The organism is Crenobacter luteus (genome assembly GCF_004345725.1).
Lineage (GTDB): Bacteria > Pseudomonadota > Gammaproteobacteria > Burkholderiales > Chromobacteriaceae > Crenobacter > Crenobacter luteus.
Genome location: NZ_SLXG01000016.1, coordinates 1 through 54,011 on the forward strand (window position 1 = coordinate 1; position 54,011 = coordinate 54,011).

General features: G+C 69.4%; 56 protein-coding genes (1 of these 56 running past the window's edge). 19 read left to right on the plus strand and 37 right to left on the minus strand.

What is annotated here, in order from left to right; genetic code table 11:
- Positions 1-199: 199 nt before the first annotated feature.
- On the minus strand, positions 200-1,828 hold the full coding sequence (locus EV683_RS10045) for an ABC-F family ATPase (protein WP_131862691.1): 1,629 nt from the start codon (positions 1,826-1,828) through the stop codon (positions 200-202).
- 198 nt (positions 1,829-2,026) lie between these two features.
- On the opposite strand from EV683_RS10045, the gene dapA reads away from it, so the two are divergent.
- Together dapA and bamC are read left to right on the plus strand one after the other, a co-directional pair.
- Positions 2,027-2,902 carry a 4-hydroxy-tetrahydrodipicolinate synthase gene (gene dapA, locus EV683_RS10050; protein ID WP_066614243.1) on the plus strand — a complete coding sequence of 292 codons (876 nt, stop codon included), beginning with the start codon at positions 2,027-2,029 and terminating at the stop codon, positions 2,900-2,902.
- A gap of 19 nt (positions 2,903-2,921) precedes the next feature.
- Entirely contained in the window at positions 2,922-4,055 is a 1,134-nt protein-coding gene (gene bamC / locus EV683_RS10055; protein ID WP_131862692.1) for an outer membrane protein assembly factor BamC, read from the plus strand.
- 146 nt (positions 4,056-4,201) lie between these two features.
- On the opposite strand, the gene EV683_RS10060 is transcribed toward bamC, so the two are convergent.
- A complete protein-coding gene (locus EV683_RS10060; RefSeq protein WP_131862693.1) occupies positions 4,202-4,408 on the minus strand; it encodes a hypothetical protein in 207 nt (68 codons plus the stop codon).
- Between the two features lie 280 nt (positions 4,409-4,688).
- On the minus strand, positions 4,689-5,807 hold the full coding sequence (locus EV683_RS10065) for a cupin domain-containing protein (protein ID WP_131862694.1): 1,119 nt from the start codon (positions 5,805-5,807) through the stop codon (positions 4,689-4,691).
- A gap of 145 nt (positions 5,808-5,952) precedes the next feature.
- Here EV683_RS10065 and EV683_RS10070 point away from each other — a divergent pair, with 145 nt between their 5' ends.
- Positions 5,953-6,432 carry an FKBP-type peptidyl-prolyl cis-trans isomerase gene (locus tag EV683_RS10070; RefSeq protein WP_066614237.1) on the plus strand — a complete coding sequence of 160 codons (480 nt, stop codon included), beginning with the start codon at positions 5,953-5,955 and terminating at the stop codon, positions 6,430-6,432.
- Positions 6,433-6,482: 50 nt separating this feature from the next.
- Here EV683_RS10070 and EV683_RS10075 read toward each other — a convergent pair whose 3' ends face one another.
- From EV683_RS10075 to EV683_RS10100, 6 genes are all read right to left on the minus strand, one after another.
- Entirely contained in the window at positions 6,483-7,247 is a 765-nt protein-coding gene (locus EV683_RS10075) for a phosphatase PAP2 family protein (protein WP_131862695.1), read from the minus strand.
- Positions 7,241-8,059: a peptide chain release factor N(5)-glutamine methyltransferase gene (gene prmC, locus EV683_RS10080; RefSeq protein WP_131862696.1), complete on the minus strand. Its 819-nt coding sequence runs from the start codon at positions 8,057-8,059 to the stop codon at positions 7,241-7,243. Before prmC ends, EV683_RS10075 begins: the two co-directional genes overlap by 7 nt.
- Positions 8,060-8,064: 5 nt before the next feature.
- Positions 8,065-9,504 (minus strand): magnesium transporter, encoded by a 1,440-nt coding sequence (gene mgtE / locus EV683_RS10085; RefSeq protein WP_066614231.1) that lies wholly within the window; start codon positions 9,502-9,504, stop codon positions 8,065-8,067.
- Between the two features lie 251 nt (positions 9,505-9,755).
- Positions 9,756-10,439: a monofunctional biosynthetic peptidoglycan transglycosylase gene (mtgA, locus tag EV683_RS10090; protein ID WP_131862697.1), complete on the minus strand. Its 684-nt coding sequence runs from the start codon at positions 10,437-10,439 to the stop codon at positions 9,756-9,758.
- 3 nt (positions 10,440-10,442) lie between these two features.
- Entirely contained in the window at positions 10,443-11,264 is an 822-nt protein-coding gene (gene aroE, locus EV683_RS10095; RefSeq protein WP_066614229.1) for a shikimate dehydrogenase, read from the minus strand.
- 164 nt (positions 11,265-11,428) lie between these two features.
- Positions 11,429-11,881, minus strand: coding sequence for a rhodanese-like domain-containing protein (locus EV683_RS10100; RefSeq protein ID WP_131862698.1), 453 nt, complete (start codon positions 11,879-11,881; stop codon positions 11,429-11,431).
- Positions 11,882-12,168: 287 nt separating this feature from the next.
- Between EV683_RS10100 and glnA the strand changes: the two genes are divergently transcribed.
- The 4 genes from glnA (at position 12,169) to ntrC (ending at position 16,969) form a co-directional block, all read left to right on the plus strand.
- Positions 12,169-13,587: a type I glutamate--ammonia ligase gene (gene glnA, locus EV683_RS10105; RefSeq protein WP_066614227.1), complete on the plus strand. Its 1,419-nt coding sequence runs from the start codon at positions 12,169-12,171 to the stop codon at positions 13,585-13,587.
- Between the two features lie 161 nt (positions 13,588-13,748).
- Positions 13,749-14,252: a DUF4124 domain-containing protein gene (locus EV683_RS10110; protein ID WP_131862699.1), complete on the plus strand. Its 504-nt coding sequence runs from the start codon at positions 13,749-13,751 to the stop codon at positions 14,250-14,252.
- A 198-nt stretch (positions 14,253-14,450) separates the two neighbouring features.
- A complete protein-coding gene (gene glnL, locus EV683_RS10115) occupies positions 14,451-15,506 on the plus strand; it encodes a nitrogen regulation protein NR(II) (protein ID WP_066614224.1) in 1,056 nt (351 codons plus the stop codon).
- A gap of 26 nt (positions 15,507-15,532) precedes the next feature.
- Entirely contained in the window at positions 15,533-16,969 is a 1,437-nt protein-coding gene (gene ntrC / locus EV683_RS10120) for a nitrogen regulation protein NR(I) (RefSeq protein WP_131862700.1), read from the plus strand.
- Positions 16,970-17,063: 94 nt separating this feature from the next.
- Here the strand turns inward: ntrC and EV683_RS10125 are convergent, their stop codons facing one another.
- Both EV683_RS10125 and metE read right to left on the minus strand, forming a co-directional pair.
- Positions 17,064-18,608 (minus strand): mechanosensitive ion channel family protein, encoded by a 1,545-nt coding sequence (locus EV683_RS10125; RefSeq protein ID WP_066614220.1) that lies wholly within the window; start codon positions 18,606-18,608, stop codon positions 17,064-17,066.
- 98 nt (positions 18,609-18,706) lie between these two features.
- Positions 18,707-20,989, minus strand: coding sequence for a 5-methyltetrahydropteroyltriglutamate--homocysteine S-methyltransferase (gene metE, locus EV683_RS10130; protein ID WP_131862701.1), 2,283 nt, complete (start codon positions 20,987-20,989; stop codon positions 18,707-18,709).
- Between the two features lie 94 nt (positions 20,990-21,083).
- Here metE and EV683_RS10135 point away from each other — a divergent pair, with 94 nt between their 5' ends.
- Both EV683_RS10135 and EV683_RS10140 read left to right on the plus strand, forming a co-directional pair.
- Complete coding sequence (locus EV683_RS10135; RefSeq protein ID WP_131862702.1) at positions 21,084-22,007, plus strand: LysR family transcriptional regulator; 924 nt, start codon at positions 21,084-21,086, stop codon at positions 22,005-22,007.
- Positions 22,008-22,073: 66 nt separating this feature from the next.
- Positions 22,074-24,197 carry an ABC transporter substrate binding protein gene (locus EV683_RS10140; RefSeq protein WP_165916817.1) on the plus strand — a complete coding sequence of 708 codons (2,124 nt, stop codon included), beginning with the start codon at positions 22,074-22,076 and terminating at the stop codon, positions 24,195-24,197.
- Positions 24,198-24,262: 65 nt separating this feature from the next.
- Here EV683_RS10140 and EV683_RS10145 read toward each other — a convergent pair whose 3' ends face one another.
- From EV683_RS10145 to EV683_RS10155, 3 genes are all read right to left on the minus strand, one after another.
- Positions 24,263-24,727, minus strand: a complete 465-nt coding sequence (locus tag EV683_RS10145) for a SixA phosphatase family protein (protein WP_066613350.1) — start codon at positions 24,725-24,727, stop codon at positions 24,263-24,265.
- Positions 24,728-24,796: 69 nt separating this feature from the next.
- Positions 24,797-25,513: an LrgB family protein gene (locus EV683_RS10150; protein ID WP_131862704.1), complete on the minus strand. Its 717-nt coding sequence runs from the start codon at positions 25,511-25,513 to the stop codon at positions 24,797-24,799.
- Positions 25,510-25,887, minus strand: a complete 378-nt coding sequence (locus EV683_RS10155; protein WP_066613353.1) for a CidA/LrgA family protein — start codon at positions 25,885-25,887, stop codon at positions 25,510-25,512. Before EV683_RS10155 ends, EV683_RS10150 begins: the two co-directional genes overlap by 4 nt.
- A 74-nt stretch (positions 25,888-25,961) precedes the next feature.
- Here EV683_RS10155 and EV683_RS10160 point away from each other — a divergent pair, with 74 nt between their 5' ends.
- Positions 25,962-26,495, plus strand: a complete 534-nt coding sequence (locus EV683_RS10160; protein ID WP_279432280.1) for a chorismate--pyruvate lyase family protein — start codon at positions 25,962-25,964, stop codon at positions 26,493-26,495.
- On the plus strand, positions 26,492-27,376 hold the full coding sequence (gene ubiA / locus EV683_RS10165) for a 4-hydroxybenzoate octaprenyltransferase (RefSeq protein WP_131862706.1): 885 nt from the start codon (positions 26,492-26,494) through the stop codon (positions 27,374-27,376). The genes EV683_RS10160 and ubiA overlap by 4 nt, the downstream gene beginning before the upstream one ends.
- A gap of 79 nt (positions 27,377-27,455) precedes the next feature.
- Here ubiA and EV683_RS10170 read toward each other — a convergent pair whose 3' ends face one another.
- The 5 genes from EV683_RS10170 to hda all read right to left on the minus strand — a co-directional run bounded on the left by EV683_RS10170 (position 27,456) and on the right by hda (position 31,129).
- Entirely contained in the window at positions 27,456-27,881 is a 426-nt protein-coding gene (locus EV683_RS10170) for a hypothetical protein (protein ID WP_131862707.1), read from the minus strand.
- Positions 27,878-28,807, minus strand: coding sequence for a Nudix family hydrolase (locus EV683_RS10175; RefSeq protein ID WP_131862708.1), 930 nt, complete (start codon positions 28,805-28,807; stop codon positions 27,878-27,880). The genes EV683_RS10170 and EV683_RS10175 overlap by 4 nt, the downstream gene beginning before the upstream one ends.
- Complete coding sequence (locus EV683_RS10180) at positions 28,804-29,691, minus strand: ATP-binding protein (RefSeq protein WP_131862709.1); 888 nt, start codon at positions 29,689-29,691, stop codon at positions 28,804-28,806. The genes EV683_RS10175 and EV683_RS10180 overlap by 4 nt, the downstream gene beginning before the upstream one ends.
- Before the next feature lie 98 nt (positions 29,692-29,789).
- Positions 29,790-30,458: a histidinol-phosphatase gene (locus tag EV683_RS10185; protein ID WP_131862710.1), complete on the minus strand. Its 669-nt coding sequence runs from the start codon at positions 30,456-30,458 to the stop codon at positions 29,790-29,792.
- Positions 30,455-31,129 carry a DnaA regulatory inactivator Hda gene (gene hda, locus EV683_RS10190; RefSeq protein WP_066613369.1) on the minus strand — a complete coding sequence of 225 codons (675 nt, stop codon included), beginning with the start codon at positions 31,127-31,129 and terminating at the stop codon, positions 30,455-30,457. The genes EV683_RS10185 and hda overlap by 4 nt, the downstream gene beginning before the upstream one ends.
- Before the next feature lie 208 nt (positions 31,130-31,337).
- On the opposite strand from hda, the gene purM reads away from it, so the two are divergent.
- From purM to EV683_RS10220, 6 genes are all read left to right on the plus strand, one after another.
- Entirely contained in the window at positions 31,338-32,375 is a 1,038-nt protein-coding gene (purM, locus tag EV683_RS10195; RefSeq protein ID WP_131862711.1) for a phosphoribosylformylglycinamidine cyclo-ligase, read from the plus strand.
- Between the two features lie 117 nt (positions 32,376-32,492).
- Positions 32,493-33,125, plus strand: a complete 633-nt coding sequence (gene purN / locus EV683_RS10200) for a phosphoribosylglycinamide formyltransferase (RefSeq protein WP_066613373.1) — start codon at positions 32,493-32,495, stop codon at positions 33,123-33,125.
- 10 nt (positions 33,126-33,135) lie between these two features.
- Positions 33,136-34,185 carry a DUF3108 domain-containing protein gene (locus EV683_RS10205; protein ID WP_131862712.1) on the plus strand — a complete coding sequence of 350 codons (1,050 nt, stop codon included), beginning with the start codon at positions 33,136-33,138 and terminating at the stop codon, positions 34,183-34,185.
- Between the two features lie 6 nt (positions 34,186-34,191).
- Complete coding sequence (locus tag EV683_RS10210; RefSeq protein WP_131862713.1) at positions 34,192-35,445, plus strand: RsmB/NOP family class I SAM-dependent RNA methyltransferase; 1,254 nt, start codon at positions 34,192-34,194, stop codon at positions 35,443-35,445.
- Between the two features lie 104 nt (positions 35,446-35,549).
- Complete coding sequence (gene grxD / locus EV683_RS10215; RefSeq protein ID WP_131862714.1) at positions 35,550-35,870, plus strand: Grx4 family monothiol glutaredoxin; 321 nt, start codon at positions 35,550-35,552, stop codon at positions 35,868-35,870.
- A gap of 127 nt (positions 35,871-35,997) precedes the next feature.
- Complete coding sequence (locus EV683_RS10220; protein WP_131862715.1) at positions 35,998-36,552, plus strand: hydrolase; 555 nt, start codon at positions 35,998-36,000, stop codon at positions 36,550-36,552.
- Between the two features lie 79 nt (positions 36,553-36,631).
- Here the strand turns inward: EV683_RS10220 and EV683_RS10225 are convergent, their stop codons facing one another.
- The 3 genes from EV683_RS10225 to EV683_RS10235 are packed head-to-tail and all read right to left on the minus strand — an operon-like array spanning position 36,632 to position 39,601.
- Complete coding sequence (locus tag EV683_RS10225) at positions 36,632-37,330, minus strand: ABC transporter ATP-binding protein (RefSeq protein ID WP_066613389.1); 699 nt, start codon at positions 37,328-37,330, stop codon at positions 36,632-36,634.
- Positions 37,323-38,543 (minus strand): ABC transporter permease, encoded by a 1,221-nt coding sequence (locus tag EV683_RS10230; protein ID WP_066613391.1) that lies wholly within the window; start codon positions 38,541-38,543, stop codon positions 37,323-37,325. The genes EV683_RS10225 and EV683_RS10230 overlap by 8 nt, the downstream gene beginning before the upstream one ends.
- Positions 38,540-39,601 (minus strand): efflux RND transporter periplasmic adaptor subunit, encoded by a 1,062-nt coding sequence (locus EV683_RS10235; protein ID WP_165916818.1) that lies wholly within the window; start codon positions 39,599-39,601, stop codon positions 38,540-38,542. Before EV683_RS10235 ends, EV683_RS10230 begins: the two co-directional genes overlap by 4 nt.
- 56 nt (positions 39,602-39,657) lie before the next feature.
- On the opposite strand from EV683_RS10235, the gene EV683_RS10240 reads away from it, so the two are divergent.
- Positions 39,658-39,978, plus strand: a complete 321-nt coding sequence (locus EV683_RS10240) for a DUF2322 family protein (protein WP_066613401.1) — start codon at positions 39,658-39,660, stop codon at positions 39,976-39,978.
- A gap of 83 nt (positions 39,979-40,061) precedes the next feature.
- Here EV683_RS10240 and EV683_RS10245 read toward each other — a convergent pair whose 3' ends face one another.
- The 9 genes from EV683_RS10245 to EV683_RS10285 form a co-directional block, all read right to left on the minus strand.
- On the minus strand, positions 40,062-41,447 hold the full coding sequence (locus EV683_RS10245) for a DEAD/DEAH box helicase (RefSeq protein WP_131862717.1): 1,386 nt from the start codon (positions 41,445-41,447) through the stop codon (positions 40,062-40,064).
- 85 nt (positions 41,448-41,532) lie between these two features.
- Positions 41,533-42,453 (minus strand): CobD/CbiB family protein, encoded by a 921-nt coding sequence (locus tag EV683_RS10250; RefSeq protein WP_066613407.1) that lies wholly within the window; start codon positions 42,451-42,453, stop codon positions 41,533-41,535.
- A gap of 131 nt (positions 42,454-42,584) precedes the next feature.
- Positions 42,585-43,052 (minus strand): flagella synthesis protein FlgN, encoded by a 468-nt coding sequence (locus EV683_RS10255; RefSeq protein WP_131862718.1) that lies wholly within the window; start codon positions 43,050-43,052, stop codon positions 42,585-42,587.
- A gap of 64 nt (positions 43,053-43,116) precedes the next feature.
- Positions 43,117-43,401 carry a flagellar biosynthesis anti-sigma factor FlgM gene (gene flgM / locus EV683_RS10260; protein WP_066613412.1) on the minus strand — a complete coding sequence of 95 codons (285 nt, stop codon included), beginning with the start codon at positions 43,399-43,401 and terminating at the stop codon, positions 43,117-43,119.
- A gap of 68 nt (positions 43,402-43,469) precedes the next feature.
- Entirely contained in the window at positions 43,470-44,147 is a 678-nt protein-coding gene (gene flgA, locus EV683_RS10265; protein WP_165916819.1) for a flagellar basal body P-ring formation chaperone FlgA, read from the minus strand.
- 94 nt (positions 44,148-44,241) lie between these two features.
- Entirely contained in the window at positions 44,242-45,654 is a 1,413-nt protein-coding gene (gene thrC / locus EV683_RS10270) for a threonine synthase (RefSeq protein WP_131862720.1), read from the minus strand.
- 6 nt (positions 45,655-45,660) lie between these two features.
- A complete protein-coding gene (locus EV683_RS10275) occupies positions 45,661-45,993 on the minus strand; it encodes a hypothetical protein (RefSeq protein WP_066613418.1) in 333 nt (110 codons plus the stop codon).
- The gene (locus tag EV683_RS10280) at positions 45,986-47,296 is read right to left on the minus strand and encodes a homoserine dehydrogenase (RefSeq protein ID WP_066613421.1); all 1,311 of its coding nucleotides are present in this window, start codon (positions 47,294-47,296) and stop codon (positions 45,986-45,988) included. The genes EV683_RS10275 and EV683_RS10280 overlap by 8 nt, the downstream gene beginning before the upstream one ends.
- A gap of 108 nt (positions 47,297-47,404) precedes the next feature.
- The gene (locus EV683_RS10285; RefSeq protein ID WP_131862721.1) at positions 47,405-48,634 is read right to left on the minus strand and encodes a pyridoxal phosphate-dependent aminotransferase; all 1,230 of its coding nucleotides are present in this window, start codon (positions 48,632-48,634) and stop codon (positions 47,405-47,407) included.
- A 194-nt stretch (positions 48,635-48,828) separates the two neighbouring features.
- Here EV683_RS10285 and EV683_RS10290 point away from each other — a divergent pair, with 194 nt between their 5' ends.
- On the plus strand, positions 48,829-49,191 hold the full coding sequence (locus EV683_RS10290) for an Mth938-like domain-containing protein (protein WP_131862722.1): 363 nt from the start codon (positions 48,829-48,831) through the stop codon (positions 49,189-49,191).
- A gap of 146 nt (positions 49,192-49,337) precedes the next feature.
- On the opposite strand, the gene ubiB is transcribed toward EV683_RS10290, so the two are convergent.
- The 6 genes in view from ubiB to queA are tightly spaced (at most 31 nt apart) and all read right to left on the minus strand, a layout consistent with a single transcriptional unit that may run on beyond the window.
- The gene (ubiB, locus tag EV683_RS10295) at positions 49,338-50,858 is read right to left on the minus strand and encodes a ubiquinone biosynthesis regulatory protein kinase UbiB (RefSeq protein WP_131862723.1); all 1,521 of its coding nucleotides are present in this window, start codon (positions 50,856-50,858) and stop codon (positions 49,338-49,340) included.
- Between the two features lie 7 nt (positions 50,859-50,865).
- Entirely contained in the window at positions 50,866-51,465 is a 600-nt protein-coding gene (locus EV683_RS10300) for a ubiquinone biosynthesis accessory factor UbiJ (RefSeq protein ID WP_066613433.1), read from the minus strand.
- 13 nt (positions 51,466-51,478) lie between these two features.
- On the minus strand, positions 51,479-52,108 hold the full coding sequence (locus EV683_RS10305) for a LysE family translocator (protein ID WP_131862724.1): 630 nt from the start codon (positions 52,106-52,108) through the stop codon (positions 51,479-51,481).
- A gap of 31 nt (positions 52,109-52,139) precedes the next feature.
- Complete coding sequence (ubiE, locus tag EV683_RS10310; RefSeq protein WP_131862725.1) at positions 52,140-52,877, minus strand: bifunctional demethylmenaquinone methyltransferase/2-methoxy-6-polyprenyl-1,4-benzoquinol methylase UbiE; 738 nt, start codon at positions 52,875-52,877, stop codon at positions 52,140-52,142.
- Between the two features lie 3 nt (positions 52,878-52,880).
- The gene (locus tag EV683_RS10315) at positions 52,881-53,252 is read right to left on the minus strand and encodes a gamma-butyrobetaine hydroxylase family protein (protein WP_131862726.1); all 372 of its coding nucleotides are present in this window, start codon (positions 53,250-53,252) and stop codon (positions 52,881-52,883) included.
- Positions 53,249-54,011 carry the 3' portion of a tRNA preQ1(34) S-adenosylmethionine ribosyltransferase-isomerase QueA gene (gene queA, locus EV683_RS10320; RefSeq protein ID WP_131862727.1) on the minus strand. Its footprint extends 272 nt past the window's final position, so only the last 763 of its 1,035 coding nucleotides appear in the window; the start codon falls outside the window, past its right edge; the stop codon is at positions 53,249-53,251. The genes EV683_RS10315 and queA overlap by 4 nt, the downstream gene beginning before the upstream one ends.

Genomic DNA, 54,011 nt, shown 5'->3' on the forward strand with positions numbered 1-54,011 from the left:
TGATGAAGCGCATGGCCTATGGCTACCGGGACAGCGAGTACTTCTTCCTGAAGATCAGGGCCGCTTTCCCCGGGAATCCGTGAAGAACCAAAAAAAGGCGAAGGCATAAGCCTTCGCCTTTTGATAGCGGCTTCGACAAGCCCGGCGCGACGCGACTCCGCGCGGTTGCTGCTACGCAACAAACGCGCGCCGCCAGGGCTTATTCGATGCCCTTGCTGGCGAGGTAGTCCTCGTAACCGCCCATGTAGTAGTCGTAACCGCCCTTGCCGTCCAGTTCGAGGATCTGGGTGGCGAGCGAGGACACGAACTGGCGGTCGTGCGACACGAAGATCAGCGTGCCCTTGTACTTTTCGAGCGCCATGTTGAGCGATTCGATCGACTCCATGTCCATGTGGTTGGTCGGCTCGTCCATCAGCATCACGTTCGGGCGGGTCATGATCAGCTTGCCGTACAGCATGCGCCCCTTCTCGCCGCCGGACAGCACGCGTACCGCCTTGTCGACGTCGTTGCCGCCGAACAGCAGGCGGCCGAGGGTGGCGCGCACCACCTGCTCGTCGTCGCCCTCCTGGGTCCACTCGCGCATCCACTCGGTCAGCGTCAGGTCGCTGTCGAACTCGGCCTCGTGGTCCTGCGCGTAGTAACCGACCTGCGCCTTTTCGGCCCACTTGATGGTACCGGCGTCCGGGGTAACGCCCTCGGCCAGGACCGGATCGTAGGCGCCGGCCAGCAGCTTCATCAGCGTCGACTTGCCGGCGCCGTTCGGGCCGATGATCGCCAGGCGCTGGCCTGCTTCGAGGATCAGGTTCAGGTCCTTGAACAGCGGCTTGTCGAAGGATTTGGACAGGCCCTCGATCTCGACCGCCTGACGGTGCAGCTTGTTCTTGTCGTCGAGCTCGAAGCGGATGAACGGGTTCTGGCGGCTGGACGGCTTCACCTCGACCATCTCGGCTTTGAGCTTGTCGGCCTGCTTGAGGCGGCTGGTCGCCTGGCGCGCCTTGGACTTGTTGGCCGAGAAGCGCGCTGCGAACTCGTGCAGCTCCTGGATGCGCTCCTTGGCCTTGGCGTTGGAAGCCAACTGGCGCTCGCGCGCCTGCATCGACGCGATCATGTAATCGTCGTAGTTGCCCGGGTAGATCTGGATCGTGTTGTAGTCCAGGTCGGCCATGTGGGTGCACACCTCGTTCAGGAAGTGACGATCGTGCGAGATGATGATCATGGTCGAGTTGCGCTCGTTCAGCACATGCTCGAGCCAGCGGATGGTGTTGATGTCCAGGTTGTTGGTCGGCTCGTCGAGCAAGAGCACGTCCGGATCGGAGAACAACGCCTGCGCCAAGAGCACGCGCAGCTTGAAGCCCGGCGCGACCTCGCTCATCGGGCCGTTGTGCAGCTCGGTCGGGATGCCGACGCCCAGGAGCAGCTCGCCGGCGCGCGCCTCGGCGGTGTAGCCGCCGTACTCGGCGAACTTCGCCTCCAGTTCGGCCGCGTGCATGTAGTCGTCCTCGGTCGCCTCGAGGTTGGCGTAGATCGCGTCGCGCTCGGTCATCGCCGCCCACATCTCGGTGTGGCCCTGCAGCACCACGTCGAGCACGCGCCGGTCCTCGTAGGCGAACTGGTCCTGGCGCAGCTTGCCGAGGCGCACGCCGTTCTCGATCGCCACCTCGCCGGAGGTCTGCTCCAGATCGCCGCCGAGGATCTTCATGAAGGTCGACTTGCCCGAACCGTTCGCGCCGATCAGGCCGTAACGGTTGCCCTCGCCGAACTTGACCGAAACCTTTTCGAACAGCGGTTTCGCGCCAAACTGCATCGTAATGTTCTGTGTGCTGATCACGTCGGATTTCCCTGTCGGCAAACAGCCGTAAGTACTCGAAAAAACAGACATTCTAGCACAAAGCCCCCATCGCTTCGCCCCGCCGCCCCGCCCGCCGCGACGGGGCCCGCGCCGCGGCGCCGAGCGTCGCTATCGCCGCCAAGACAAATTCCGCTACAATCGAAAGCCTTTGCATCCCACTTCAAATAGGCTGAAATTATGCTCACCGGAAGCCAGGTGGCTCTGGTCACGCCGATGTTCGACGATGGCCGGGTCGATTTCGAGTCCCTCAAGCGTTTGGTTGAATTCCACATTCAGAACGGCACCGCAGCCCTGGGGGCGGTCGGCACCACCGGCGAATCGGCCACCCTGACGGTTGACGAGCACATCGCGGTCGTGAAGGCCACGGTCGAATACGCCGCCGGCCGCGTGCCGGTGGTCGCCGGCACCGGCGGCAACTCGACCGCCGAGGCGATCGAGCTGGCGCGCCTGGCGAAGGAAGCCGGCGCCGATTACTCGCTGTCGGTCGTCCCCTATTACAACAAGCCGACCCAGGAAGGCATCTACCGCCACTACCGCGCGATCGCCGAAGCGGTCGACTTGCCGGTGATCCTTTACAACGTGCCGGGCCGTACCGTCGCCGACATGAGCAACGACACCGTGCTGAGGTTGGCCGAGGTACCCGGCATCGTCGGCCTGAAGGACGCGACCGGCGATATCGGCCGCGCCTGCGATCTGGCGCGCCGCGTGCCCGACAACTTCGCGCTCTACTCCGGCGACGACCCGACCGGCATGGCCTTCATGCTGTGCGGCGGCCACGGCGTGATCTCGGTCACCGCCAACGTCGCGCCCAAGGCGATGAGCGAGCTGTGCGCCGCGGCGCTGGCCGGCAAGCCGCGCGAGGCGCGCGCGATCAACGACCGCCTGCAGGGTCTGCACAAGCACCTGTTTGCCGAACCCAACCCGATCCCGGCCAAATGGGCGCTCGCGCGCATGGGCCTGATCGGCGCCGGCCTGCGCCTGCCGCTGACCCCGATGACCGACGCCCCCGTCGCGCCGCTCGAAGCGGCGATGCGCGAGGCCGGCGTCCTTTAACCCCCTCACGGGAGAACGCATGAAACGCATCGCGTCCCTCACCCTGCTGGCCGGCAGCGTCCTCGTCGCCGCCTGCAGCTCGACCGATCCGATGTCCAGGCTGGACTACAAGACCGAAGGCCCGGCCAAGAAGAGCGGCGCCGGCCTCGAAGTACCGCCCGACCTGACCGCACCGCAGGTGCAGAACCGCTACAGCATCCCCGGCGGCGCCTCGCTGTCCGCGCTCAAGGAGGCGCAGGCCGACACCAGGGCCACGCCGCGCGCCGACGGCGCCGTGCTGTCCCGGGTCGACGACGTGCGCATGGCCCGCGACGGCAACCAGCGCTGGCTGGTGGTCGGCAAGCAGAGCCCGCAGGAATTGTGGCCGCTGCTCAAGGCGTTCTGGCAGGACAACGGCTTCGTCATCAAGACCGAAGAGCCCGAGATCGGCATCATGGAAACCGAGTGGGCCGAGAACCGCGCCAAGCTGCCGAACGACGGCTTCCGCAAGCTGATGGAAACCGTCGGCCTCGGCGCGGTCTACTCGACCCCCGAGCGCGACAAGTTCCGCATCCGCCTCGAGAAGACCGCCGAGGGCACCGAGGTCTACTTCTCGCATCGCGGCATGTACGAGATCTACACCCGCGAGGCCCGCGACGAGACCCGCTGGCAGCCGCGTCCGAGCGACCCGGAACTCGAAGCCGCCTTCCTCGGCCGCTTCATGGTCCGCCTCGGCATCCAGAACGAGAAAGCCCGCCAGGCGGTCGAGTCCGTCACCGCGACGCCCAACCCGGTCGCGACCCGCGCGCGCCTGGAAGGCGACACGCTGATTGTCGTCGACAGCTTCGACCGCGCGTGGCGCCGCATCGGCCTCGCGCTCGACCGCGTCGGCCTCGTCGTCTCCGATCGCGACCGCTCGCAGGGCACCTACTTCGTGCGCCCCGCGCAGAGCGAGGCCGAGGCGAAGGCCGAGGGCGGCTTCTGGTCCAGCCTCGCCTTCTGGAAGGACAAGCCGCAAAAAGCCGGCGGCAAGGTCGACAACGACTACCGCGTCGTCGTCAAAGCGGCCGGCAGCGCGCAAAGCACGCTGACCCTCACCGACGCGCACGGCGCGGCCCTGCCCGCAGCCGAGGCCCGCACCTTGCTCGGCAAGCTGCGCAACGAATTGCAGTAAGGGGGCGGCCAACGTCAGACGCCAAAGCCCGCCGCAAGGCGGGCTTTTCTTCGCCCGGACGGACAGCCGGACGATCGTCGGCACGAAAACGCCGGACAGCAAAAAACCGGCCCGTGGGCCGGTTTTTTGTCACTTCGTGCGCCGGATTACTGGGCAGCGGAAGCGTCAGCAGCCGGAGCCGAAGCGTCGGCAGCGGCGGCCGAAGCGTCAACGGCCGGAGCCGAAGCGTCAACGGCCGGAGCCGAAGCTTCGACGGCCGGAGCCGAGGCGTCAACGGCAGCAGCTTCTTCTTTTTTGCCGCAAGCGGACAGAGCAACGGCCAGCAGGGCAGCAACGAGGAGCGACTGTTTCATTTTTTCTATACCTTTGAGAGTGTGTTGAAGGTAAACGATACGTCTATAGCGATGCCGCGCCTGTTTATCCGAAGCGACGGCACAAAACCATCAGTGCGCAGGATTGTATCACGAACGCCCGGCCTGTCTAGGGGGAGCGCAGATAAAAAAGCGACACGTCCGTGCACAGGGTTGCTGCAACGCAGCATACCGGAAAATTCGGCCTTTCGCGTCCCCCGTAGCGGATGGCAACGCCGAATTTTCAGAAACGAACCGGTTCCGTTGCCATTTCGCGACAGGTTCAGCACAGATGCCAATAGCCTAACTGCCAGCCGTCGTACAAGACCTTCAGCATGGATGCGGCCACTTGTTCGCCCGCGAGCTCGCGACGATTCGAAAGAATTTCCCACGATTCCACCGCAGCACCTTCAACCTCCAGCTTCTCGCCGTTGCAGTAGAACGCCCCGTCGCGGTACAGGATCAATGTTTTCAGGTCGAGCTTGACACCCCGTTCGCGCGCGGCGTCGGCGAATGCGTCCTCCTCCAGCTCCTCGTCGGCGCCGTCGTAGAACACGTGCGCCTTCGGTTCGGTCAGGTAGTGGCCGAGGAAGTCCGCCACCTCGTCGCGCCCCCAGCTCACGCGCCGCAGCGTGTCGAACACCTGGTCGACCATCGCCTCGCCGATCCGCGCCGGTTCGGCCTGCCAGGCGAGATCGGGGTCGGCGTAGCGCCCGTCCAGGCACACGCGGTCCTGCAGGTAGACGAGGAACTGGCTGGCCAGCTCCTGCGCGCTCGGCGCCCGGAAGCCGATCGAGTAGGTCATGCCCGGCTCGAGCGCGACGCCGTAGTGCGCGTAGCGCGGCGGCAGGTAGAGCATGTCGCCGTGCTCGAGCACGTATTCCTCCTCGACCCTGAAATCCTTGAGGATCTTCAAGGGCGCCCCGTCGACCAGCGTCATGTCCTGCTGCGCGGCGATCTGCCAGCGCTTGCTGCCGCCGACCTGCAGCAGGAACACGTCGTAGGAATCGAAGTGCGGACCGACGGTGCCGCCGGGCGGCGCGTAGCTGATCATCAGGTCGTCGAGCCGCGCGTAGGGCACGAAGTCGAAGCGCCACAGGATGTCGGCGATATGCGGCAGGTGGTGGTTGACGCCCTGCACCAGCAAGGTCCAGTCGGTCGCGGGCAGCTTGCGCAGCCGGCCGGCACGGAACGGCCCGTGCTCGACGCGCCAGTCGCCGCCCCGGCACTCGATCAGGCGCGACTCGACGTCGTCCTGCTGGGCCAGACTGGCCAGCCACGGATAGTCGACGTGCGGGCCGACGTCCTTGAGCGCGCCCCGGATCAGGAGCGGCTTCTTGTGCCAGTAGTCGGCGAGGAATTGTTGCGGCGTCAGGCCGCCGAGCAGCGGGTTGGGGTTCATGGGCTTTTCTCGGTTGCGGTGCAGGCGATGGTTTACAATAGGGACAGCGCCTTACAGCGCATTGCCAAGCGGGCCGCCTCGCGCGACCTTCTCGCACGCGGTGCGGCCGGCGCCTTTGGTTTGAATTCTCACGGAAAGCTCACTCATGCAAATTGCCAAAAATACCGTCGTGACCCTGCACTACGAAATGTTCGACGGTGAAAACAACCTGATCGACAAGACCGAAGAGCCGATCAGCTACCTGCATGGTGGCTACGACGGCATCTTCCCGCTGGTGGAAGAGGCTCTGCAAGGCAAGGCTGTGGGCGAAACCATCGACGTGACCATGCAGCCGGACGACGCCTTCGGCGAGCCGGAAGAAGAGCTGGTCCGCGTCGAGCCGATCGACGTGTTCCCGGCCGACGTCGAAGTCGGCATGATGTTCGAGGCCGACGACCCGGAAACCGGCGAAGTGCTGCTGTTCCGCGTCACCGACATCGCCGACGGCAAGGCCGTCGTCGACGCCAACCACCCGCTGGCCGGCCAGGTGATCCGCTTCAAGGCGACCGTCGCCGACGTGCGCGACGCCAGCGCCGACGAGGTGGAGCACGGCCACGCCCACGGCGAGCACGGCCATCATCACTGATCGTTCCGTTCGTCGCAAGACCAGCAGGGTTGGCCGAGGCCAACCCTTTTTCATGCCCGCCGGCGCGCCCTTCCCCACGCGATCGCCAGCGCCGCCAGCGCCGCCGCCACCAGCAGCAGGCGCCACCCGGCCTCGACGTCCGCGGCCGCCCAGACCCCGAGCGCCAGATGGACGGCGTAGCCGCCCGTCAGCAGCAGCGCCACGCCGGCCGGACGCGCCCCGTCGAGCGCGGGCACAGCGAGCCGGCAAGCCAGCGCCAGCCGCGCGCAGGCCCAGCCGAGCAGGCCGCCGGCGAGCAGGTCCACCGGCCAGTGCAGGCCCACCGCCACGCGCGACAGCATGATCCCCGCCGCCAGCAACGCCAGCGCGGCGCGCGAGCGCGCCGCCGCGCCGTGCGCGAGCAGGGTCGCCAGCAGCGCCGCGGCGGTCGAATGGCCGGACGGAAAGGCATTGGTGAACGGCACGCTGTCCAGCAAGTGGAAACTGCCCGCCGCCAGCACCAGCGGCGGCCGCGCCTCGGCGAACAACAGCTTGAACAGCGCCGACAGGACGAGCGCCAGCGCGTAGCCGGACAAAGCCGCCGGCCAGCGTCCGGGACGACGGCTCGCCCAGACCGCCAGCAGAATGGCGACGACCGCCCATTCGCCGACCACCGACAGGCCGAGCCACAGGCCGGGCGGCAGCGCGGCGGCGGCGTGGTTGAACGCAAGGAACAGCGCGCGGTTGGCGCCGGGCCAGGCGAGCAGCACGGCAAGGCCCGACAGCGCAAGGTAGAGCGGCCATGGCGCGATGGCGGACGGACGGGATATCAGCATGGACGTTGGCCGAGGGTGATGCGGTCCAGACCGGCCAGATCGACCAGGGTTTCGACGCGCGCAAGGCCGGCCGCCGCGAACAGCGCGCGCACCGCGCCCGCCTGGTCGTAGCCGTGCTCGACGATCAGCCAGCCGCCCGGCGCCAGCCGCCCCGGCGCGCCGGCCGCCAGCTCGCGCAGGCAGGCAAGGCCGTCGGCCCCGTCGGTCAGCGCGCCGCGCGGCTCGAAGCGCAGATCGCCCTGCTCGAGATGCCGGTCGCCGGCGGCGATGTACGGCGGGTTGGACGCGATCAGGTCGTAGCGCTCGCCGGCCGGCAAGGCGTCGTACCAGCTACCGCGATGGAAACGCACCGGCGCGCCGAGGCGGTCGGCGTTGTCGCGCGCGATCGCCAGCGCGCCGGCGGAGATATCGGCGGCGTCGACCGTCCAGGCCGGCGCCTCCAGCGCCAGCGTGACGGCGACGATGCCGCTGCCGGTCCCGAGGTCGACCGCGCGACACGCCCGCTCGCGCGGCAGACGCGCCAGCGCCGCCTCGACCAGGTGCTCGGTCTCCGGACGCGGGATCAGCACACCGGGCGCGACGCGGAAGGCGCGGCCGAAGAATTCGCGCGCGCCGACCAGGTAGGCGACCGGCTCGCCACGCCGTCGCGCCCCGGCCATCGTCTGGAAGGCGGCGACGACCCGGTCGGGGGCCGCCTCGTCGCCGCGCGCGATCAGTTGCGCGCGCGTCAGCCCGGACGCGGTTTCGAGCAGGAGGCGCGCCTCCAGCCTCGGCAGGCCGGCGTCGCGCAACAGGTCGTCGTAGCTCGTCATCGTCGTCACATCAGGAACAGGGTTGCCAGCCCGAGGAAGATGAAGAAGCCGCCCGAATCGGTGCAGGCGGTGATCATCACGCTGGAGCCGACCGCCGGGTCGCGGCCGAGCCGCGCCATCGTCATCGGGATGAACACGCCGATGGTCGCCGCCAGCATCAGGTTCAGCGTCATCGCGGTGGTCATCACCACGCCGAGCGGCAGGCTGCCGTACAGCGCCCAGGCCAGCACGCCGAGCGCGCTGCCCCACACCAGACCGTTGATCAGGCCGACGCCGAGTTCCTTGCGCCACAGACGCAAGGCCTGGCTCGCCTGCATCTGGCCCATCGCCAGCGCACGCACGATCATCGTGGTGGTCTGGTTGCCCGAGTTGCCGCCGATGCCGGCGACGATGGGCATCAGCGCCGCCAGCGCGACGATGCGCTCGATCGAGCCCTCGAAGGCACCGATCACGCGCGAGGCGACGAAGGCGGTGACCAGGTTGACCGCCAGCCACGCCCAACGGTTCTTCACCGAGTCGAGCACCGGCGCGAACAGGTCTTCCTCCTCCTTCAGGCCGGCCATGTTCAGCATGTCGCTCTCGGACTCCTCGCGGATCACGTCGACCATCTCGTCGACGGTCAGCCGGCCGATCAGCCGGCCGTCGGCGTCGACCACCGGCGCGGTCACCAGGTCGTAGCGTTCGAAGGCGAGCGCCGCGTCCTCGGCGTCCTCGTCCGGATGGAAGGCGACCACCTCGGTCGCCATCACGTCCTCGACCAGCGCCTCGGGGTCCGACACCAGGAGCTTGCGCAGCGGCAGCACCCCCTTGAGCACGCCGGCCTCGTCGATCACGAACACCTTGTCGGTCGGCTCCGGCAACTCGTCGAAGCGGCGCAGGTAGCGCAGCACCACCTCGCAACTGACGTCGGCGCGGATCTTGACCAGCTCGAAGTCCATCAGCGCGCCGACCTGGTCGTCGCGGTAGGACAGCGCCGACTGCAACTGCTCGCGCTCCTCGGCGTCGAGCGAGCCCATCACCTCGTACACCACCTGGCGCGGCAGGTCGGGCGCGAGGTCGGCCAGCTCGTCGGCGTCCAGCTGCTCAGCGGCGGCGACCAGTTCCTGCTGGTCCATCGACTCGATCAGCGTCTCGCGGACCGCGTCGGACACCTCGAGCAGGATCTCACCGTCGCGCTCGGCCTTGACCAGGTCCCAGACCAAGAGACGGTCCTCGGGCGGCAGCGCCTCGAGGATGTAGGCGATGTCGGCCGGGTGCAGCGCGTCGAGCTTGTGCTGCAGTTCGGCCAGGTTCTGCTTGTGAACGATGGATTCGACCAGGTCGTGGCGCGGCATGTCCTGGCGGTGCACCAGGCCCTCGACGAGACGGTGGCGCTCGATCAGGCGCTGCACCTGGGCGAGGTTGTCCTGCAGGCGGTCTGCAGGTTTCTTTTCTACTACGTTCATGCACACCTCCTCCGCCGATCGGCGGCGGGACGCTAGGCGCGCACGGTCATCGGGCGGGGATCAGGATTGGGTTGAAGCTGTGTCGCGGAAATCGGTTCCGGGATAACTGGGCAAGTCCATGATTCAAACCGCGTTGCGCGGTCAAAACGGGAAAACGGTTAATTTTATCATGCCGATACCCCGGCCCGCCAGACAGACGGGCCGGGGCATCCGGACAAAGCGGGCACCGGCGTGTTACCGCGCGTAAACGCTCAGGGTACGTCGGCGTAGCGCATGCGGCGTACGATGATGCGGGTCTTTTTCGCCAGCCCCGGCGCGGCGCGATGCTCGTCGTAATAGCGCGGGTTGGGCACCATCGCCGCAAGACGGGCCGCCTGCGCCGGCGAGAGGCGCGCCGCCGAAACGCGGAAATAATGCCGGCTCGCCGCCTCGGCGCCGAACACGCCGTTGCCCCACTCGATCACGTTCAGGTAGATCTCGAAGATGCGCCGCTTGTCCATCACCGCCTCGAGCATCACGGTGATCGCCGCCTCCTCGAGCTTGCGCCACGGCGTCTTCCTGCTCGACAGGAACAGATTCTTCGCCAGCTGCTGGCTGATGGTCGAGCCGCCGGCGACGATCCTGCCTTTTTGCATATTCTTCTCGAACGCCGCCTCGATGCCGTCCCAATCGAAACCGACATGGTCGACGAACTTGGCGTCCTCGGAGGCGACGATCGCGCGCTTGAGGTTGGCCGAGATCCGCTCGTACGGCACCCACTTGTGGTGCAGTTCGGCTTCCGGGTCGTTTTCCTGCAGGCGCGCGAGCTGCTCGTTCATGAAGGTGCTCGCCGACGGGTTGTTGGCGCGCCAGTAGACGATATGGCCGAAGATCCACAGGTTGTACAAAACAAAGGCGGCCAGAAGGGCCGCCCCGATTTTCAGCAGCAGGCGCATGAATCAGGCCAACAGGTCCCGCAGCAGATTGGTCACGGTGCGCGTCTCCGGCTGCACGCCACGCCAGATGCGGAACGATTCGGCCGCCTGCTCGACCAGCATGCCGAGGCCGTCGGCCAGCATGCCAGCGTTCTCGGCTTGCGCGCGCGCCAGGAAGGGGGTCAGGCCCTTGCTGTAGACCATGTCGTAGGCCAGCGTGCGCGGGGTGAACACGCCGCGCGGAATCGGCGGCAGGTCGTTCGACAGGCTCGACGAGGTCGCGTTGATGATGATGTCGAAGGTACGACCGGCGAGCGCCTCGTAGCCGACTGCCTCGATGGCGCCGAACGGGCCGAACTGGTGAGCCAGCGCCTCGGCCTTGATCAGCGTGCGGTTGGCGATGGTCAGCGCGGCCGGCCGCTGCTCCAAGAGCGGCACCAGCACGCCGCGCACCGCGCCGCCGGCGCCGAGGATCAGCACGCGCTGGCCCTCGATCGGAAAGTCGAGGTTGTCGACGATGTCGCGCACCAAGCCGACGCCGTCGGTGTTGTCGCCAAAGGCCTTGCCGTCCTTGAAGGTCAGCGTGTTGACCGCCTCGGCGGCGCGCGCGCGCTCGGTCAGCTCGTCGGCGTAGCGGAAGGCGTCGCCCTTGAACGGCAGCGTGATGTTGAGGCCGCGGGCACCGGCGGCGACGAACTCGTCGACCACGTCGTTGAACTTGCCGAGTTCGGCGTACAGGCGCTCGTAGGCGATGTCCTCGCCGGTCGCCTTGGCGAACTCGGCGTGGATGAACGGCGACTGGCTGTGAGCGATCGGGTTGCCGATCACGGCGTAACGGTCGGTCATGGTAAAGCGTATCCCTTTGGCAAATGCGTGGCGCGGTGGAGAAACACCGCCGATGGCATGACTTTGCCTTGATGCGCGACGCGGCGCAAGCCGTCTCCGCCGCCGATGTCGCAACGCAGCAAAAGCCCGGCCCGGCCGCGCGGGCGCGACCGGGCCGTACTCGCTCAGCCCTGCACCCAGGGCAGGCCGCGCCCCTTCCAGCCGCCGATAGTGCCGCGATGGCCGGCGGCGTCCTTGTCGCCCTCGAAGCCCTCGAGCACGTTGTAGACCGAGGTGTAGCCGGCGCCGGTCGCCAGCCGCGCCGCCTCGTCCGAGCGCACGCCGCTGCGACACATGAACAGCACCATCGCCTCGGGGCTGACCTGCTCCTTCAGCTGCGCGAGAAAGTGTGGGTTCGGCTGCATGCCCGGCCAGGTCTTCAGCTCGATGCGCACCGAGTTCGGCACCGTGCCGACGAACTGCCACTCCGCCGCGCTCCTGACGTCGACCAGCACGACGCCGGGCAACTCGCCCATCAGGTGGGCCGCTTCCTGCGGCAACAGCGCACCGGAATACGGCAGCGCCAGTTCCTGCGCGCGCCGATGCGCGACGCCGAGAATTTCCTTGCTTTGGCTCATCGTTTTCTCCTTGCCGCGGCCTGCACAATTCAAACCCGCCACGGCCTAAATGCGTTATAACACTGTGGGCCGCGCACCGGGAGAGGGCAGCCGCGCCGACAAATGCACCAAACAGGTGCATTGCCGCGATCCATGCACCATGATCGGGCAAAACCGGCGCCCCGGGCGAGCCGGCTCCCGCATTTTCCGGGCCGCGAAGACCTGGCACGCTTCATGCTTAGTTCTTGGCGTACCGGATTTCACCGATTCCAATAGCCATCTATTGCACAAAGCCTTAGGAGAGACACATGGCGGTTGCAGACGTTGTAAAACTGATCCAGGACAATGATGTCAAATTCGTTGACCTGCGCTTTACCGACACCCGCGGCAAAGAACAGCACGTGACCATCCCGGCCCACGTCGTACTGTCCGAGCCGGAAGAGTGGTTCGAGCACGGCCACGCCTTCGACGGTTCGTCGATCGCCGGCTGGAAAGGCATTCAGGCTTCCGACATGCTGCTGATGGCCGATCCGGCCTCCGCCAAGATCGACCCGTTCTTCGACGAGCCGACCGTGTTCATGACCTGCGACGTGGTCGACCCGGCCGACGGCAAGGGCTACGACCGCTGCCCGCGTTCGGTCGCCAAGCGTGCCGAAGCCTACCTGAAGGCCTCGGGCATCGGCGACACCGCCTACTTCGGTCCGGAACCGGAATTCTTCATCTTCGACTCGATCACCTGGGGCCAGGACATGTCCGGCTGCTTCGTGAAGATCAACGCCGAAGAAGCGGCCTGGTCGTCGAGCAAGGAATACGAAGGCGGCAACACCGGCCACCGTCCGGGCGTCAAGGGCGGCTACTTCCCGGTGCCGCCGGTCGACTCGTTCCAAGACATCCGCTCGGCCATGGTGCTGGTGCTGGAAGAACTGGGCGTGCCGGTCGAAGTGCACCACCACGAAGTGGCCACCGCCGGCCAGAACGAAATCGGCACCAAGTTCAGCACCCTGGTGCAACGCGCCGACTGGACCCAGATCCTGAAGTACGTGGTGCACAACGTCGCGCACAGCTACGGCAAGACCGCCACCTTCATGCCCAAGCCGATCTTCGGCGACAACGGCTCGGGCATGCACGTGCACCAGTCGATCTGGAAAGACGGCCAGAACCTGTTCGCCGGCGACGGCTACGGCGGCCTGTCCGAGACCGCGCTGTACTACATCGGCGGCATCATCAAGCACGCCAAGGCGCTGAACGCGATCACCAACCCGGGCACCAACTCGTACAAGCGCCTCGTGCCGCACTACGAAGCGCCGGTGAAGCTGGCCTACTCGGCCAAGAACCGCTCGGCCTCGATCCGCATTCCGCACGTGGCGAGCCCGAAAGGCCGTCGCATCGAAGCGCGCTTCCCGGATCCGCTGGCCAACCCGTACCTGTGCTTCGCCGCGCTCCTGATGGCCGGCCTGGACGGTATCCAGAACAAGATCCACCCGGGCGACGCGGCCGACAAGAACCTGTACGACCTGCCGCCGGAAGAGGACAAGCTGATCCCGACCGTGTGCGCCTCGCTCGACGAAGCGCTGGCCGCGCTGGAAGCCGACCACGAGTTCCTGACCCGCGGCGGCGTGTTCAGCAAGGACTGGATCGACGCCTACATCGAACTGAAGATGCAGGAAGTCAACCGTCTGCGCATGATCCCGCACCCGGTCGAGTTCGAGCAGAGCTACAGCGCCTGATCGACGCCGATCGACGAAAAACCCGCCCCCGTGGCGGGTTTTTTCTTGCCCGTCGCCAGACGCCGGGCATGACGAGGGCGGCGCTTTTGCTTATGATGAAAGCGTTGCTGCGGCGCATGATTGCGCCGGCCCCGCCCAGCCCTCTTCCGCAGTGGACTCCGATGAAAGCACTTCCCCTCGTCTTGGCCGCCCTCCTGAGCGGCACCGTCCAGGCCGCGGTGTACAAACACGTCGACGCCGACGGCCGCGTCACCTATACCAACGTGCCGATCCGCGGCAGCCAGCGCCTCGAACTCGCGCCGCTGTCGAGCTACCGTCCGGGCGGCGTCGCGCCCTCGCCCGCTGCGGCGCCGCGCGCGAAAGACGACGGCGGCGCGGCGGCGCGTCCGGCCCCCGCCCCGTCCGGCGGCGGCTTCCCGCAGGTCAGCGCCGACACGCAGAAGCAGCGCGACGCCGGCCGGCGCAAGATCCTCGAGGACGAACTGGCCAACGAGACCCGGGCGCTGGCCGAAGCCAGGAAGGCGCTCGCCGACGGCGAGGCGGTGCGGCTGGGCAACGAGAAAAACTACCAGAAATACCTCGACCGCGTGCAGAAGCTCAAGGACGCGGTGACCGACCGCGAGAAGAACGTCGCCGCGATCCGGAAGGAGCTCGGCCAACCCTGAGCCGCACGCACCAGATCGGTGCATTCGTGACGCGCGCCGGCCGCCGGCCGGCACCGCAACCGGGCCGGGCCCCGCGACATCCGTCGGCGGTCCGGCTTTTTCGCGCCCGGGCACGACGAAACGGCACGGGTTATCCCCAAGACAAACTGGCGCGACACTTGCTTTTGTTACGGTATCGCCCCGAAGGTGTGCACCGCCATGATCCCCACCCGATACGCCGGACTGGAACTGCTCGACACCCCGGTGATGATCGTCGACGCCGACGGCGCCGTCCGCTTCGTCAACCCGGCGTGCGAGAACCTGCTCGCGCTCGGCCGCCGCGAACTGACGCGCCAGCGCATCGCCACGCTGTTCCGCGACAGCGGACCGCTCGCGCAGGCGGTGGCGACCACGCTCCGGCAGCACGCCAGCTTCATCGAGCACGACCTCGCGCTCGGCCTCGCCCACCAGGACGGCGTGCTGCACGTCGCGCTGACCGTCACGCCGCTCGACGGCGACGAGCCGCTCGCGCTGCTGGAAATGCGCGCGCTCGACCAGCAACTGAAGATCGCCAACGAGGAGCGACTCTTGCTGCTGCAGCAGGCCAACCGCGAGCTGATCCGCAACCTCGCGCACGAGATCAAGAACCCGCTCGGCGGCATCCGCGGCGCGGCGCAGCTCTTGGAGCACGAGTTGGCCGAGCGACCCGACCTCAAGGAATACACCGCGGTGATCAAGGAAGAGGCGCTCCGGCTGCAGTCGCTGGTCGACCGCATGCTGATGCCGAACCAGCGCCACGCGCCGACCGAGGTCAACATCCACGAAGTGCTCGAGCGCGTGCGCAGCATCCTCTTGGCCGAAACGCCGAAGGGCCTGGTGGTGCGGCGCGACTACGACACCAGCCTACCGCTCCTGATCGCCGACAAGAGCCAGCTGATCCAGGTGGTGCTCAACATCGCCAAGAACGCGGTGCAGGCGATGAAGGGCGAGGGGCAGATCACGCTCAAGACCCGCGTCGCGCGCCAGGTGACGCTGGCGCGCAAGCGCCACGCGCTGGCGTTGAAACTGCAGATCGCCGATACCGGCCCCGGCATCCCCGACGACATCCGCGACCACATCTTCCACCCGCTGGTCACCGGCCGCGCCGAGGGCACCGGCCTCGGGCTGACGCTGGCGCAGGCCTTCGTGCACCAGCACGGCGGCGCGATCGAGTTCGAATCGCGCCCGGGGCAGACCATTTTCACCGTACTGTTGCCGTTCAGCCGCGACAGCTGAACGGCCCCGAACAAAGGACGACGCGCATGACCGCACCGGTCTGGATCATCGACGACGACAAGGCCATCCGCTGGGTGCTGGAAAAGGCCCTCGCCCGCGCCGGCATCGACTATCAGAGCTTCTCCAACGCCGACGACGCGCTGTCCGCGCTCGGCCGCGCCACGCCGCGCGCCATCGTCAGCGACATCCGCATGCCCGGCCTCGACGGGCTGGCCTTCCTCGCCGAGGTCAAGGCGGCGCACCCGAACCTGCCGGTGATCGTGATGACGGCGCACGCCGACCTCGACTCGGCGGTCGCCGCCTTCCAGGGCGGCGCCTTCGAATACCTGCCCAAGCCCTTCGACGTCGACGCGGCGGTCGCGCTGATCGAGCGCGCGCTGGCCGAGAACGAGGTCGACGACGGCGACGGCGACGCGCCCGAGGCGCTGCCGGCGCTCTTGGGTCAGGCGCCGGCGATGCAGGACGTGTTCCGCGCGATCGGCCGCCTGTCGCAGTCGAGCGTCACCGTGCTGATCACCGGCGAGTCGGGCACCGGCAAGGAGCGCGTCGCCGAAGCCTTGCACCGCCACTCGGCGCGCGCCGGCAAGCCCTTCGTCGCGCTGAACACGGCGGCGATCCCGCGCGACTTGCTCGAATCGGAACTGTTCGGCCACGAGAAGGGCGCCTTCACCGGCGCGACCGCGACGCGGCGCGGCCGCTTCGAGGAGGCCGAGGGCGGCACGCTGTTCCTCGACGAGATCGGCGACATGCCGACCGAGCTGCAGACGCGGCTGCTGCGCGTGCTGTCGGACGGGCACTTCTACCGCGTCGGCGGCCACACGCCGATCAAGGCCAACGTGCGCGTGATCGCCGCGACGCACCAGCATCTCGAGGAGCGCGTCAAGCAGGGCCTGTTTCGCGAAGACCTCTACCACCGGCTCAACGTGATCCGCCTGCGCCTGCCGCCCTTGCGCGAGCGGCGCGAGGACGTGCCGCTGCTGGCGCGCCACTTCCTCGCCAAGAGCGCCGCCAGCCTCGGCGTCGAGCCGAAAAGGTTGGCCGAGCCGGCGATGGACAGGCTCAAGGGCTACGCCTTCCCCGGCAACGTGCGCGAGCTGGAGAACGTCTGCCACTGGCTGACGGTGATGGCGCCGGGCCAGACCGTCGAGGTGGCCGACCTGCCGCCCGAGATGCGCGAGGCGGCGCCGGCCGACGCGGCGCCGGCCGGCGCCGCGCAAAGCTGGACGCAGGGGCTGGCGCTGGAGCTGGCGCGGCGGCTGGCCGCCGGCGAGGTCGGCCTGATCGACGAGCTGACGCACCGCTTCGAGGAGACCTGCATCCGCGCCGGCCTCGCGCACACCGGCGGCCGCAAGGTCGAGGCGGCGCACCTGCTGGGCTGGGGCCGCAACACGCTGACGCGCAAGATGCACGAGCTGGGCATGGACGCCGGCCACGAGGCGCACGCCGAGACGGCCAGCGAGTAGCGTCGCGCGCGCCACGGACAAGGGCTCGGCCAACGTTGGCCGAGCCCTTGTCTTGTCGCCGGCGTCCCAGCACCCGCTCGCGCGCTCGCCCCGGTCAGCCGCTGCGCGTCAGCCCGAAGAAGCGCCGCATCCGCTCCATCAGCTCGTTGCCCGGCTCCGGCAAGGGCGCGGCGGCCGGGTCGGGATGCTGCCGCTTGCGGCGGCGCTCGGCCAACCTTTTCTCCAGCGTGCGCGACAGGCTCTCCAAGAGCTCCTTGCGCGAGCTGAGTATGGTCTGCAGCGCCTCCTTGTCGAGCCGGAAGCATTCGACCGTGCCGCGCGCGACCACCGTCGCGCTCCTCGCCTCGCCGGTCATCAGCCCCATCTCGCCGAATACCTGCCCCGGGCCGAGCACGTCGACCAGCTGCCGGCCTTGGCCGTCGTCGACCCATACCTCGACTTCGCCCTTGATCAGGATGTAGAGCCGGTGCGCGACCTGCCCCTGCTGCATGATGGTGTCGCCGGTGACGAAGGGCGTGAACCTGAGCTGCTCGGCCAGCTGCACGCGCTCGGCCTCGGTCAGCGGCGCGAACAGGTCGACGCGCGACAGCGCCGCCAGCCGCTCCTCGATATGGCGCCGGTGGCGCGCCTCGAAGTATTTCTCGTTTTCCTTGGTGATCGCGACGTTGTACTGCGGCGCGGCGATGCGCACGTTGTGACGGCGCAGCGCCGCGTCGACATGGGCGCGCACCATCGAGTCGGTCGGGTCGTCGAGGTTGAGGTCGAGCAGCCAGTAACGCACCGCGTAGCGGCACAGGCCGTTCTCGAAGCCCATCAGCACGCAGTTGGGCGGCGGCTCGTCGGCGACGTTCGGGATGTGCGCCTCGGCCAGCGCCTTCTCGACTTTCTGGATCACCTGGGTCGGCAGCGTTTCCCAGTCGACGTCGAAGTGCACCCAGCGCCGCCACTGCGACGGCTCGCCCTGGCGGCGGCCGAGGATGACGAACTTCTGCTTCATCAGCACGCTGTTCGGGATCACCACCGTCTCCCAGTTGCGCGTCTCGACGCTGGTCGCGCGCCAGTTGATCTCGACCACGCGGCCGGTGACGTCGTCGAGCCGGATCCAGTCGCCGATGTCGACCGAGTTGTCCAGCTGCAGCGCGATGCCGGCGAGGATGTTGCCCAGCGTGTCCTGCATCGCGAACGCCAGCACCGCGGTGATCACCGCCGACGTGGTGACGATCTGCGACAGGTCGAGCCCCGCCTGACGCAGCAGCACCAGCCCCCACGCGAGGTAGGCGACCGCGACGACGATGTCTTCGAGGATGCGCGGCGGCGTCAGGTGCGCCAGGGGCAGCGCGAGGCGGAACACCACCATGCCCCAGACGCGGATCAGGATCAGCCCCAAGAGCACGACGCACACCTCGGACAACAGCGTCCAGCTCAACGCCTGGCTGTCGCGGCCCATCCACAGCGACAGGCGCAGCAACGCGAACAGCAGCAGCGTCACCCACAGCGCGTGGCGCAGCCGGCGGCGGCTGTCGGCGTGGTAGCGGTAGAGCGCCACGCCCAACAGCAGCGTGACGAGGGCCAGCGTCACGGTGTCCTGCCAGCTGCCCGGCAAGGTCCCGCCCAGCCAGCGGTTCAGATCGGTCGACATGGCACCCTCCCCTTCGGCCAGCCGTCATGATTACAGCATAGCGTGCAAGCAAAACGCCGTCCCGCAGGGGACGGCGTTCGCGCGGGGACGGACGGCGCTCAGACGACGACGCTCTCGGCCAGCTTCTCGCGCAGGCGGCGGGTGACCGCCATCATGTTGGCGAGCGCGGCCTTCACCTCGGGCCAGCCGCGGGTCTTCAGGCCGCAGTCCGGGTTCACCCACAGGCGGCGCGCCGGGATCACCGCCAGCGCCTTGGAGAGCAGCCGCTCGATCTCTTCCTCGGCCGGGATGCGCGGGCTGTGGATGTCGTAGACACCCGGCCCGATCTCGTTCGGGTACTCGAAGTCGGCGAAGGCGGTCAAGAGCTCCATGTCCGAGCGCGAGGTCTCGATGGTGATCACGTCGGCGTCGAGCGCGGCGATCGCCGGCAGGATGTCGTTGAACTCCGAGTAGCACATATGGGTGTGGATCTGCGTCGCGTCGTCGACGCCGGCCGACGACAGGCGGAAGGCCTCGCCGGCCCACGCGAGGTAGGCGTCCCAGTCGGCGCGCTTCAAGGGCAGGCCCTCGCGCAGCGCCGGCTCGTCGATCTGGATCACGCGGATGCCGGCGGCCTCCAGGTCGAGCACCTCGTCGTTCAGCGCCAGCGCCAGTTGCTTGCACACCAGGCTGCGCGGCGCGTCGTCGCGCACGAAGCTCCACTGCAGCATGGTCACCGGGCCGGTCAGCATGCCCTTCATCGGCTTGTCGGTCAGGCTCTGCGCGTAGGCCGACCACGCGACCGTCATCGGGTGCGGACGCGCGACGTCGCCGAAGATCACCGGCGGCTTCACGCAGCGGCTGCCGTAGCTTTGCACCCAGCCGTGGCGGGTGAACAGGTAGCCGGTCAGCTGCTCGCCGAAATACTCGACCATGTCGTTGCGCTCGGCCTCGCCGTGTACCAGCACGTCGATGCCCAGCGCCTCCTGCTCGCGCACCGCCAGCGCGATCTCCTCGCGCATCGCCGCCTGGTAGTCGGCCTCGGCCAACTCGCCGCGACGGAAGGCGGCGCGCGCGGCGCGGATGGCGGCGGTCTGCGGGAAGGAGCCGATGGTGGTGGTCGGCAGCAGCGGCAGCTTCAGCCACGCGGCCTGCTTGGCGGCGCGCGCAGGGTAGGCGCTGTCGCGGCGGTCGGCGCCCGGCGCGAGGCTGGCGAGCCGCGCGGCGACCTCGGGACGGTGGACGCGCGGACTGTTGCGGCGCGACTGCTGCACGAAGTCGCTCGCCGACAGTTCGTTGGCGATGTCGCCGCGGCCGTGCACGACGCCGCGCTTCAACAGCTTCAGCTCGTTGAGCTTCTGCACCGCGAAGGCGAGCCAGCTCTTCAGTTCGACGTCGAGCTCGGTTTCCTGCGCGACGTCGAGCGGGCTGTGCAACAGCGAGCAGCTCGGCGCGATCCACAGCGCGTCGCCGAGCGTCGCGCGCGCAGCCTCGAGCTGGCCGAGCGCGGCGGACAGGTCGGCGCGCCACACGTTGCGGCCGTCGATGACGCCGGCCGACAGCACGCGATTCGCCGGCCAGCCCGGCAGGAAGGCATCGAGCTGTTCCGGCGCGCGCACGAGGTCGAGGTGCACGCCGGCCACCGGCAGCGCGGCGATCAGCTCGCGCTTGTCGGCGACGCCGCCGAAATAGGTCGCCAGCAACAGCTTGACCTTCGCCTCGGCCAACGTTTGGTACACCGGCGCGAACGCGGCGAGCCACTCTGCCGGCAGGTCCAGAGCCAGAATCGGCTCGTCGATCTGCACCCAGTCGACGCCCTCGGCGGCCAGCGCGTCGAGCACGCCGGCGTAGGCCTCGGCCAGGCGGGGCGCCAGTTCGAGCGGCGCGCTGCCGTCCTTGGCCTTGCCCAGCCACAACAAGGTCAGCGGGCCGACCAGCACCGGCTTGGCGGCGACGCCGAGCGCGCGCGCCTCGCGCACCTCTGCGACCAGGCGCGCCGGGTTGGCGAAGAAGGCGGTGTCGGCGCGCCATTCGGGGACCAGGTAGTGGTAGTTGGTGTCGAACCACTTGGTCATTTCCATCGCGTGGTGCGTCGCGTCGCCGCGCGCCAGCGTGAAGTAGCCCTTGAGGTCGAGCGAGGCCGCGTCGAGGCCGAAACGTTTCGGCAGCGCGCCGACCAGCACCAGCGCGTCGAGCACGTGGTCGTACAGCGCCGCGTCGCCGACCGGCACGCGCTCGACGCCGGCGCCGCGCTGCAGCAGCCAGTGCTTCTCGCGCAGGATGCGCGCGTGGTTCAGCAGCTCGTCGGCCGCGATCTCGCCCTTCCAGTAGCTCTCCAGCCAGAACTTCAGTTCGCGACGGGCGCCGACGCGGGGGAAGCCGAGGTTATGAACGGTACTCATCATGCAATCCTTTCTTCAGTTAACGGATGCATGATGCTGGGCACTCGTTTATGATTCAAACGCATTATTTTTGCGTTCAACATGAGGATCGTTCATGAATCAGTCGCCGCTCGAACTGCGCCACCTGAAGACCGTCGTCGCGCTGGCCGATACCGGCAGCGTGTCGCGCGCCGCCGAGCGGCTGTTCCTGACCCAGTCGGCGCTGTCGCACCAGTTGAAGCAGCTCGAGGCCGCCTACGGGCTCGAACTGTTCGCGCGCAAGAGCCAGCCCTTGCGGCTGACGCCGGCCGGCGAGCGGCTGCTGACGCTGGCGCGCCAGCTGCTGCCGCAGGTCGCCGCCGCCGAGCGCGACCTCGCGCGGCTGCGCGAGGGCGAGGCCGGCGAATTGCGCATCGCGGTCGAGTGCCACACCTGCTTCGACTGGCTGATGCCGGCGATGGACACCTTCCGCAGCCACTGGCCGGCGGTCGAACTCGACATCGTGTCGGGCTTCCACGCCGACCCGGTCGGGCTGTTGCTGTCCAACCGCGCCGACCTGGCGATCGTGTCCGATATGGAGCCCCAGCCCGGCGTCGTGCACCGGCCGCTGTTCGCCTACGAGATGGTCGCGGTGCTCGCGCGCGACCATCCGCTGGCGGCGAAGAAGTCGCTGGAGGCGGCCGACTTTGCCGGCGAGACGCTGATCACCTACCCGGTGCCGGACGACATGCTCGACCTGCTCAAAAAGGTGCTCAAGCCGGCCGGCGTGAACCCGAAGCGGCGCACCAGCGAATTGACGGTCGCCATCGTGCAACTGGTGGCGAGCCGGCGCGGCATCAGCGCGCTGCCGTTCTGGGCGGTGGTGCCGTATCTGGAGCGCGGCTACGTCGTCGCGCGGACTATCGCCGGCGGCTTGCAGAGCGAGCTGTACGCCGCGCTGCGCGAGGACGACGCGCGGCTGGCCTACCTGGACGACTTCCTCGCGACGGTGCGCGACACCAGCTTCGCCAGCCTGCCGGGGCTATCGGCGCTGGGCTGAGGCGCGCGATTGCAACGGTCATAGCAAGGGATGCAGAATGCAACTTTCCCGTCCGGCGACAATGCCATGCTCCTTTCCCCGGCCCGCTTCGCCGCCCTGCTCGCGCTGTTCGCCACGCTGCTTCCGCTCGCCGCCGTCGCGACGACGCCGCCGCAGCGGCCGGCGCGCGTGCTCTTGGTCAACTCCTACCACCCCGGCTACAAGTGGAGCGACGACATCGGCCAGGGGCTGTGGGACGGCCTGAGCCGCTCGGGGCGCAAGGTCGAGCTGTCGATGGAGTTCCTCGACAGCCGGCGCTTCCCGACCGGGCCGCACCGCCGCTCGCTGCTGACGGTGATGCAGACCAAGTACCAAAACTACCGGCCCGACCTGATCGTCGCCGCCGACAACGCCGCCTTCGACTTCATCACCCAACACCGCGCGGAGCTGTTCCCCGGCGTGCCGGTGGTGTTCTGCGGCTACAACAATCTGCGCCCGGAGGCGCTCGAGGGGCTGGAGCGCATCACCGGCGTCAACGAGGAGGTGAACATCGCGGCGACGGTCGACGCGGCGCTGGCGCTCCACCCGGCGACGCGGACGCTGGTCTTCGTGCTCTCGACCGGCGAGCTCAGCAGCGCGCGCCACGTGCCGCTGGTCGAGAAGGACGTCGCGCCGCGCTACCGGTCGCGCTACCGGATCGAGACGATCAAGGACGCGTCGATGGCCGAGATCCGGCGCCGGCTCGCCTCCGTCGGTCGCGACGCGCTCGTCTTCATCGCCGGCCAGACGCGCGACGCCGGGCTGGGCCGCGCGCTGACGCCCGAGGAAAACGGCCGGCTGATCGCCTCGGCCAGCCCGGCGCCGGTCTATTCCTTCTGGGACTTCTACCTCGGCACCGGCGTCGTCGGCGGGCTGGTGCTCAACGGGCGCGACCAGGGGCTGGCCGCCGCCGAGATGGGCGCGCGCATCCTCGAGGGCACGCCGCCGGAGGCGATCCCGCCGCTGATGAGCTCGCCGACCACCGCCCAGTTCGACTACCGCGCGATGCGGCGCCACGGCATCGCCGAGTCGGCGCTGCCGGCCGGCGCCGTCGTGCTGAACCGCCCCGCCTCGCTGTGGGAGCTGTACAAGTGGCAGATCGTCGCGTCGCTCTGCGCGCTGCTCACGCAGACGGCGTTGATCGTCGTGCTGCTGCGCCTGATGCGGCAGCGCCGCCAGGCGCTGGTCGAGCTGGAGCGCGAACGCGGTCGGCTCGAGGAGCGGGTCGTCGAGCGCACCGGCGAACTGGCGGCGCGCGGCGAGCAGTTGGCCGAGGCGGTCGCGGTACGCGACGCCATCCTCGACAACGCGGTGGTGTCGATCGCGCTCTTGAAGGGATGGCGCTTCGTCTGGCTCAACCCGCACATGGTCGACACCTTCGGCTACGCCGCCGGCGAGCTGATCGGCCAGACGCCCGAACGGCTGTGCGCCGCCCCCGGGGACTGGCGGCGCGCCGCCGACGACGCGCCGGCTGCGCTGCGCGGCGGCGGCCAGCAGGGCGAGTTCCTGCTGCGGCGCAAGGACGGCTCGACGCTGTGGTGCCTGATCAGCGGCCGTGCGCTGGACCCGGCCCACCCCGCGCGCGGGACGATCTACATCGCCGTCGACATCGACGCGCGCCACCACGCCGAGCACGCGCTGCAGGCGCTGAACGCGGAGCTCGAGCGGCTCGCCACCGTCGACCCGCTGACCGACCTGGCGAACCGGCGCAGCCTGCTGACGGCGCTGCAGCGCGAGGGCGAACGCGCGGCGCGCTACGGCACGCGCTTCTCGGTGCTGATGATCGACGTCGACCATTTCAAGACCATCAACGACGAGGACGGCCACGAGGCGGGCGACCGCGCGCTGCGCGGCCTCGCGCAGACGCTGGGCCAGACGGTGCGCGCGACCGACCTGGCCGGGCGCTGGGGCGGCGAGGAATTCCTGGTGATCTGCCCGGAAACCGGCCCCGGCGGCGCGCTGACGCTGGCCGAGACGCTGCGCGGCCGCGTCGAGGGCGCCGACTTCGGCCTGCCGCGCCGCGTAACGGTATCGATCGGCGTCGCCAGCAGCCACGCCGGCATCGCGCTGGACGCGCTGCTCAGGGACGCCGACGCGGCGCTCTACCGCGCCAAGGCCGCCGGGCGCAACCGCGTCGCGACGACGCGCCCGAGCGCCGAGCCCGCCGGCTGAGGCGGCGCCGGCACGCGAAACGCCCGGCCGAAGCCGGGCGTCCTTGGTCGTTCGCCTGCGCGCGGCTAGTCGCCGGCGCCGACCATGCCCGGCGTCATCATCACCCTGAGCACGCACTGCGCATCGCCGTTGCGCTCGCGCCGCTGTATCCACCACACCGCGCCCTTCTTGACGCTCCAGTCCTGCTCGGCGTCGGCCAACAACAGCGACGCGACGCGGCCCAGATAGGGCTGGTGACCGACCAGCACCACCGTGCCCTCAACCCGGGGCCAGCCGAGCGCGGCGAGCACGTCGGCGGCGCTCGCGCCGGGGTTGATCGCCGGCAGCACCTCGGCGTGCTTGCCCAGCGCGGCGCCGGTCTGCCGCGCGCGGCGCGCCTCGGACACCAGCAACCGGTAGTCCTCCGGCAGGCGCGGACGCAGCCAGGCTGCCATCGCGCCAGCCTGCTGCTGGCCCTTGCGGGTGAGCACGCGCGCCAGATCGTCGCGCCCTTCCTCGGCCTCGGCGTGACGCCACAGGATCAGTTCCATCTCGCTTCCCCCTCGTTTCCGGTCTGCCGCCACTGTAGCGCGGCGGCGTGTCTTTAGCATGTCAGAGCGTCACACGCCCATCCAGTGCAGCAGCACCGGCAGCAGGGCCGCCGTCGCGACGCCGTTCAGCCCCATCGCCAGCCCGGCGATCGCGCCGGCGCGCTCGGAGAGCTGGAAGGCGCGCGCAGTGCCGACGCCGTGCGCCGCCAACCCGGTCGAGAAGCCCAGCAGCCAGTCGTGCGCGAGGCCGAGCCGGTCGAACAGCGGCTTGACGACGATGGCACCGAACACGCCCGAGATCAGCACGAAGGCGGTGGCGAACTCGGGCACGCCACCGCTCTGCTCGGCCAGGCCGATCGCGAACGGCGTCGTCACCGAGCGCGGCGCCAGCGACAGCACCAGCTCGCGCGGCAGGCCGAACAGTTGGCCGAGCCCCGCCGCGCTGACGACGCCGACCACCGCGCCGACCAGCAGCGTCGCCGTCAGCGGCGCGAACGCGCGCTTGAGCCGCGCGAGGTTCAGGTAGAGCGGCACCGCCATCGCCACCGTCGCCGGGCTGAGCAGCCAGTAGACGACGCTCGCGCCCTGCATATAGGTCCGGTAATCGACGCCGGCCGCCAGCAGAAAGACGACCACCAGCAGCACGCCGACGAACACGCTGTGCAGCAGCGGCTTGCCGCCGGCGCGACGGTTGACCGCGAGCGCGATCCGGTAGGCGAGCAGCGTCAGCAGCAGGCCGAACAGCGGCGCGCTCTTCAGGTATTGCCAGCCCTCGTAAAGGTTCATGCGCCCTCCTCGTCGGCGGGCGCGTCCGCCAGCAGCGGATGGCCGGCGAGCAGCCGCCGCAGCAGCCAGGCGGACGCGAGCAGCGTCGCCAGCGTCGAGACCGTCAGCACCACGGCGAGCGCCGCCGCGTGCTCGGCCAACCGCGCCGACAGCAGCACCGCGCCGACGCCGGACGGGATGAACAGCAGCGACAGGTGCTGCATCAAGGGCGGCACATGCTCACGCAGGGTGAGCGGCACGCCGCGCCGCACGCACAGCGTGAGGAACAAGAGCAGCATGCCGAGCACCGAGCCCGGCAGCGGCAGCGCGAGGCTGCGCGCCAGGAATTCGCCGGCCAGGTAATAGCCGATCAGCCAGATGAGCGTTTCCAACATGATGTTTTTCTAATTGATAACCTTAGGGCAAAGCCGTGGGACAGCGCCCCGGCGGCTTTGGCATAATGCGCGCCATGAATCCGTCCACCTTTTGGGGCGATGCGCCCCCGGCCGTCCCGGCGGCCGTGTTGCCGTACCTGACCGAGGCCGGCTCGCTGACCGAGCGGCTGCTCGCCACCGGCCACCGCTTCGACGTCGTCGTGCGCTTCCAGGGCAGCGCGCCGCTGTTCGACGAGGAGAGCGCCGCGTTCGCGCTGCCCCGGGGCAGCATCGGCACCGTGCGCGAAGTCGTGCTGACGCTCGACGACACGCCGGTGGTGGTCGCGCGCAGCGCCGCCCGCCTCGGCTGCCCGGTGTGGAAGAGCGTGCTGACGCGCGGCACGCGCTCGCTCGGCCTCACGCTGTTCGGCGAGCTGCCGGCGCTCGCGCGCGCGCCGCTGCGCTACGCCGAGCTCGACGCGCGCCACCCGTTCTACCCGGCCGTCGTGCGCCAGGCGCGCCACGCCGCGCCGCGCTACCCGGCACGCCGCTCGCGCTTCACGATGCAAGGCGAATCGCTGCTCCTGTGCGAAGCCTTCCTGCCCGCCCTCGCCGACTTCCTGCCATGACTCCGACCGCCACCTTCGACCTTCGCGAACGCCTCGCCGTCTACGCGCAGCTGATGCGCATCGACAAGCCGATCGGCACGCTGCTGCTCTTGTGGCCGACCTGGTGGGGGCTGTGGCTGGCCGCCGGCGGCTGGCCGGGCTGGACGCTGTTCCTGATCTTCACCGCCGGCACCTTCCTGATGCGCTCGGCCGGCTGCGTGGTCAACGACTACGCCGACCGCGACTTCGACGGCGCGGTCGAACGCACCAAGAACCGTCCGTTCGCGCGCGGCGCGGTGACGAAGAAGGAGGCGCTGCTGCTGGCCGCCGGCCTGACGCTCGCCGCGCTGCTACTGATCCTGCCGCTCAACGCGCTGACGCTGCTGTTGAGCCTGCCGGCGGCCTTCCTCGCCGCCAGCTACCCGTTCACCAAGCGCTTCTTCCCGATCCCGCAGGCCTACCTCGGCATCGCGTTCGCCTTCGGCATCCCGATGGCCTTCGCCGCGATCCAGAACCACGTGCCCTTCGTCGCCTGGCTGACGCTCGTCGCCAGCGCGTTCTGGACCGTCGCCTACGATACCGCCTACGCGATGGTCGACAAGCCGGACGACCTCAAGCTCGGCACGATCAAGACCTCGGCGATCACCTTCGGCGACTACGACGTCGCCGCGGTGATGGCCTGCCAGGCGGTCTTCCTCGCGCTGATGGGCGTGGTCGGCCACGTCGCCGGTCTCGCCTGGCCCTACTACGCCGGCCTCGCCGCCGCCGCCGCCCTGGCGCTGTCGCAGTACCCGGCCGTCGCCAGCCGCGACCGCGCGCGCTGCTTCAAGGCCTTCCTCGACAACAACCGCGTAGGCGCCGCGATCTTCGCCGGCATCGCGCTGTCCAGCCTGGTCGGCTGAGCCGCCGCCCCCACCGTCAACAGGCTCGGCCAACCTTATCGAGGTTGGCCGAGCCTGTTCGCATCGCGCCCCTTCCTCCCTACTGCGTCCTAAACGGCACCGTGTAGCGCCGTCCTCCGGCCTCGAGCGTCATCAGCCAGTCGCGCGCGCCGGTCGCGCACACCGGCAGCGTCACCGTCGCGCGCCAGCCGCCGCCGTCGGCGACGAAGCGGTAGCGGTTGAAGCCCATGTCCATCGCCGGCATCGCGAACTCGGCGCTCGGCGGCTCGCCCGGCACGCCGTCGACGCGGATCTCGAACGGCGCCTCCTGGCGCGGCGGACGCGTGAACAGCAGCCGGCCGCCGCCGGGCAGCTCGCAGCCCTGCTGCGGCACGCAGTTGAGCGGCTCGGCCGCGACCGCGTCGCCGTCCTTCTGCCAGTACCAGCTGATCAGCAGGAACTTGAGCGCCGCGACGACGAGCAGCCCGACGCCGATCGCGCCCCATTTCAGTTGCGTGCGCGTCATCGCCACGCCCCCCGCATCAGCGCGACGCCCTGCGCGCCGTGTGCGAACGCGTCCGGCAAATCGGCCGCCGCGAGGCCGCCCAATGCGTACACCGGCAGCGGGCAGCCGTCGGCGAGCCGGCATTCGAAGCCGTCCCAGCCGAGCGGCGCGGCGCCCGGGTGCGTCGGCGTCGCCTTGACGTGGCCGAGCAAGAGGTAGTCGACGCCGAGCGCCTCGGCCTTCGCCTTGGATTCGGCGCCGTGGATCGACGCGCCGACCCACGCGAAGTCGGGGCGGCTGTCCGCCGCCATCAGCCGCGCCTCGGAAAGGTGCACGCCGTCGACCGGCAGCCCGGCAAGCCAGGCCGGATCGGCGTTGACGAACACCCGGCCGCCGGCCGGGCGCACCCGCGCGGCGACCTCGACGACGAAGCGCGCCAGCGCCTCGCGCGTGTAGCCCGGTTCGCGCACCAGCACCGCCGCCGGCGGGGCCTCGGCCAACCGTTTGAGAATGACTTCCTCGCCGACCTCGTGCGCGCAGCTGATCGGCAGCAGCGGCGGCAGCTCGAGCGCCTTCAGGATCGGCCCGTTGGCCGGCAGCATCGGACCGACGGTCAGTGCGCCCGGCGTCTGCCACGCGATGGTCTGCCCCTCGCGCATCTCGAATTCGCCCGTCCAGCGCCACACGCGGTAAAAGCGCAACCGCACGGTGGCGTGCTCGTAGACGTGCACCTTGGTCAGCCACGGCGTGGCTTCCTCGACGTCGATGCCGAGCTCCTCGTGGAACTCGCGTTTGAGCGCCGCGAACGGCGCCTCGCCCGGCTCGATCTTGCCGCCCGGGAATTCCCAGTAGCCGGCGTAGGGCTTGCCTTCGGGCCGGCTGCCCAAGAGGAAACGGCCGTCCTTGTCGATCAGCGTGCCGGCGACCACCTCGACGATCCGGCTCATGCCTCGGCCCCGGGGATCAAGGGCTTGCGCTCCGCCTCGTCGCGGCCGGCCCAGTCGCGCGCGAACTGGTAGGCGACGCGGCCGCTGCGGGCGCCGCGCGTCAGCGCCCACTGCAGCGCGGCGCGCTCGGCGCCCTCGTCCATCGCGAGGCCGTAGTGCGCGAGCCAGGCGGCGACCGCGTCGAGGTAGGCACCCTGGTCGAAGGGGTAGAAGGTCAGCCACAGGCCGAAGCGGTCGGACAGCGACACCTTCTCCTCGATCGCCTCGCCCGGGTGGATCTCGCCGTCGACGTTTTGCGACGCGAGGTTCTCGCTCATCTTCTCGGGCAACAGGTGGCGGCGGTTGGAGGTCGCCATCACCAGCAGGTTGTCGCACTGCGCGGCGATGCCGCCGTCGAGCGCGGTCTTCAGCGCCTTGTACGCGTCCTCGCCGTCCTCGAACGACAAGTCGTCGCAGAACAGGATGAAGCGCTCGGGTCGCTCGCGCACCGCGTCGACGATCAGCGGCAGGTCGACCAGATGCCCCTTGTCGACCTCGATCAGCCTGAGGCCCTCGCCGGCGAACTCGGCCAGCAGCGCCTTCACCAGCGACGACTTGCCGGTGCCGCGCGAGCCGGTGAGGAGCACGTTGTTGTACGGCCGGCCGGCGAGGAACTGGCGCGTGTTGCGGATCAGCTCGCGCTTCGGATGGTCGACGCGCGTCAGCGACGACAAGCGGATGGTGTGCGGCGAACGCACCGCCTCCAGCCAGCCGGCCAGGCCCTGGCGGCGCCAGCGGAAGGCGTGCGCCGACCAGTCGGGCTCCGGCACCGCCGGCGGCAGCAAGGGCTCGAGGCGCGCCAGCAACTGCTCGGCGCGGCTCAGGAAGGCTTCGAGTTTGTCCATCAGGGTAGAACTCCGCGACGGGGCCGGACAGCTACAGCGCCGGCCCCGCGAAGGGGTACAGGACGGACGGCGCGGCGGCCGCCCGGCACCGGAAGGGATCAGTCGCGCAGCGTGATCACCGGCCAGCCGCGCTCTTCTGCGGTCGCGCGCAGCACCTCGTCCGGGTCGACCGCCACCGGGTGGGTGACCTTCTCCAGCAGAGGCAGGTCGTTGCGCGAATCGCTGTAGAAGAACACCTTGTCGTAAGACGCGAGGCTCTCGCCGCGCTCGGCCAACCACGCTTCCAGCCGCGTGATCTTGCCGGACTGGAAGCTCGGCACGCCGGTCGGACGGCCGGTGAAGTTGCCGTTCCCGTCTTCTTCGAGCTCGACCGCGATCAGGTGCTCGACGCCCAGTTCGCGGGCAATCGGGCCGGTGACGAAGCGGTTGGTCGCGGTGATGATCATCACCACGTCGCCGTCGGCCTTGTGCGCGGCCAGCAAGTCGCGCGCCTTTTGCGGGATGATCGGCTTGATGTGCTCTTCCATGTACTGCGCGTGCAGCGCGTCCAGGCGCGCGCGGTCGAAGCGCGCCAGGGGCGTCAGCGCGAATTCGAGGAATTCGTGGATGTCGAGCGTACCGGCCTTGTACTGCTCGTAGAAGGCGTCGTTGCGCGCGTGGTAGACGTCGGCGTCCAGTAGGCCCTGCTTGATCAGGAAACGCGGCCATTCCACGTCGGAATCGCCGGCGATCAGGGTGTTGTCGAGGTCGAAAAGCGCAAGGTTCATGATGGGCTCGAAGTGGTTTGCAGGATATTCTTCACCAGCGGCACGGTGATCGGACGCCGCAGCGCCAGCGAATAGCGGTCGAGCAGGTCGATCATGTCGACCAGGCTCGCCAGGTCGCGCCGCCAGTGGGTCAGCAGGTAACGGAACACGTCGTCGGGGATCGCCAGCTGGCGGCTCTCGGCGTGGCGCGCGAGCGCGGCGAGCTTGTCGTCGTCCGACAGCGGCTTGACCTCGAACACTAGCCCCCAGCCGATGCGGGTGCGCAAGTCGTCGCGCAGCGCCAGCGCCATCGGCGGCCGGCGGCCGGCCATCAGGAGCCGCCCTTCGCCGGCTTCCTTGAGCGAGTTGTAGATCGAGAACAGCGTGATCTGGTCGTCCGGGTGCAGCTCGTCGACGTGGTCGACGGCGATGAAACTGGCCTCGCGCGCGAACTCGGGCAGCCGGTCGACACGCGCGTCGAGGTAGATCGACGCGCGCCCCAGCGCCTCGGCGTGCGCGATCCACGCCTGCAGCAGGTGGCTCTTGCCGCTGCCCGGCTCGCCCCACAGGTACAAAAAGCGCTCGGCTTGCGGGTCGATGAGGGCGGTCACCACCTCGCGGTTGCGCTCGGCGACGAAGCTGTCGAAGGCGGGCAGGGGTTCGGGCGTGAGATTGAGAACGAGTTGATCCATCCGGACGGCGGGCGATGCAAGGCTTCTGTCGAGAACGCCATTCTACGCGCAAGGGCAATTCGGCGAAACCGCGCGCGCCACGCGCACGCGGGGTTTCCCGGCTACTCGGGGAAACCCCGTCCCATTAAAATACAGGCACTTGGCGACCGGGACGCTCCCGTGCCGTCGCCGCGCGTTTCCACCCCGATCGCTCTTTGCGGAGTCCACCTTGAGCACGCAAACCCTCAGTTACCGCGATGCCGGCGTCGATATCGACGCGGGCGACGCGCTCGTCGAAAACATCAAACCGTTCGCCAAACGCACCATGCGCCCCGAAGTCCTCGGCGGCCTCGGCGGCTTCGGCGCGCTGGTGGAAATCAGCAAGAAATACAAGGAGCCGGTGCTGGTCTCCGGCACCGACGGCGTCGGCACCAAGCTGAAACTCGCCTTCGACTGGAACCGTCACGACACCGTCGGCATCGACCTCGTCGCGATGAGCGTCAACGACATCCTGGTGCAGGGCGCCGAACCGCTGTTCTTCCTCGACTACTTCGCCTGCGGCAAGCTCGACGTCCCGCAGGCGACCGAGGTGATCCGCGGCATCGCCGCCGGCTGCGAGCAGGCCGGCTGCGCGCTGATCGGCGGCGAAACCGCCGAGATGCCGGGCATGTACCCGGTCGGCGAATACGACCTGGCGGGCTTCGCCGTCGGCGTGGTCGAGAAGAGCCAGGTCATCACCGGCCGCGACATTGTGCCGGGCGACGTGGTGCTGGGCCTGGCGTCCAACGGCGCGCACTCGAACGGCTACAGCCTGGTGCGCAAGGTGATCGAGCTGGCCAAGCCCGACCTCGACGCGCCGTTCGACGGCGAGACGACGCTGCGCGAGGCGGTGATCGCGCCGACCCGCATCTACGTCAAGCCGCTGCTGTCGCTGATGGCCGAGCTGCCGGTCAAGGGCATGGCCCACATCACCGGCGGCGGCATCACCGAGAACGTGCCGCGCGTGCTGCCGGACAACGTCGTCGCGCAGATCGACAAGTCGGCGTGGACCTTCCCGAAACTGTTCCAGTGGCTTATGGCCGCCGGCAACGTCGAGTTCGCCGAGATGGTGCGCACCTTCAACTGCGGCGTCGGCATGGTGGTGATCGTCGCCGCCGAACACGCCGAGGCCGCCGCCGCCAAGCTGTCCGCCGCCGGCGAGACCGTGTACCGCCTGGGCCAGATCCGCGCCCGCGACGGCGAGGAACACCAGACGCAAGTCGCGTAAAGCGCGCCCGCGTCGCCCCTCTTGCGCTGTTCGCCCTCGCGGCGGCAGCGCTTTTCGTTTATAAGGGCGGGGCAAGACCTCGCGTCGTCCCCGTCCAACGCATCGCCCGCATCGACCATGAAAAACATCGTCATCCTGATTTCCGGCCGCGGCTCCAATATGCAGGCCATCGTCAACGCCCGGATCCCGGGCGCGCGCATCGCCGCCGTCGTCAGCAACCGCCCGGACGCGGCCGGCCTCGCGTGGGCGGCCGAACGCGGCATCGAGACCGCCGTGCTCGACCACAAGCGCTTCGACTCGCGCGACGCGTTCGACACCGCGCTGATCGAGACGATCGACCGCTACCAGCCCGACCTCGTCGTGCTGGCCGGCTTCATGCGCATCCTGACCGCCGGCTTCACCGGCCACTACGCCGGCCGGCTGATCAACATCCACCCGTCGCTGTTGCCGGCCTTCCCCGGCCTGCACACCCACCGACGCGCGATCGACGAGGGCTGCCTGATCGCCGGCTGCACCGTGCACCTGGTGACCGCCGAGCTCGACCACGGCCCGATCCTCGCGCAGGGCGTGGTGCGCGTGCTGCCCGGCGACAGCGAAGACGCGCTCGCCGCGCGCGTGCTGACGCTCGAACACGTGCTCTACCCGCGCGTGGTGTCGTGGTTCGCCGCCGGCCGCGTCGCGGTCGGCGCCGACGGCTCGGCCGACCTGTCCGCCGTCGACGCGGCCGAGCGCCTGCTGGTCGCCGACTGACACCGTCGCCATGCGCCGCCTGCGCCTCTTCGTCCTCGCGTTCGCCGTCTCGCTCGCCGTCCACGCGCTGCTGCTGGGCGGCGGCGACTGGCTGCCCGACATCGCGCTGCCGACGCCGCCCGAGCGGCTCGCGCCGATCACCGCGACGCTGGCGGCGCAGCGGCTGGACGAAACGCCGGCGGCGCCCTCCCCGCCCGGGGCCTTACCCGCCGCCGGCCCGGCCGAGCCCGCACCGGCCCGCCCAGCGCGGGCGGCGGCGAAACGCGACGCCTCCACCGCCGGAGACGCTGCGGCCCGGCACGAGGCGTCGGCCCCGGTTGCGGTGCGCCAGACGCCGCAACACGAAGCGGTCGGCGCCGCGCCGGCCGACGCCGACCCGCCGCGAACGGCCACCACCGGCCAGAACCTAGTCGAGCCCGGACGCTTTCCCTCGCAAATCGCCGTGCGTTATCGCGTGTATTACGGCAGACTGTCGACCGGCGGCAACGTCCGCTGGCAGGCTGAGGCTGGCCGTTACCGCCTCGACGCCTACCTGAGCACCTTCATCGGCCCCGACCTCCACTACCGTTCCGAGGGCCGGATAGGCGCCCAGGGCCTCGTGCCCGAACGCTACCAGGCCTGGCGCGACAGCGACGAACGCGAGAGCGCGACCTTCGACTGGGACGCCGGCCGCCTCGTCTACGGCGACCGCGACAAGGAAAAGCAGGACGCGCCCCTCGCCGGCGGCGCGCAGGACCTGCTGAGCATGGCCTGGCAACTGGCCGTCACCGGCGGCGCCGACCTCGGCGACACCGTGCAGCTCACCAACGGCCGCAAGGTCTACCGCTACCCGCTCCGGCTCGCCGGCCAGACGCGCTACCCGGACGAGAACGGCCTGACCGTGCTGGTGGTGCAAAGCCGGCACGAAGACGAACTGACCGAATTCTGGCTGGCGCCCGAGCTCAACAACCTGCCGGTCAAGATCGTGCGCATCGACAAGAACAAACGCATCGAGCAGCACGCCACGCGAATCGACATCAACGGCAAGTCCGTCTGGGACCTGCCGGCCAAGAACGACTGAAGACCCATGAGCCTCAAACCGACGCAACTGAAACACCTGGCCGAAGTGATCACGCGGCTGACCGCCTTCGACCGCCCGGCCGACGCCGTCCTGTCGGCCTACTTCCGCGAGAACGCCAAACTCGGCGCGCAGGACCGCCACCTGATCGCCGAGACCGCCTTCGCCTGCCTGCGCCGCTACGCACAGATGAGCGCGCTGTGCGGCCCGCACCCGACGGCGCGCAAGCTCGCGCTGGCGACGCTGACCCGCGTGCGCGGCATGAACCTGCGCGAACTCGAAGAGGCGCTGTCCAAGGGCGAGCGCGAGTGGGTGATCGAACTGAAGGGCAAAACGCCCGAGCTCGACCTCGCCGGCCAGACCGAACTGCCGGCCTGGGTGATCGAGCGCCTCGGCATCGACGACGAGGCCGAGATCCGCGCGCTCGCGCGCGGCCTGATGGAGTCGGCGCCGCTCGACTTGCGCGTCAACACGCTGAAGATGAAGCGCGACGCGGTGCTCGAGAGTCTCAAGGCCGGCGGCTTCGACGCCGGGCCGACGCCGTACTCGCCGCTCGGCATCCGCATGAAGGGCAAGCCGGCGCTGAACCGCCACCCGCTGTTCCTCGAGGGAGCGTTCGAGATCCAGGACGAGGGCAGCCAGTTGCTCGGCCTGATCACCGGCGCGCGCCGCGGCGAGATGGTGGTCGACTTCTGCGCCGGCGCCGGCGGCAAGACGCTGCTGCTGGGCGCGCAGATGGCCAGCACCGGCCGCCTGTACGCCTTCGACGTGTCGGAAAAGCGCCTGGCCAACCTCAAGCCGCGTCTGGCGCGCTCGGGGCTGTCGAACGTGCACCCGCAGCTGATCGCGCACGAGAACGACGCACGCATCAAGCGCCTCGCGGGCAAGGCCGACCGCGTGCTGGTCGACGCGCCGTGCTCCGGCCTCGGCACGCTGCGCCGCAACCCGGACCTCAAGTTCCGCCAGAGCCCCGAGAGCGTCGCGCGCCTGAACGCGATGCAAAAGAACATCCTCGAGAGCGCCGCACGGCTGGTGAAGGTCGGCGGCCGCCTCGTCTACGCGACCTGCAGCGTGCTGCCGCTGGAGAACCGCGACGTGGTGAACGCCTTCCTCGCCGCGCATCCCGAGTTCGAGCTGGTGCCGATGAGCGCGCTGTTGGCCGAGCACAAGGTCGCGCTCGACACCGGCGACTTCCTCGAAATGGCGCCGCACAAGCACGACACCGACGGCTTCTTCGCCGCCGCGCTGACGCGCAAGGGCTGAGCGCAGCGCCGGCGCGCGGCGTGGATTTGACCGGCCCGCCGCGCGCGCCCTAAAATAACCCATTGAAACAGTCAAGTATTCAACCTTCCGTTAAAGGGTTCCCGATGAGCGTGCAGGACACCATCCGCCAAACCGTCACCGACAATCCGGTGGTTTTGTTCATGAAGGGCTCGGCCCAGTTTCCGCAGTGCGGCTTCTCGGCGCGTGCGGTGCAGATCCTGGCCGCCTGTGGCCGCGAGGACTTCGTCACCGTCGACGTGCTGGCCGACCCGGAGATCCGCCAGGGCATCAAGGATTACTCGAACTGGCCGACCATTCCGCAGCTGTACGTGAACGGCGAGTTCATCGGCGGCTCGGACATCATGTTCGAGATGTTCCAGTCCGGCGAACTGCAGACGCTGCTCGGCCAACCGCAGCAGCAATAAGGCCGCGGCGCCATCCGGGCGCCTACGCATTCGCACCGGCGGCGGTGGGCGAATACAATCGACGTATTCGCCGGCCGCCGCCGGTTTACCGTTTCCCGCCCCGGGCGATCTCGATGGAGTCATGCCGATGTTGATGGAACTGGAACGCGCCTCGCTGTTGGTGATCGACGTTCAGGAAAAACTGGTGCCGGCCGTGTTCGACGCCGACGGTCTGGTCGCGCGCGCGCGCTGGCTGGTCGAGGTCGCCGCCGAACTCGGGCTCGCGACGGTGTTTTCCGAGCAGTACCCGAAGGGCCTCGGCCACACGCTGCCGGCGCTGCTCGACGCCGCGCCGGGCGCGACCGTGGTCGACAAGCGGCACTTCTCCTGCGTCGCGGCCGACTGCCTGCCGGCCAGCCTGCTCGAGCGCGAGCAGATCATCGTGTGCGGCATGGAAACGCATGTGTGCGTGCTGCAGACGGTGCTCGAGCTGCGCCGCGCCGGCAAGAAGGACGTTTTCGTGGTCGCCGACGCGGTCGCCAGCCGCTCGCGCGAGAACCACGAGCTGGGCCTGGCGCGCATGCGCGACGCCGGCGCGCACATCGTGTCGCGCGAGATGGTGCTGTTCGAGCTGCTGCGCTCGTCCGGCCACGAGCGCTTCCGCCACCTGAGCCAGACCTACCTGACCGGCGAGCAGCCCTAAACCGCGCCCCGCCTTGCCGCGAAAACGCCTCGGCCAACCCTTGATGGGTTGGCCGAGGCGTTTTCGCGTCGCGCCCCCCTCAGCCGACGAGCGCCGGCGACGGCGCGATGCGGCCGTCGACCAGATTCACCCTGCGCGGGCAGTCTTGCGCCAGCCGCTCGTCGTGAGTGACGACCAGGAAGGTGACGCCCTGTTCGCGGTTGATGTCGTGCATCAGCGCGAACACCTCGGCGGCGGTCTGCGTGTCGAGGTTACCGGTCGGCTCGTCGGCCAGCACCAGCCGCGGCCGGTTCGCCAGCGCGCGCACGATCGCGACGCGCTGCTGCTGGCCGCCCGACAGCTGCACCGGCCGCTTGCCGGCATGCTCGGCCAGGCCGACGCGCTCGAGCAAAGCCAGCGCGTGCTCGCGTGCGCCCGCGGGCAGCCGCCCCGTGCCGGCGAACACCGGCATCAGCACGTTCTCGAGCGCGGAAAAGGCCGGCAAGAGGTGGTGGAACTGGAACACGAAGCCGAGGTAGCGGTTGCGCAGCCGCGTGCGCGCGTCGTCGTCGAGCGCCTCGGCGCGTTCGCCGGCGATGGTCAGCGCGCCGTCGTTCGGCGGCTCCAACAGGCCCATGATGTTCAGCAGCGTCGACTTGCCCGAGCCGGACGGCCCGGCGAGGCTGACGAACTCGCCCTCGTGCAGGACGAGGTCGACGCCGTGCAGCACCTCGACCCACGGCGCCTCGCCGCCGCCGTAGCCCTTGCGCACGCCCTCGAGCCGGATCACCTCAGCCATGGCGGATCGCCTCGACCGGGTCGAGCCGCGCGGCGCGCCACGCCGGCGCGAACGCCGACAGCACGCCGACCGCGCTGGCGACGCCGGCGGTGACGTAGAACAGTCCGGGCGTGATCACGACCGGGAACAGCGGGCTGCCATCCGGCGTGATCGCGATGCGCGAGAGGCCGACCGCCATCGCCGCGCCGAGCGCGGTGCCCAGCAAGGAGCCGACGCCGCCGACCAGCGCGCCCTGCAGCAGGAAGATCGCGCGGATACGCGAGGCCGGCGCGCCCATCGCGCGCAGGATGCCGATCTCGCGCTGCTTTTGGACCACCGACACCACCAGCACGCTGGCGATGCCGAGCGCGACGGCGAAGGTGACGAAGACGCGGATCATCATGCTCGACGCGCTCTGGCTCCTGAGCGCGACCACCAGTTGCGCGTTGTTGTCCTGCCAGCTGTCGGCGTCCAGCCCGGTCAGCGCGCGCGCGCGCGCCTTGAGCGCGTCGGCCTCGAACAGGTTGTCGGCGCGGAAGTACAGCTCGGTGACCTCGAGCCGGTAGCCCAGCAGGCTCTGCGCGGCGCGCAGCGGCAGCAGCGTCCAGCGCCGGTTCAGGTCGCGCAGACCGAAGTCGAGCACCGCGCCGACGGTGAAGGTCTGCGCCGCGCCGGTCGCCGACAGCAGCCGCAGCCGCGAGCCCGGCGCCAGCCCGAGCTCGCGCGCCAGCTCGCTGCCTATCATCACCGTGCCGGTCGGCAGCGCGATCGCGCCGGCCTTCAGCTTGGGCGCCAAGGGCACGATGCGCGCGTAGTCGTCGAGCTCGACGCCGATCAGCGACACCGACTTGTTGATCCCGCCGCGCGTCGCGAAGCCCGGCCCGGACGCGATCGCCGCGCCGGACGCGATGCCCGGCAGCGCGCGCACCGCGTCGAGCCGCTGCTGCCAGTCGTCTATCGTGTTCTCGCGCTGCGTGCGTTTCTCGACCTCGGCCCGCACCGCGCCGCCGGCCGGCGGCGCGATGAGCCGACGGTTCTCGTCCTCGCGCGGCTTGAGCACCAGGTGGGCCTGCGTCGACAGCGTCTTGTCGATGATGTTGGCCTGCAGGCCGGCGACCACCGCGGTAATGTAGACCACCACCGCGACGCCGATCGTCACGCCGGCGAGGATCAGCGCGGTCTGGAAGCGCCCCTCGCGCATCAGCCGGAAGGCGACGGTGACGACGAAGCTCACGGCGACACCTCGCGCGCACGCGCGCCGGGCGCGAGCCCGGGCGGCGCGACGACGACCCGCTCGCCGCCCGACAAGCCGTGCCGGATCTCGACGCGGCCGTCGCGCGGCGTATCGGCGTCGACGCGGCGAAAGACCAGCCGGCGCCCGTTAAGCAGCAGCACGCCGGCGGCGCCGTCGTGGCGGACGAGCGCGCCGGCCGGCAGCAGCAGCGCGCGCGCGCGGCGCGCGACGACGAGCTCGGCCGACACCGTCATACCCGACTTGAGCCAGGCCGGCGGCGCGCGCGGCACGAGCGCCACCTCGACCGTGCCGCGGTCGCGGTCGACCTGGGCGGCGACGCGCGCGACGGTCGCGTCGAACGGCGCGTCCGGGTAGGCGTCGGCGGCGACGCGCGCCGCCTGGCCGGGCGCGAGCCGCGCGAGGTGGCGCTCGTCGACGTCGAGGCGGATCTCGGGCGCGCCGGCGGCGACGAAGGCGAGCACGCCGCGCCCGGCGGCGACCACGTCGCCGACGTCGACGTCGCGGCGCACCAGCACGCCGTCGTCGGGCGCGCGCAGCGTCAGCTGGCCGCGCCGGCTGCGACTGGCGGACAACTGCGCGAGCGCGGCGTCGGCCTGGCGCCGCGCCTGCTCGGCGCGCAGACCCTCGGCGTCGAGCGCCGCGCGGCTGACGAAACCCTGCGCGAACAGCTCGCGCTGCCGCGCCAGCTGCCGTTCGGCCTCGGCGCGCGCCGCGCGCGCCGCGGCAAGGTTGGCCGAGGCCTGCGCCTCGGCGGCGGCCGCCTCCTCCGATTCGAGCCGCAGCAGCACGTCGCCGCGCGCGACCGCCCTCCCCTCGGCGACCGGCGTCGCGGTCACGCGCGCCGTCTGCGTCGGCCCGAGCAACGTCTCGGCCGGCGCGCGCACGCGGCCGCTCGATACCACCGTTTCGAGCAGCGGCGCGAAACGCGCGACCTCGACCGTCACCGCCGTGCCGCGCCACCACCACGCCCACGCCAAAACGCCGCCCACGGCGGCGGCGAAGAGCAACAGCAAGCGGCGGGAAAAAATGCGTCGCATCGGGACGGTTCGCGTTAGCATGCGGGGTTTGTCATCAACCACAAGGAAACGACGTCATGGCCCTTTTTCAAGACGTGCTGGCCACCTTGCCGGCCTGCGATCACCTCGAGGCGCTGGAACTGCGGGACGCGAACGGCGAACTCGTCGCGCGCCTGGCGAACCAGCCGGGTACCGCCGGTTCGGTCCGCGTCTACCACGCGCTGTTCCAGACTTTCGGCGCGATCGACGCCGCCGCCGCCGCGCGCGGCATCGAGCTTTATGCCGAGCACAGCGACGACGCGCGCGCGCATCCGGGCAAGCATCCGAACATCGACCGCCTGTTCGCGATCGTCGCCGGCGCGCCGGCGCTGTCCGTCGCCCTGATTCAGCGTAGCTGAGGCGGCCGGGCTCGGCCAACGCCACACCGGCCGCAAAAAAACGGGCAAGCGCAAGCTTGCCCGTTTTTCGTGTCACGCCCCGCTCAGCGGCCGCCGCCGCGCGGCGCCTCGACCTTGTAGCGCGGCGGCAAGAGCAGCGCCGGGATCTCGCGGCGGCGCGCACCGGGGCGGGCGAGCGCGCGGCGCGGCGCCGCCGGCTCGGACAGCGCCGCGCTCGCGGCGGCGCCGTTACCACGCTGTGCGCCCTGGCCGCGCGGTGCCGCCGCTGCGGCAGGCGCGGGCTGGCGCGGCGCCGGCTCGGCGGCCTTGGCCGGACGCGGCATCCACGACGGCCAGAAGCCGTCGACCGGCTCGGGCTTGAGCGTCTGGCGCGTCAGCTTCTCGATCGCGTCGAGCTGCTTGCCCTCGTCCTCGCCCATCAGCGAGATCGCGACGCCCGACGCGCCGGCGCGGCCGGTGCGGCCGATGCGGTGCACGTAGTCCTCGGGCGAGTTCGGCAGCTCGTAGTTGACGACGAAGGGCAGCTCGGAGATGTCGAGGCCGCGCGCGGCAACGTCGGTGGCGACCAGCACGCGCAAGTCGCCCGACTTGAACGCCGCCAGCGTCTCCAGCCGCGCGCCCTGCGCCTTGTCGCCGTGGATCGCCTCGACCGACAGACCGTCGCGCTTGAGGTCGCGCGCCAGCGTATCGACGCTCTGCTTGGTCTTGCAGAACACGATCACCTGGCTCATCTGGCGCGTCTTGATCAGGTGCGACAGCAGGTAGCGCTTGCGATTGGCGTCGACCGCGTACACATGCTGCTCGACCTGCTCGTTGGTCTGGTTCTGGCGCGCGACCTGCACCAGCTCCGGCGAGTGCATGAAGTCCTCGGCCAACTTCTTGATCTCGGGCGCGAAGGTGGCCGAGAACAGCAGCGTCTGACGGTTTTTCGGCAGCAGGCCGAGGATCTTGCGGATGTCGTTGATGAAGCCCATGTCGAGCATGCGGTCGGCTTCGTCGAGCACCAGCATTTCCACGCGGTTCAGGTGGATGGTCTTCTGCTGCACATGGTCGAGCAGGCGGCCCGGCGTCGCGACGACGATCTCGACGCCGCGGCGCAGCGCCTCGGTCTGCGGGTCCATGTTGACGCCGCCGAACACGACGACGTGCCGCAGCGGCAGGTACTTGGTATAGGCGGCGACGTTGACCGCGATCTGGTCGGCCAGCTCGCGCGTCGGCGACAGGATCAGCGCGCGCACCGGGTGCATCGCCGGCGAGGCGCTCGAATTGGCGAATTTCTTCAGCCGCTCGAGGATAGGCAGCATGAAGGCGGCGGTCTTGCCGGTACCGGTCTGGGCGGCGGCCAAGAGGTCGCGCCCGGTCAGCACCTTGGGGATGGCAGCGGCCTGGATCGGCGTCGGCTGCGAATAGCCCAGCTCCTCGATCGCCCGCTGGATCTCGGGCGCCAGGCCTAGCTCGGCAAAGGACATGTCGGACTCCTGACAACAAAGCCGGGTGCGCCTTCCGTCATCCGGACGACGCACCCGTGCAGTTCATTCAATCAATGGCAGCGGCTCAACCCAGTTGCTGGGCGAGGCTCAGAAGGAAGATCGCCGCCAGCCACAGCAGCACCGTGCGCCACACCAGGCCGACTGCGCTCTTCAGGTAGTTCGGGTCGGCCTCGTCGCCGACGCCGAGTTCGGGGCGGAACTTGACCGTGTAGTCCTGGCGCAGCGGGTCGCCGAGCTTGACGCCGAGCGCGCCGGCCGCCGAGGCGAGCAGGATGCCGTTGGCGTAGTTGCCCCAGGTGCGGGCCTGCGAGCGCCAGCAGTACACCGCGTCCTCGAAGTCGCCCATCACCGCGAAGCTCGCCGCGGTCAGCCGTACCGGCAGCCAGTCGAGCCAGCCGAGCGCGCGGCCGGCGAAGCGGCCGAAACGGTCCTCGTCCTGCAGCCGCTCGCCCCACTTGTGCCCCAGCATCAGCGCGAGGCGATAGAGCACCGCGCCGACCGGGCCGGGCAACAACACGAACCAGAACATGGTGCCGAACACGTGGCGGTAGCTGTCGACCACGCCCTGCTCGATCGCCAGCCGCGAAATCTCGCCGACCGACAGCTCGGCGGTCGGCTGGCCGGTCCACTGCGCGAGCGTCTGGCGCGCGTCGAGGTCGCGCCCCTCGGCCAGCGCCTGCGAGATTTCGGAGAACGCGCTCGAGAAGTGGCGGAAGCCCATCGTCAGATAGAGCACCAGCACGTTCCACGCGAAGGCCAAGATCGGGGTGAGGGCGTAGAGCGCCCAGTACACGCCGAGGGTGACGAGCACCGGCGGCAGCACGGCGACGAGCCACGCGACCACGCCGTGCCGGTTGGAGCCGGCGTTGAGCGTGCGTTCCAGGTGGTTGGCGTAGCGGATGAACAGGTGCCAGACGCGGTTGCGGTTGCCCAGCGGACGCAACTGTTCGAGCGCCAGCGCCACGATCAGCGATAACAGGGTCATGGATGCTTAGGGTTCTTGTGTGGCCCGGGACCGAAGATACCACAAGGAGGACGCCGCGCCCACCGATGCGCCGCCGGCGCGGACGACGGCCGGCGCCGCTCGCCAGCGGCAACGCGCGCGCGAAGCGGTCTTCAGGCCGAGCCCAGGTGGCGGCCGCCGGACAGCACCGCGCCCTGGCTGCCGTCGCGGTGGTAGCTGACGGTGGCCGCCGCCGCGCTCTTGAGCACCGTCAGCGCCTCCTCGACCTGGTCGAGACGTTGGCCGAGCAGCCCGCCGTTGTGGGCGTTGAGCGCGCGCGCGCGCGCCAGCGCCAGCTCGAGCGCCTCCCAGGCCGCGAGCGCGTCGGGCCGCCCGGCGAGCCAGGCGTGCAGGCGCGCGGCGTCGCCAAGGCCGGCGGCGCGCATCGCGTCGGCGCGCGCGCGCGACGGCGCAGCCAGCGCGGCCAGCTGCGCGGCCTTGCGCTCGGACAGCGCGAGCAGCGCCTGCGCGTCGCGCCCGAGCAGCGCGCGCTGCTCGTCCTCCAGCGTCTGCGACAGCGCGGCCAGCAGGCCGGCCTCCTCGCGGCACAGCGCGGCGAAATGTTCGGCGGCGTCGTTCATCGGTGGCTTCCGTGGCAAGGACGCGCGCCCGCCACGGCGGCGGGCGCGCAAAGGGTGGGGACGGTCAGCGGCCCAGGAGTTCGCGGGCGCTGTCGATCAGCTTGTCGGCGATCGCGCCGGCGTCGATCTCGAAGCGGCCCTCGGCGATCGCCTGCTTGATCGCGTCGACCTTGGCCGCGTCGAAGCCCGGCTCGGCGCCGAGGCTACGCTCGATACGGCCTATCTTGCTCGCCAGCGGGTTGATCTCGACGCTGTCTTGCGCGGCGTCGGCCCTGACCGGCTCGCGCGGCGCGGACTTGGTCGGCCCGGTGTAGTTCGCCAGGGCCTTGCCCAGGGTGTCGATTTTCATGGCAAAACCTTATGCAGCAATTCCATGTCCTCATTATCGGCGCGAAACGGCGCAGCTTGAGCTTTTTCTCAAAACGGCAGCCTGACGCTGCCGTCCGCCTGTACCCGGCCGCGCACCTGACGGCCCGACGGCATGCGCACCGATACCTCGTCGCCGGCCGCCGCGTTGCCGAGCGCCTTGCCCTGCGCGCTGACGACGAAACCGTCGCTTTGCGCGCGCACCAGCACCGGCTGGTTGCTGCGCACGACGATGGGCGCGACGAGCATGAAGCGGCGCAGCCACGCGCCCTCGGGCAGACCGCTCTTGACCACCTGGCCGACCGCCGCCTCGGGGGCATCGAGCACCTGGCCGCCGAGCGCCGGATTCGGCAGCGGCGCGAGCTTCAGGTCGGCGGCGCTCAGCGTCTCGCCGGCCTGGATGCGCCGCGTCGTCACCACGCCGACGCGCGCCTCGCCGATCGAAACCGGGTAGCGCAGCTGCCAGCCGGCGGCGGCGCAGCCGACCTCGACGAAGGTGTTGCCGCTCTGCGCGGCGCCGGCCGGCCAGGACACCTGCGGCGCCGCGCAGGCCGGCAGCGCGAGGCGGCCCGCCGGCCGTCTGAGCTGGTAGCTCACGCCGCGCGGCGCGAGCTCGGCGTCGAGGAAGGCGCGCACCGGCGCGTCGAGCGCGGCCCAGCCGCCGCTGGCCAGGGCGGGGACGGCGAACGCGCAGGACAGCGTCGCCGCCAACAGTCGCGAAGTCTTCATGGCGTCCATTCTACGGCGCTTCGCCGCGCATGAAAAACGGCCGCCCGAAGGCGGCCGTCGGCGTCTGCCGGCCGAGCTTGGCCGAGCGGGACGATCAGGCGCTCAAGGCGCGCTCGATATAGGCCTTGACCTCGCCGACCGCGTTGGCGCCGAACTCGGTCACCTTCTGCGGCAGGTCTTCGATGCCGTCGAAACCGGCCGGACGCGGCGGCTGCTTGCCGAGCGCCTCGACGATGGTGTCGGCGAACTTGGCCGGCAGCGCGGTCTCGAGGCACACCACGATCTCGCCCGGCTGGCGCACGTCGCGCGCGACCTTGATGCCGTCGGCGGTGTGGGTGTCGACCACGACGCCGTCCTCGGCGTCGACCCGGCGGATGGTCGCCAGGCGGTCTTCGTGGCTGCTCTTGCCCGACACGAAGCCGAAGCGCTCGCGCACCTCGGCCAACTTCGCCGACAGGTCGAAGCCTTCGCCCGAGTCGACCTTGGCCCACAGCGCGCGCACCTGTTGCGGATCGCGGCCGACCAGGTCGAACACGAAGCGCTCGAAGTTGGACGCCTTGGAGATGTCCATCGACGGGCTGGAGGTGATGTAGGTCTCGCTGCTCGCGCGCGGACGGTAGACGCCGGTACGGAAGAACTCGTCGAGCACGTCGTTCTCGTTGGTGGCGACGATCAGGCGCTCGACCGGCAGACCCATCTGGCGCGCGATATGGCCGGCGCAGACGTTGCCGAAGTTGCCCGACGGCACGCAGAAGCTGACCTTCTGCTCGTTGCTGTCGGTGGCGTTGAAATAGCCCTTGAAGTAGTACACCACCTGGGCGACGACGCGCGCCCAGTTGATCGAGTTGACCGTGCCGATCTTGTACTTGGCCTTGAAGGCGTGGTCGTTCTGCACCGCCTTGACGATGTCCTGGCAGTCGTCGAACACGCCCTCGATCGCGAGGTTGTGGATGTTCGCGTCCATCAGGCTGTACATCTGCGCGCGCTGGAAGGCGCTCATCTTGCCGGCCGGCGACATCATGAACACGTTGACGTTGTGCTTGCCGCGCATCGCGTATTCGGCGGCGCTGCCGGTGTCGCCCGAGGTGGCGCCGACGATGTTGAGCTGCTCGCCTTTTTTATCCAGCACGTACTCGAACAGGTTGCCGAGCAACTGCATCGCCATGTCCTTGAACGCCAGCGTCGGGCCGTTGGACAGTTCGAGGATCACGAGGCCGTCGTTCAGGCGCTTGACCGGTGTGATGTCGGCCGAGCCGAACACCTCGGCGGTGTAGGTGCGCGAGACGATGTCGCGGAGGTCCGCCGCCGGGATGTCGTCGGCGAACAGGCTGATGATCTCGAAGGCCAGCTCGGCGTACGACAGGTCGCGCCAGGCGTCGAGCTGGGCTCGGCCAACCTTGGGGTAGCTTTCCGGCAGCGCGAGGCCGCCGTCGGGCGCGAGGCCCATCAGGATGGTGTCGGAGAACGGCAGCGGCGCGAGGCCGCCGCGGGTACTGATGTAGCGCATGATTCCTTACCGAAATTTGAAGCTGCAGGCGAGCGCCGCCCGCTCGAGGAGGCCCTTGAGGCGGGCGTCCTCCTTGACCTTGATCTCGCCGCCGATGATGCCGATCACATCCTCCTTGGACAGCGCGGCGCTGACGCGCTCGGCGGTACAGCCGCACACGCGCTGCGGGTTCGAACCGGTCAGCAACTTGCCCCAGCTCGAATCCTGCGCCTTGTTCACGCACAGCAGGGTCAGGCCCTTCTGCGTGATCTCGCGACCCTGCCCGGCCAACGGTTCGGCGGCGACGCCGCCGGCGAGGGCGACGAGCGCCGCGGCGGCGGCGATGAAGGCCTTAGCCATTGAGTTCTTCCATGCGGATGCGCACTACCTTGCCCGCCACCGACTCGAGCGCCTCGATCGCGGCGATCGCGGCGTCGACCTTTTTCTCCTCGACGCGGTGGGTCAGCAGCACGACCTCGGCCGGCGCGGCCGGATTCACGCCCTTCTGGATCACCGCCTCGATCGAGATGCCCTGCTCGGCCAACAGGCGGGTGATGTCGGCCAGGACCCCGGTGCGGTCGGCCGCCTCGATGCGCAGGTAGTAGCTGCTGACGACCTCGGCGATCGGCAGGATGGTCAGGTCCTGCAACTGGTCCGGCTGGAACGCCAGGTGCGGCACGCGGTGTTCCGGGTCGGCGGTCGCCAGGCGGGTCACGTCGACGATGTCGGCGACCACGGCCGACGCGGTCGGCAAGGCACCGGCGCCGGCGCCGTAGTACAGCGTCGGGCCGACGGCGTCGCCCTTGACCAGCACGGCGTTCATCACGCCGTTGACGTTGGCGATCAGGCGCCCTTCCGGGATCAGCGTCGGGTGCACGCGCAGCTCGACGCCCTTGTCGGTGCGGCGCGTCAGGCCCAAGAGCTTGACGCGGTAGCCCAGTTCCTCGGCGTACTTGATGTCGCGGCCGTCGAGCCGGCTGATGCCCTCGAGGTAGCACTTGTCGAACTGCATCGGGATGCCGAACGCGAGCGCGGCCATGATGGTCAGCTTGTGGCCGGCGTCGTGGCCCTCGACGTCGAAGGTCGGATCGGCTTCGGCGTAACCCAGGCGCTGCGCCTCCTTGAGCACGTCGGCGAAGTCGCTGCCCTGCTCGCGCATCTCGGTCAGGATGAAGTTCGAGGTGCCGTTGATGATGCCGGCGATCCACTCGATGTGGTTGGCCGACAGGCCCTCGCGCAGCGCCTTGATGATAGGGATGCCGCCGGCGACCGCCGCCTCGAAGGCGACGGTGACGCCCTTCTCCTGCGCCTTCGCGAAGATCTCGTTGCCGTGGATGGCCAAGAGCTTCTTGTTGGCGGTGACCACGTGCTTGCCGTGCTCGATCGCCTTGAGGACGACCTCCTTGGCGACGGTGTCGCCGCCGATCAGCTCGACCACGATGTCGACTTCCGGGTGGGTGGCGACGGCGAAGGCGTCGTCGACCAGCAGCACGTCGTCGCCGCACACCTCGCGCGCGCGCACGAGGTCGCGGTCGGCCGCCATGAACAGGCGGATCTCGCGGCCGGCGCGGCGGCTGATTTCCGCGGCGTTGCGTTTGAGCACGGTGGCGGTGCCGCCGCCGACGGTGCCCGCGCCAATCAGGCCAACATGGATCGGCTTCATCGAATTCTCCCTGGTTCGTCTAATGGTCTGGCAGTTCAAGACCGCCTGGCGAGCCGCTGCGCCTAGCGGCGGCTCGCCGGGCGGCCCTGCGAGAGGGCCGCTCCGGGACTACAGCGTGCCGTGGCGGCGGCGGTAGTCCTCGAGGAAGCGGCCGATACGGCCGAAGGCCTCGGTCAGGTCGTCGGTATTGGGCAGGAACACGACGCGGAAATGGTCCGGCGCGATCCAGTTGAAGCCGGTGCCCTGCACCAGCAGCACCTTCTCCTGCTGCAGCAATTCGAGGATGAACTGCTGGTCGTCGACAATCGGGTACATCTCGGGGTCGAGGCGCGGGAACAGGTAGAGCGCGCCCTGCGGCTTGACGCAGGAGACGCCGGGGATCTCGGTCAGCATCTTGTACGCGAGGTCGCGCTGGCGCCCGAGGCGGCCGGTCGGCAGCACCAGGTCGTCGATGCTCTGGTAGCCGCCCAGCGCGGTCTGGATCGCGTACTGGCCGGGCGCGTTCGCGCACAGCCGCATCGACGCGAGCATGTTCAGCCCCTCGATGTAGTCGCGCGCGTGCTTCTTCTCGCCCGACACGCTCATCCAGCCGGCGCGAAAGCCGCAGGCGCGGTAGTTCTTCGACAGGCCGTTGAAGGTGACGCACAAGACGTCGGGCGCCAGGCTGGCGATCGAGGTGTGCTTCGCGCCGTCGTACAGCACCTTGTCGTAGATTTCGTCGGCGTAGATGATCAGCTGGTGGGTGCGCGCGATCTCGACTAGCCCAGCGAGGATCCAGTCCGGGTACAGCGCGCCGGTCGGGTTGTTCGGGTTGATGACGACGATGGCTCGCGTGGTCGGCGTGATCTTGGCGCGGATGTCGTCAAGGTCGGGCAGCCAGCCGGCCGACTCGTCGCAGCGGTAGTGGGTTGCGCGGCCGCCGGCGAGGCTGACCGCCGCCGTCCACAGCGGGTAGTCCGGCGCCGGCACCAGCACCTCGTCGCCGTTGTCGAGCAGCGCCTGCATCGCCATCACGATCAGCTCGGACACGCCGTTGCCGATGTAGATGTCCTCCATGCCGACGCCCGGCAGCTGCTTTTCCTGCGCGTAGTGCATGATCGCCTTGCGCGCCGAGAACAAGCCCTTCGAGTCGGTGTAGCCCGAGGCGTTCTGCAGGTTGGCGATCATGTCCTCGATGATCTCGTCGGGCGCGAAAAAGCCGAACGGCGCCGGGTTGCCGATGTTCAGCTTGATGATGCGATGGCCTTCTTCCTCCATCGCCTTGGCGTGCTCGAGCACCGGGCCGCGGATGTCGTAACAGACGTTGGCGAGTTTCTGCGATTTGTGGACGGGCTGCATGCTGGCTTACCGATCTTTGTCGACGCCGCCTGACGAAGCGGCTGTATAGGTTGATGTCCGATGGGTGGTGCGAAGTCCTGGCCGGCACGGGCCGCGTGGGCGCCAGGGCGGGTATAATCGTATCCGAATCCGTGGTGCGCTGCACGAACCTGTCGACGGCGGCGGCGCGCCCAGCCAAAGCGAGACCCTGCCCCATGAAACTGCATCAATCCAAGCTCAACGGCAACCTGTTCACCGGCTACGGCGACGGCTTCGTGCTGATCAACGCCGAGCGCCACGAAGGCAGCCTCGTCGTCACCGCCGACAGCGTCGCGCCGTGGGCGCCGGCCAGCTTCGACGCGCTCGAGGCCGAGCACTTCGCCGCCATCGCCGCGCTCGCGCCCGAGGTGGTACTGTTCGGCAGCGGCAAGACGATCCGTTTTCCGCACCCGCGCCTGACCGCCGCGCTGACCGAGCACGGCGTCGGCGTCGACGTGATGGACACCCAGGCCGCCTGCCGCACCTTCAACATCCTGATGGCCGAGGACCGCAAGGTGGTCGCGCTGCTGCTGACCTGAGCGGCCCCCGAACCGCCACAAAAGCCAAAAGCTTGGCCGAGCCCCGCGACGCGGGCTCGGCCAAGCTTTTTGCCGGGCGCCGGGCGCGCGCCAAGAAAAGGGCCGGGCGCAATGCCCGGCCCTGCCCCGTCGCCCCGCCCCCGCGCTCAGCGCCAGAACAACAGGCCGAGCAAGAGGAGCGCGATCACGCCCAACAGGAAGTTCTGCCGCTTCTGTTCGCGCATCAGCTGCGTGTAGCCGGCGATCAAGAGCTCGGCGTGGTTGGCCGACAGCGCCTCGTTGATCTTCCTCGGCAAGGCCGGCAGCGTGCTCGCCCAGTTCGGCGCCTCGTTCCTGATCGTCTTGACGAGACCGCGCCAGCCGACCTGCTCGTTCATCCACTTGACGAGGAAGGGCTTGGCGGTCGCCCACAGGTCGAGGTCCGGGTCGAGCTGGCGCCCCAGGCCCTCGATATTGAGCAAGGTCTTTTGCAGCAATACCAGCTGCGGCTGGATCTCGACGTTGAAGCGGCGGCTGGTCTCGAACAGACGCAGCAGCACCAGGCCAAACGAGATCTGGCTCAAGGGCTTCTCGAAGATCGGTTCGCACACGGTGCGCACCGCCGCTTCCAGTTCCTCGGCGCGCGTGTCCTTCGGCACCCAGCCCGACTCGATATGCGCGGTGGCGACGCGGTGGTAGTCGCGGTTGAAGAAGGCGAGGAAGTTGACCGCCAGGTAGTGCTTGTCGGTTTCGGTGAGCGAGCCGACGATGCCGAAGTCGAGCGCGATGTAGCGGCCGTCCGGCGCGACGAAGATGTTGCCCGGGTGCATGTCGGCGTGGAAGAAACCGTGCCGGAACACCTGGGTGAAGAAGATCTCGACGCCGAAGCGGCTCAATTTTTTCAGGTCGACGCCGGCGTTGCGCAAGGCGTCGATCTGCGACACCGGGATGCCGCGCATCCACTCCATCGTCATCACGTTGCGCGAGCAATAGTCGAAGTACACCTCGGGCACGATCAGCTGGTCGGAGCCGACGAAGTTGCGCCGCAGCTGCGAGGCGTTGCCGGCCTCGTGCATCAGGTCGAGCTCGTCGTGCAGGTGGCGGTCGAACTCGGCGACCACCTCGCGCGGTTTCAGCCGCTTGCCGTCGGGCAGGTAGCGCTCGACCAGGCCGGCCAGCGTCGCCATCAGCGCCAGGTCCTGCGCGATCACCGGCGCGATACCGGGGCGCAGCACCTTGACCGCGACCTCGCGCCCCGGCGTGCCGTCCGGCTGGCGCAGCCGCGCGTAGTGCACCTGCGCGACCGAGGCGCTGGCGACCGGCGCGAGGTTGAATTCGGCGTAGATCGCCTCCAAAGGTTGGCCGAGGCTGACTTCGACGACGCGGCGCGCCTCCTCGCCCGGGAACGGCGGCACCTTGTCCTGCAAGCGCGCCAGCTCGTCGGCGTAGTCTGCCGGCAGCAGGTCGCGCCGCGTCGACAGCACCTGGCCGAACTTGACGAAGATCGGGCCGAGCGCCTCGAGCGCGAGACGCACGCGCACCGGCAAGGGCTGCGACAGGTCGCGCGGGATCGGCGCGAGCCGTATCAGGCCGTGGATCAGCCTGAGACGCGGCCGGCCCGCGAAGAATTCGTCGAGGCCGTAACGGTAAAAGGTCGAGGCGATTTTGATGAAACGGGCAAGACGCATGTAAGGATCAACCGCCCTGCTCGTCGCGGGCGTCGCGGGATGGGGAGAGGGCCGCCTCGAGCCGCGCGAGGCGTTTGTCGCAGCGCTCGACGTCGTCGCGCAGCGTGTCGACCGCGGCGACGAAACGGTTCACGTCGTGTTTTTTCGCCAGCAGCGGCGCTTCCTCGCGCAGGTGCTCGAACCAGTTCTCGGCCAGCCGCCAGCCGACGGCGCCCTTGAGGCCGAGCGCGCTTTTGACCACGCCCTCGAGCCGGTGCGCGGCGGCGTCGCCGACCAGCCGCGACGCGTCCTCGGCGGCGTCCCACTTCATCCGCGCGATCACGCGTGCGACGTGGCCGGCCAGCTCGGCGTCGCCCTCCAGGAGCACGTCGGACAGCGCCGGCTCGCGACCGGTCAGCGTCGAGAGCGCCGCGCCGGGCTTGAGGCGCACGGTCGCCTCCGGCTCGCCCTCGCAGGCGGCCAGCCAGCCCTCGTCGGTGATCACGCCCTCGACCGCCAACGGCGGCAGGCGCACCGCGACGCGGCGGCCGGCGCGGTGCGCCAGCTCGGCGCGCAGCGCCGGGTGCTGGTTGATCAGGTGGTTGAACACGGCGATGGTGATGCGCATGACGGATCGGTCCTTACGCCGCGTGCGAACGCGACAGCAACAGTTGAACGCCCAGGCCGACGAACAGCGCACCACAGGCGCGGTTGAGCCAGGCCGACGCCGCGCCGCCGCGCAGCAGCGCGCCCAGCCGCGCGGCGCTCAGCGCCAGCGCGAGGCCCCACAGCGTGCCGGTGGCGACGAAGGTCAGCCCGAGCAGCACGAAGGGCGCACCGCCGGCGCCGGGCGCGACGAACTGCGGCAAAAAGGCGAGGAAGAACAGCGCGACCTTGGGGTTGAGCAGGTTGGTCAGCCACGCCTGGCGGAACAGCGCGGCGCTCGAGAGCGCGACCGCCTCGGCCGGCCCGGCCGACGTCGCACGGCCGGCCCGGAAGCTTTGCACGCCGAGCCACACGAGGTACAAGGCGCCGGCGAGCTTGACCGCCTCGAACGCCAGCGCCGAGGTCGCCAGCACCGCCGACAGGCCGGCGGCGGCCAGCGCGGTGTGCGACAGCGCGCCGGCGCCGATGCCGAGCGCCGACAGCACGCCGGCGCGGCGACCGCGCGCGACACTCTGGCCGACGATGAACAGCGTGTCCGGCCCCGGGATCAGATTCAGCATGACGCTGGCGGCGACGAAAGCGCCGAAATGCTGGATACCGTCCATCTCCCCTCCGCTTGCGGCGCGACGCGCCGACTCAGAACTTGTAGCCCTTGTGCAGCGCGACGACGCCGGCCGACAGGTTGTGGTAGTCGACCTTGCCGAAGCCCGCCTCGACCATCATCTGCTTCAGCGTTTCCTGGTCCGGGTGCATGCGGATCGATTCGGCGAGGTACTGGTAGCTTTCGGCGTCGCCGGCGACCAGCTTGCCCATGATCGGCAGCGCCTTGAACGAGTAGATATCGTAGAACGGCGACAGCGGCTTCCATACCTTGGAGAACTCCAGCACCAACAGCTTGCCGCCGGGCCTGAGCACGCGGTGCATTTCCTTGAGCGCCGCGTCCTTGTGCGTCATGTTGCGCAGGCCGAAGGCGACCGACACCAGGTCGAAGTAGTTGTCCGGGAACGGCAGCTTCTCGGCGTCGGCCAGCGACACCGGCAGCACGATGCCCTCGTCGAGCAGGCGGTCGCGGCCGACGGTCAGCATCGAGCTGTTGATGTCGGTCAGCCACACCTCGCCGGTCTTGCCGACGCGCTTGTGCCAGCCGCGCGACAAGTCGCCGGTGCCGCCGGCGATGTCGAGCACCTTGTCGCCCGGCTTCACACCGGCGGTGTTCAGCGTGAAGTGCTTCCACACGCGGTGCAGGCCGCCCGACATCAGGTCGTTCATCACGTCGTACTTCTGCGCCACCGAGTGGAACACCTCGGCGACCTTCTGCGCCTTTTCCGATTCGGCGACGTTCTTGAAGCCGAAGTGGGTCTGTTGTTCGCTCATGCCTCAATCCCTCGCTGCGCCGGCCGCGGCCAGGCGGTTCAGATAGTCCTGCCAGTACTGTTCGCGCCTGGCGCCCAGTTCATAGAGATAGCTCCAGCTATAGAGGCCGGAGTCGTGCCCGTCGGTGAACACCAGCTTGACCGCGTAGTGGCCGACCGGTTCGATCGCGCTGATGTTCACGTCGCGCTTGCCGACCTGCAGCACCGCCTGGCCGACGCCGTGACCGCGCACCTCGGCCGACGGCGAGTAGACGCGCAGGTATTCGCACGGCAGCTCGAAGCGCGCACTGTCGTCGAAGGCGATCTCGAGCACCTTAGACTGCGCGTGCAATTGCAGTTCGGTCGGCATCGGGGTGTTCGGGTTCAGTCCGCTCATGCTTGCGTGTCCTTTTCGCGCTCGAGCAGCATCGCGTCGCCGTAGCTGAAGAAGCGGTATTCCCGCTCGACCGCGTGCGCGTAGGCGGCGCGGATGTGCTCGTAGCCGGCGAAGGCCGACACCAGCATCATCAGCGTCGACTTCGGCAGGTGGAAGTTGGTCAGCAGCCGGTCGACCACCTGGAAGCGGAAACCCGGCGTGATGAAGATGTCGGTCTCGCCGCGCCCGGCGACGAGCGCGCCGCCCTGCGCCGCCGATTCGAGCGCGCGCATGCTGGTGGTGCCGATCGCCATCACGCGGCCGCCGTTCGCTTTCGCGTGGGCGATCGCCTCGACGGTCGCCGCCGGGATCTCGTAGATCTCGCTGTGCATCTTGTGTTCCAAGATGTTGTCGACCCGCACCGGCTGGAAGGTGCCGGCGCCGACGTGCAGCGTCACGTAGGCGAGCGTCACGCCGCGCGCCTCAAGCTCGGCCAACATCGCGTCGGTGAAGTGCAGGCCGGCGGTCGGCGCGGCGACGGCACCCTGCTCGCGCGCGTAGACGGTCTGGTAGCGGGCGTCGTCGTCGGCGTCGGTGTCGCGCTCGATATACGGCGGCAGCGGCAACTTGCCGGACGCGTCGAGGATGTCGAATACGTTGTCGGCGGCCAAAAAGCGCAGCTTGAACAGTTCGCCGACGCGCTCGACCATCTCGGCCTCCCAGCGCCCGGCGAAGACGATGCGACCGCCCGGCTTGGGCGACTTGCTGGCGCGCACGTGG

Bases quoted from the DNA above. Each gene is read 5' to 3' on its own strand.
- dapA (WP_066614243.1), top strand. From the start codon at position 2,027: ATGCTCACCGGAAGCCAGGTGGCTCTGGTCACGCCGATGTTCGACGAT.
- bamC (WP_131862692.1), top strand. From the start codon at position 2,922: ATGAAACGCATCGCGTCCCTCACCCTGCTGGCCGGCAGCGTCCTCGTC.
- EV683_RS10060 (WP_131862693.1), bottom strand. From the start codon at position 4,408: ATGAAACAGTCGCTCCTCGTTGCTGCCCTGCTGGCCGTTGCTCTGTCC.
- EV683_RS10065 (WP_131862694.1), bottom strand. From the start codon at position 5,807: ATGAACCCCAACCCGCTGCTCGGCGGCCTGACGCCGCAACAATTCCTC.
- EV683_RS10070 (WP_066614237.1), top strand. From the start codon at position 5,953: ATGCAAATTGCCAAAAATACCGTCGTGACCCTGCACTACGAAATGTTC.
- EV683_RS10075 (WP_131862695.1), bottom strand. From the start codon at position 7,247: ATGCTGATATCCCGTCCGTCCGCCATCGCGCCATGGCCGCTCTACCTT.
- prmC (WP_131862696.1), bottom strand. From the start codon at position 8,059: ATGACGAGCTACGACGACCTGTTGCGCGACGCCGGCCTGCCGAGGCTG.
- mgtE (WP_066614231.1), bottom strand. From the start codon at position 9,504: ATGAACGTAGTAGAAAAGAAACCTGCAGACCGCCTGCAGGACAACCTC.
- mtgA (WP_131862697.1), bottom strand. From the start codon at position 10,439: ATGCGCCTGCTGCTGAAAATCGGGGCGGCCCTTCTGGCCGCCTTTGTT.
- aroE (WP_066614229.1), bottom strand. From the start codon at position 11,264: ATGACCGACCGTTACGCCGTGATCGGCAACCCGATCGCTCACAGCCAG.
- EV683_RS10100 (WP_131862698.1), bottom strand. From the start codon at position 11,881: ATGAGCCAAAGCAAGGAAATTCTCGGCGTCGCGCATCGGCGCGCGCAG.
- glnA (WP_066614227.1), top strand. From the start codon at position 12,169: ATGGCGGTTGCAGACGTTGTAAAACTGATCCAGGACAATGATGTCAAA.
- EV683_RS10110 (WP_131862699.1), top strand. From the start codon at position 13,749: ATGAAAGCACTTCCCCTCGTCTTGGCCGCCCTCCTGAGCGGCACCGTC.
- glnL (WP_066614224.1), top strand. From the start codon at position 14,451: ATGATCCCCACCCGATACGCCGGACTGGAACTGCTCGACACCCCGGTG.
- ntrC (WP_131862700.1), top strand. From the start codon at position 15,533: ATGACCGCACCGGTCTGGATCATCGACGACGACAAGGCCATCCGCTGG.
- EV683_RS10125 (WP_066614220.1), bottom strand. From the start codon at position 18,608: ATGTCGACCGATCTGAACCGCTGGCTGGGCGGGACCTTGCCGGGCAGC.
- metE (WP_131862701.1), bottom strand. From the start codon at position 20,989: ATGAGTACCGTTCATAACCTCGGCTTCCCCCGCGTCGGCGCCCGTCGC.
- EV683_RS10135 (WP_131862702.1), top strand. From the start codon at position 21,084: ATGAATCAGTCGCCGCTCGAACTGCGCCACCTGAAGACCGTCGTCGCG.
- EV683_RS10140 (WP_165916817.1), top strand. From the start codon at position 22,074: ATGCTCCTTTCCCCGGCCCGCTTCGCCGCCCTGCTCGCGCTGTTCGCC.
- EV683_RS10145 (WP_066613350.1), bottom strand. From the start codon at position 24,727: ATGGAACTGATCCTGTGGCGTCACGCCGAGGCCGAGGAAGGGCGCGAC.
- EV683_RS10150 (WP_131862704.1), bottom strand. From the start codon at position 25,513: ATGAACCTTTACGAGGGCTGGCAATACCTGAAGAGCGCGCCGCTGTTC.
- EV683_RS10155 (WP_066613353.1), bottom strand. From the start codon at position 25,887: ATGTTGGAAACGCTCATCTGGCTGATCGGCTATTACCTGGCCGGCGAA.
- EV683_RS10160 (WP_279432280.1), top strand. From the start codon at position 25,962: ATGAATCCGTCCACCTTTTGGGGCGATGCGCCCCCGGCCGTCCCGGCG.
- ubiA (WP_131862706.1), top strand. From the start codon at position 26,492: ATGACTCCGACCGCCACCTTCGACCTTCGCGAACGCCTCGCCGTCTAC.
- EV683_RS10170 (WP_131862707.1), bottom strand. From the start codon at position 27,881: ATGACGCGCACGCAACTGAAATGGGGCGCGATCGGCGTCGGGCTGCTC.
- EV683_RS10175 (WP_131862708.1), bottom strand. From the start codon at position 28,807: ATGAGCCGGATCGTCGAGGTGGTCGCCGGCACGCTGATCGACAAGGAC.
- EV683_RS10180 (WP_131862709.1), bottom strand. From the start codon at position 29,691: ATGGACAAACTCGAAGCCTTCCTGAGCCGCGCCGAGCAGTTGCTGGCG.
- EV683_RS10185 (WP_131862710.1), bottom strand. From the start codon at position 30,458: ATGAACCTTGCGCTTTTCGACCTCGACAACACCCTGATCGCCGGCGAT.
- hda (WP_066613369.1), bottom strand. From the start codon at position 31,129: ATGGATCAACTCGTTCTCAATCTCACGCCCGAACCCCTGCCCGCCTTC.
- purN (WP_066613373.1), top strand. From the start codon at position 32,493: ATGAAAAACATCGTCATCCTGATTTCCGGCCGCGGCTCCAATATGCAG.
- EV683_RS10205 (WP_131862712.1), top strand. From the start codon at position 33,136: ATGCGCCGCCTGCGCCTCTTCGTCCTCGCGTTCGCCGTCTCGCTCGCC.
- EV683_RS10210 (WP_131862713.1), top strand. From the start codon at position 34,192: ATGAGCCTCAAACCGACGCAACTGAAACACCTGGCCGAAGTGATCACG.
- grxD (WP_131862714.1), top strand. From the start codon at position 35,550: ATGAGCGTGCAGGACACCATCCGCCAAACCGTCACCGACAATCCGGTG.
- EV683_RS10220 (WP_131862715.1), top strand. From the start codon at position 35,998: ATGTTGATGGAACTGGAACGCGCCTCGCTGTTGGTGATCGACGTTCAG.
- EV683_RS10225 (WP_066613389.1), bottom strand. From the start codon at position 37,330: ATGGCTGAGGTGATCCGGCTCGAGGGCGTGCGCAAGGGCTACGGCGGC.
- EV683_RS10235 (WP_165916818.1), bottom strand. From the start codon at position 39,601: ATGCGACGCATTTTTTCCCGCCGCTTGCTGTTGCTCTTCGCCGCCGCC.
- EV683_RS10240 (WP_066613401.1), top strand. From the start codon at position 39,658: ATGGCCCTTTTTCAAGACGTGCTGGCCACCTTGCCGGCCTGCGATCAC.
- EV683_RS10245 (WP_131862717.1), bottom strand. From the start codon at position 41,447: ATGTCCTTTGCCGAGCTAGGCCTGGCGCCCGAGATCCAGCGGGCGATC.
- EV683_RS10250 (WP_066613407.1), bottom strand. From the start codon at position 42,453: ATGACCCTGTTATCGCTGATCGTGGCGCTGGCGCTCGAACAGTTGCGT.
- EV683_RS10255 (WP_131862718.1), bottom strand. From the start codon at position 43,052: ATGAACGACGCCGCCGAACATTTCGCCGCGCTGTGCCGCGAGGAGGCC.
- flgM (WP_066613412.1), bottom strand. From the start codon at position 43,401: ATGAAAATCGACACCCTGGGCAAGGCCCTGGCGAACTACACCGGGCCG.
- flgA (WP_165916819.1), bottom strand. From the start codon at position 44,147: ATGAAGACTTCGCGACTGTTGGCGGCGACGCTGTCCTGCGCGTTCGCC.
- thrC (WP_131862720.1), bottom strand. From the start codon at position 45,654: ATGCGCTACATCAGTACCCGCGGCGGCCTCGCGCCGCTGCCGTTCTCC.
- EV683_RS10275 (WP_066613418.1), bottom strand. From the start codon at position 45,993: ATGGCTAAGGCCTTCATCGCCGCCGCCGCGGCGCTCGTCGCCCTCGCC.
- EV683_RS10280 (WP_066613421.1), bottom strand. From the start codon at position 47,296: ATGAAGCCGATCCATGTTGGCCTGATTGGCGCGGGCACCGTCGGCGGC.
- EV683_RS10285 (WP_131862721.1), bottom strand. From the start codon at position 48,634: ATGCAGCCCGTCCACAAATCGCAGAAACTCGCCAACGTCTGTTACGAC.
- EV683_RS10290 (WP_131862722.1), top strand. From the start codon at position 48,829: ATGAAACTGCATCAATCCAAGCTCAACGGCAACCTGTTCACCGGCTAC.
- ubiB (WP_131862723.1), bottom strand. From the start codon at position 50,858: ATGCGTCTTGCCCGTTTCATCAAAATCGCCTCGACCTTTTACCGTTAC.
- EV683_RS10300 (WP_066613433.1), bottom strand. From the start codon at position 51,465: ATGCGCATCACCATCGCCGTGTTCAACCACCTGATCAACCAGCACCCG.
- EV683_RS10305 (WP_131862724.1), bottom strand. From the start codon at position 52,108: ATGGACGGTATCCAGCATTTCGGCGCTTTCGTCGCCGCCAGCGTCATG.
- ubiE (WP_131862725.1), bottom strand. From the start codon at position 52,877: ATGAGCGAACAACAGACCCACTTCGGCTTCAAGAACGTCGCCGAATCG.
- EV683_RS10315 (WP_131862726.1), bottom strand. From the start codon at position 53,252: ATGAGCGGACTGAACCCGAACACCCCGATGCCGACCGAACTGCAATTG.